Consider the following 42,005-nt stretch of genomic DNA (forward strand, 5'->3'; position numbering starts at 1 on the left):
GGCGGCACCGGATGCCGGTGCCGTCCGCGGCGGGGTCCGCCGGGCGTCCGGGCGCAGGGTGGCCCCGAACACCCGGCAGTACGATGAAGACGAGGCGGCGAGGGTGTCCGCCCGTACAGCCACTCGTCGCTGGAGGTGCACCGGCGATGGAAGCAGACCGCATCGACCGGATCGTGTCGGCGCTGCGCGCCCGGGGCGTCATGGCGCACCGGGCCGAGGAAGGTGTGTACGAGTTCGGGATCCGGGTCGTCATCCCGGACGGCAGCGAGGCGCTCTGGACCGTGAGCAGGGGCGGGCTCGACGCACAGGTGCTGCGGGACAGCGTGCTCATGGGATTCGTGCCGCACATCCCGGGCTCCGGGGCTTTCTCCGAGCAGCAGACGGTCGACGCGATCGCCGCGACCCGCTACTCCGAGGAGGCGCTGCGACCCGCCCGCCGTTCCGGGCCGGACAGGGCGCCCGGTCCTCCGCCCGCGCCTCCCCGTCCTCCGTCGGGCGACCGGGCCGCCCGCATCCGGTGGCTCCGCCGGCGCCACCGCTGAGGGGTCGGCGGCGTCAGGACGGTCAGGGCTTTCCTGCAGTGCTGCTCAGCCAGGCCACCGTACGGCTGATGTCGGACAGCGTGAGGATGCCGACGAGTCGGTCCTCGTCCACGACCAGCACGCGGTGCTCGGCGCCGGGTTCCATGCGGGGCAGCAGATCCGCCAGCGGGTCGCCCGGACGCGCGACGGTGGCCTCCGCGAGCGGGACCATGACCTCGTCCACCGTCGCGCGTGCGCTCTCTCCGGCCGGGACCTGCCGTGCCCGGTCCAGCGTCATCAGGCCGAGGGGTGCTCCGCGGGGGGTGACCACCGGAAAGGCCGAGTGGCGGTACCGGTAGCGCGGGTCGTCCAGCATCTCCGCGACGGTGAGCGCCGCGGACGCCGTGAGCGGGTCTCTCGTCATGGAGTCCCGCACGGGCACACCGGCCATGAGTTCGCGCAGTTGTGCCTGTCGTCCTTCGGCTGTGGCGGCCGCGATGAGGAACCATCCGATCAGGGCCAGCCAGAGTCCTTCCAGTCCGCCTCCCCTGAAGAAGATCAGGAACCCGGCCGCGATCAGCAGCCAGCCGAGGACGCGGCCGGCCTGTGTGGCCTGGACCGTCGCCCGCAGCCGGTCCCCGGTGCGCCACCACAGGAAGGCGCGCAGCAGCCGCCCGCCGTCGAGCGGGGCGGCCGGCAGGATGTTGAACGCGGCGAGCAGGAAGTTGATGGCGGCGAGCCACGCAGCGACCTCGACCACGAGCGCGGGCGCCGAGGCGAGGTGGAGCAGCCAGGTGCCCAGGGCGAAGATCCCGCTCAGCAAGAAGCTGACGAGGGGGCCGACACCCGCGATCCGCAGTTCCGCCGCCGGGGTCGACGCCTCCGACTTCAGCCGGGCCATACCGCCCAGCAGCCAGAGCACGATGTCGGCCACGGGGACGCCGTTGCGCCGCGCGAGCACGGCGTGTGCCAGTTCGTGGGCGAGCAGCGAGGCGAAGAAGACGAGGGCGGCCACGAGGCCCGCCGCCCAGTACAGCGCCGGGTTGTGACCCGGGTACGTCCGGGGAAGGCGGCCCTGCGCGAGGCCCAGCGTGATGATGCCCACGATGAGCAGCACACTCCAGTGGACCCCGATCCGGACTCCCGCGATCCGCCCCAGTGTGAAGGTCGCCCTCACTGCGTATCTCCCCTGTTCCGGTGGTCGGCACGGCTCGGAGCAGATGCCGTCCGTTCACTCATCCCACCGGAGGCACGTGATCCGCGGCGGTTCACACGACTGCGCCGAGCCGTTCACCGGGGCGGGACCGCGCGGGCGGCCACGCGACACGGACGGGGCCGGTGGGGGCGTCCGGCGGCTCGCCGGGTGCGGTCGGCCGGGCGGGGGTCCGGGGCGGAGCAGGGCCGTTCAGGCGTTCGGGCGGGCGGCGGGGTGGGTGGGCGCGCCCGCTCCCCAGGTCGCCTTGGCGCCCGAGTCGCCGATCCGGTAGACCTGCACGACCGCTCCGGCCGCCACCACCAGTGAGAGCAGGACGGCGGCGATCCGCACCGGCGCGACGCGCTTCGCGCGCGTACCGGCCGGGCCGTTCGCCTCCGGGGCCGGGGGTGTCCCGACATGCCGGTAGGTCCACCAGAGCACCGCGGCCATGACGAACAGGCCCACGGCCCAGGGCAGCAGCCCGTCCCCCATCTCGGTGTGCCGTTCCAGCCGGGCGTTCTCGTTCACCCGTTCCGCGAGCCATTCACCGGCGTGGGTGGTGAGCGGTACGGCGATCAGCGTCACCAGTGCCAGGACGGGCAGGGACAGACCGAACCTGCGCATCACCGAGGGCCACAGGGCGCAGGCCGGCAGGGCCAGCGCGGTGAGGGGCACCAGCACCACGACGAAGTGGACGAGCAGTGGGTGCGCGGGGGTGCCGTTGATCTCGGTGGGGCCCATCGGATCAGCTCCTGGGGTGCGGGGCAGGGTCGGTCGGCGGGGACGGAGGCCGCCGGGCCCTCCGTCGCCGGAACGCGGGTGGGCCCGCCGTCCGCGAGGAGACGGACCGGACGGGGCGTTCGCCGTCAGATCTCTTCCTGGCCGGTGCACAGACGTAAACCCGTCCGGGGGTGCCCGGGCCACCGGGGGTGCGGCACCCATGCGCCCCGGTACGGCGTCCGGTCGCGGCGTACTGCGGCTGAGCGCGGCCGGTCGTGCGGGCGGGAGGTGACGGTTCCCGCCGTCCCGGGACATGCCTCGGCCCCGCGGGAGGAGGGTTCCGCGGGGCCGGGGGCGGGATGCTGAACGACGTCAGTCGGTCAGAGCGTCCTTGACCTTCTCCTTGGCCTGGCGGGCGTCGCCCTTGGCCTGGTCGGCACGGCCCTCGGCGGTGAGCCGCTCGTTGCCGACGGTGCGCCCGGCGGCTTCCTTGATCTTGCCCTTGGCCTGGTCGGTCTTGGCCTGGGTCTTCTCGTCAGCAGCCATGTCACTCACACCTTGCTGGTCTCGATGTCGTGGTCATCCACCGGGTGACCGCCGCAGCCCCGTTCAAACCTGCCGGTTCTCACCGGCTCCGCCGCGGGGCTGCGGAGCGCCGGGCGAGGCGGCGGCGTCGGCCGCCGGGGCGGTGGGCGTCAGGGGCAGGGCGGCTCGTAGGCGATGCCGCTCAGGTGCCGGTCCCACTGGCTCCGGGTGAGCGGCGGGCCCGCACGGTCGCAGGCCCGGTCGACCAGACGGGCCGTGTCGGCGGGCAGCAGGCGCATCGTCCCGTCGAACACCCCGGTGACGAGCGCGTGGCCGCTCCCGGCGAAGTGCACGGACAGCACGGCTGTCGGGTATCCCGTGAGCACCGTCCGCAGGGCCGGCCGGGCGGGGGTGGAGACGTCCCACAGCCGGCTGGTGCGGTCGTCGCTGCCGGCGGCCAGATACCGCCCGTCGGCGCTGAAGGCGACGCTGCCGACGACATCGGTCTGGCCGTCCAAGGACGCGCCCGGCCGCGGGGGTCCGTCGCCCGTCAGCTGCCACAGCCTGACCGGGTGGTCGCCGTCGCCGGACGTGGCCAGGACGTCGGTCCGGGGGCTGAACGCGACGGAGATGGTGTGGCCGGCGTGCGCACGCCACACGGCGAGCCTGTTCGCGTGGCCGGGCGAGGACGCGTCCCACAGGATGACCCGCTCGTCGTCACCGCCCGCCGTCGCGAGGAACCTGCCGTTCCGGTCGAAGGCGACGGACCGGACGCCGTCGGTGTGGCCACGTAGGGTGTCCCGGCGTACCGGGCGGACGGGGTCGTGGGTGTCCCACAGGACGGTGGTGCGGTCGTTGCCGCCGCTCGCCAGCTCCGTGCCAGACGGGCTGAAGGCCAGGGCGCGTACGGCACCGGTGTGCGCCCGCAGGGTGGAGAGGACGGTGGGCCGGTGGGGGTCGCTGATGTCCCACAGCCGTACGGTCCGGTCCGCGCCCGCGGTCGCCATGACCGTGCCGTCGGGACGGACGGCGACCGCGTACACGGCGTCCCGGTGGCCGGTGAGCACCGCGGTGCGGGTGGGCCCGCCGGGGGTGGTCAGGTCCCAGAGCCGCACGGTGCGGTCGCGTCCCCCGGTGACGGCGGTCCTCCCGTCCGGGGTGACGTCCAGGGCGTACATCTCCTCGTCGTGGGCCCTCCAGGCGGTCATGAGCGTGGACAGCAGGATGTCGTGGCCGGCCGCTCCGGGGCTCAGCCGGTAGCCCACGAGGGCCAGTTGCACGGCCAGGCCCGGGGATCTCGGGGACGTCCCGGCCGCCGCGGCGCCGAGGTTGAGCGCGATCGCGTGATTGCGCTGGGCCAGGACCTCGCGGTTGGCCCGCGCGGCCAGGACCGTGGTTCCCGTGGCGACCAGCAGGAGCGCCGCGATCGCCGCGGTGACGAACCGTCCGAGGAGGCGGCGCCGGGTGGCGGCGGAGGCCTCGGCCGCCTCCTGGGCCAGGCTGGCCCGCAGGAAGTTCTTCTCGCCCGCGGTGAGACCGGCGTCCTCGTCGCGGGCCAGAGGGCGGGCCGCTTCGAGCCGGACGCCGCGGTAGAGCGCTCCGGAGTCGTGGTGCAGTCTGTCCCACGTCTCGGCGGCGAGGGTGAGTTCGCGGTGGACGCGCAGCTGCTCGCGGTCCTCGTGCAGCCACCGGCGCAGCCGTGGCCAGCTCTGGATGAGCGCCTCGTGGGTGAGTTCCACGGTGTCCGTGTCCAGGGTGATCAGACGGGCCGCGGCGGCGCGTTCGACGACCGCGGCGTCCTCGCCGCCGGAGTACGCCTCGGTGCGGTCGATGCGGCGCCTGGTGTCCTCCGTGCCCTCGCCGAGGGCGGTGAGCCTGAGGAACAGCCGACGGGCGGCCGCTTGTCGGCCCGTGTCGAGGCTGTCGTAGTACTCCTCCGCCGTCTGCCTCAGTGCGCCCTCGATGGAACCGGCCGCCTGGAACCCGGCCAGGGTGAGGACGTTCCCGCGGCGTCGCTTCCAGGTCTCCAGGAGTGCGTGGGACAACAGGGGCAGCATGCCCGCCTGGCCCTGGGCCTGGGCGATGAGGTGGGTGAGGAGCCGGCCCTCGACCCTGCATCCGGAGCGCACGGCGGGCTGGGTGATCGCGCGGTGCAGCTCTCCGGGCCGCATGGCGCCGAGGGTGATCAGACTGCCGCTCAGGAGGTCGGCGAGATCGGGGTACTCGGCGCAGTGCGCGTGGAAGTCGGACCGCACCGAGAGGACGATCCGGCTGCGGCTGCTGTCGGCGCGCACGGCGTGCACCAGCGCCGCGACGAAGAGCGCTCTCTCCTCGGGGGCGGTGCACAGCGTGAAGAGTTCCTCGAACTGGTCGACGACCAGGAAGACGTCGGCCTCGTCGCCCGCGTCGCAAGCGATCCGGCGCAGTGTGCGGTGCAGGTTCTCGGGTGCGTCGACGAGTTCCTGGTAGAGACGACCGGGCGTGGTCCGGGCCGGCCGTGCGAGCTGTACGGCGAGTTCCTCCATGGGGCTGGAGCCGGGTGTGACGAGGACGGTGTGCGCTCCGCCGTCCTGGAGGCGGGCGAGCAGTCCGGCGCGCAGCACGGAGGACTTGCCTGCGCCGGAGGCGCCGAAGACGGCGACGAAGCGCCCGTCCCGCACCCGGCCCACCAGGTCCTCGACGACGGACTCGCGGCCGAAGAACCAGGTGCTCTGTTCGGGCCGGTAGGCGGCCAGGCCGGTGTAGGGGGCCGGTCCGGACGGGTCCGGTCCGGCCTCGTCGCCGGGCCCCGGTCCGGTCCGGGCCGCCTCCGCCGCGGCTTCCCGCCACCGGGCCTCCCACGGGCCCGGGTCGCCCCCGCAGGCTCGTACGTAGGCGAGCGTGACCTCCAGCGACGGCAGCCGGTGTCCGGCCGCCGCGCTGGAGAGCGTCGCCACCGAGTAGTGGGCGCGGGAGGCCAGTTGCCGGTAGGTCGGTGTCCCGGCCCGGTCACGCAGCCCGCGCAGCTCGGCCGCGAACCTCAGTACGCTGCCGTCGCCCTCGGCGAGCGGCCGTTCCTTGCGTGGCATGGTCCTCCCCCGTCGTGCCGTGTACCGGTGCGGTCGCCGTCCGGCTGCCTCACGTGCGGGCCGGTCGGGCCCTGCCCGAAGGCTTCCGTCCTCTTGCCCGTACGCCGGGTGCCAGGGGCACCTCCGGCGGCCGGACGCGAGCGGCCCGCCGTGCGGACGGCGGTGCCCACGGCGGGCGGAGCCGTCCGCGCGCGGGCGCGGACGTGTGCAACGGTCCTCTCTTCTTCGTCACGCTGCCACGCCCCTGGGCCGGTAATCCTCGCGCGGCCGGGAGGGCGCCGGGGCGGGGAGACGGGGCGGACGGAAGGGTGCAGAGACGGGGGCGGGAGACGAAGCGGACCCGCGGCAGCGGTCCGGGGGCACGGCTGGGGGGGGTGTCCCGTCATGCCTGGTGGTGCGGCGCGCGGCGTCGGATGCGGCGCGCCGCACGGCGGAGGGAGGCCGCACACGCGGGAAGGAAGCGCCGTCGTCGTCCGACGCCGACCGGGCCGGGGAGGATCGCCCTTGCACGGCGCACGGTGCAGGGAGGGCGCTGGACCTCCGGACCACTGCGCGCGGGTGTGACGGGGCGCGTACGGATCCCCGGCCGACCCGGTACAGCGGCATGCGGCGCTCCGTGGAGCCGCTGCCCGGGCGGACGGCGGCGCGCGGTGACAGGCCCTCACCACCGAGGGCGGACGGACGTGCACCGCGGGGACGGTACGGGCGGTCACCCGCCTGGAGCCGTACGGGAGTTCGCCACCCGAGCCGTGACGAGCGTGCACCGCACAGGCCCTGTACGGGTGTTCACCGGCCGCAGCCGTGCAGGTGGGTGCCGGTTCCGCCGGAGCCCGGCGGCTGCGGAACCGCGCGGTGCGGACGCCGCTCGCGGACCGCGGAAGGTGCCGGTCCGCACGCTTCGGCGTGCGGACCGGCACCTGGGCCGCTCGACGGGAGTCAGCAGTTGCGGATCGACCAGACCGGATCCCAGTTGTAGTTGTGGTTGGCCCGGTCCGGGGTGAAGGAGTGCAGCACCCTTCCCTGCGGGTCGTAGAAGTAGGACGTGACGTTGCCCGTCTGGTTGTCGAAGTAGCCTCCCTCGCCCTGCCAGTTGAACAGCTGGTAGGCGCTGCAGGAGGAGAGGTGGTACTGCCGCCACTTGCCCGAGGCGGGGTTCCACACGGCGGGGCACAGCACCCCGCTGCTGCACGGCGCGGGGAACGCGCCTCCCGGGTACTCGTCGTAGTCGGCCGCGGGCGCCACGCGGGGGGCGACCGCCCTGACGCCGGCGGGGAGCCGTGGCGCGGGCGGGAGCCGGTGCGGCGCGGACACCTGGGTGCCGGGTGCGTCGGCGGCCGGCACGGCGGTCGCCGCGGCGGCCGGCGTGATCCCGCCGAGCAGTGCGGTGAGGCCGGTCATGCTGACGAGAAGACGACTGATGCGCATGGTGGTGCGACTCCCTCGGTCGGGTTCGGGGTGGGGCGGCGGTGCTCGGCCGGAGCGGTGCCGGGGAGGCGTCCGCCGTGTCCTGTGCACGGGAACCGCCACGACCGGAGCGGTCCGTGGTCCGCCCCTTCTCCGGAACCGGTATAGCCCGTGGACGTTGTCCGGTTTCACGAGGAGGGAGCCGATCAATCAAACGCCGTACAACGGGACACCACCGGATCCCGGTGTACCGGCCCGGCCCGGGCCCGGTGTCCGCTGCGCGGGGTCCGGCCGGGGCGGACGGCGGCGGGTCCGGGCGGGCCCCGACGGACGGGCCGACCGGTCCCGGGGCCCGTCTCCCCCGGAAACGGGTGGACCGGGCGCCCGCCGCGGGCGTACGCCCGTCACGCGCGCCCGCCGAAGTGCTGGACGTGGGCGTCGGGTCCGGGGAAGACCAGCGTCACCCGTCCCGTGTCCGACCAGCGCACCTCGTACGGCGGGCTGCCGTCCGCGTGGCGCAGTCCGACGATCTCCCCGTCCCGGCCCTCGTCCCCGACCGTGGCCCCGCCGACGATCAGCCGGTCCCCCACCCGGGCCCACAGACCGGCTCCGGTCCCCGCGTCGCCCCGCTGCGGTCGTGCTCGCGATTCCGTCATGGCCCTCGCCTCTCCTCCTCGTCCCGGGGCCGGCCTCTCGGGCCCCTCCTTCCCACCGTCCCCCTCCGTCCGGGGCCGGCCGTGGGGCGAACAGTCCCGGGAAGGGGCCCGTTCGGCACTCCCGGCGGGGTGCGCCGGTGGCGGACGCTGGGAAGTGCCCGGATGCAGGGTGGGAGGATCGCCATGCAGCACCGCACCGTCTTCGAAGTCATGACCCACGACGTGGTCACGGTGGGACCCACCGCCTCGTTCAAGGAAGTGGCACGCCTCTTCCACGATCACGACATCTCCGCGGTCCCCGTCGTCGACGCCTCCCGGCGGGTGCTCGGAGTCGTCTCGGAGGCCGATCTCCTCCGGAGCACCGTCGGTCTGCCGGACCTGGAGGGACGCGGGACCACCCGTCCGGCGCCCGGGGACCGCGAACCGCCCGAGGCGGAGACCGCGGCGGAGCTGATGACCGCCCCCGCGCTGACCGCGCAGCCCACCTGGAATCTGGTGGAGACGGCACGGACGATGCACGGGAAGGGTGTGAAGCGGCTCCCGGTGGCGGACGAGACCGGACAGCTCGTCGGCATCGTGAGCCGCAGTGACCTGCTGCGGCCGTTCCTGCGGCGGGACTCCGCGATCCGCGAGGAGATCGAGCACGACGTGCTGAGGACCACCCTGCGCCTCGCCCCGGACGAGATCCACGTGCGGGTCCACGACGGGGTGGTCACGCTCACCGGCAGGGTCGAGGAACGCGGCAGCATCCCGGTCCTCGAACGGCTCTGCCGGTCCGTCGACGGGGTGGTGGCGCTCCACGAGTCGGTCGGCTACACCTACGACAATCTCGGCCTCGACGTGGAGCCGCCGCGATGATCTCCCCGCAGGCTCCCCCGGTCGTGCCCGACTACGACCGCGCCCGCGCCGGCTTCGACTGGCGGCAGGCCCGTGCCCGGCTCGCGGGCCTGCCCGGCGGTGGCGTCAACATCGGCTACGAGGCGGTGGACCGGCATCTGCTCGAAGGCATCGGGGGGCATGTGGCGCTGCGCTGCGTCTCCCGGGACGGGAGCACCACGAGTCTCACCTTCGCGCAGTTGGCGGACCGCAGTTCCCGCTTCGCGAACACGCTCGTCGCTCTGGGCACGGAGCGTGGCGAGAGCGTGTTCACCCTGCTCGGGCGCGGTCCGGAGCTGTACGCCGCCGTGCTCGGGACGCTGCGCGCGGGCCGGGTGCTGTGCCCGCTGTTCACCGCGTTCGGGCCCGAGCCGGTGCGGCTGCGGATGGAGCTGGGAGAAGCGCGGGTCCTCGTCACCACACGGGCTCTGTACGAGAGGAAGGTGGACCCGGTCCGCGCGCGCCTCCCCCATCTGCGGCAGGTCCTCCTCACCGATCCCGGGGACGGGCCCCTTCCGGCCGGCACCGCGTCCCTGCCGGAGCTGATGGCGGCCGCCTCCCCCGACTTCACCGTCCCGGCGACGGATCCGGACGACCTGGCCCTGCTGCACTTCACCAGTGGCACGACCGGGTCCCCCAAGGGGGCGATGCACCGCCACGCGGCCGTGCTCGCCCACCAGGTCACCGCGGCCTACGCGCTCGACCTGCGGGAGGGGGACGTCTTCTGGTGCACGGCCGATCCCGGCTGGGTGACGGGGATGTCGTACGGCATCATCGGTCCGCTCGCCCTGGGGGTCACGACGGTGGTGGACGCGGGGGACTTCGACCCGCGCCGCTGGTTCACGCTGCTCGCCGAGGAGCGGGTGACCGTCTGGTACACCGCGCCCACGGCTCTGCGGATGCTGATGCGCGCCACTCCGCGTACCGGCGCCGGTACCCCGCGCGAGCAGTACGACCTGTCGGCTCTGCGCTTCGTGGCGAGTGTGGGGGAACCGCTCGCCCCGGAGGCCGTCCGCTGGGGCGAGAAGGCGCTCGGGCTGCCGGTCCACGACACCTGGTGGCAGACCGAGACGGGCGCGATCATGATCGCCGGGTTCGCCGCCGACCCGGTGCGCCCCGGCTCGATGGGCCGGCCCCTTCCCGGGGTGGAGGCCACCGTGCTGGAGTGCGGGAACGACGACCGGGCCGCCGTCACGGACGGGCGTGTCCGGACCGTCGACGCACCGGGGGTCCGGGGCGAGCTGGCGCTGCGCGCGGGATGGCCCTCGATGTTCTGCGGCTACCTGCACGAGCGGCGGCGTTACGAGGCGTGCTTCGCCGACGGGTGGTACCTGACGGGCGATCTGGTCACCCGTGACGCGGACGGCTGGTACTGGTTCGTGGGCCGTTCCGACGACGTCATCAAGTCCGCCGGACATCTGATCGGCCCGTTCGAGGTGGAGAGCGCGCTGATGGAACACCCGGCGGTGGCCGAGGCCGGTGTGATCGGGCGGCCCGACCCGGTGGCCGGCGCGGTCGTCAAGGCCTTCGTCTCGCTGCGCGCCGAGTACCCGGCCGGGGACGGACTGCGCCGGGACCTGCTCGCGTTCGCCCGGAAACGCCTGGGGCCGGCCGTCGCTCCCCGGGAGATCGAGTTCGAGCCGGACCTGCCCAGGACACGCAGCGGCAAGGTGATGCGCCGGGTCCTGCGGGCCCGCGAACAGGGACTGCCCGCCGGTGACCTCTCCTCCCTGCAGGCTCCCGGCGACGCGCACCACGGGACCGGAAGGGACGAGGAGCAGCGATGAACAGCGCATCCGGTGCCTCCGCTCCCGGACATCAGGGCCGCCGGACGAAGGCGAAGGACCCCGCAGCAGCCCACGACCGGCGGCTGCTGCGGGACATGCTGCTCATACGCCGCTTCGAGGAGCGCTGTGTCGAGCTCTACAGCGCGGCGGCCATCCGGGGCTTCGTGCACCTGTACATCGGCGAGGAGGCCGTGGCGGTCGGGGTCCACCAGGCCCTCACCGAACAGGACGCCGTGGTGTCCACCTACCGGGAGCACGGGCACGCCCTGGCCCGGGGGGTGCCTCCCGAGGCCGTGATGGCGGAGATGTACGGGCGGGTGACGGGGTGCAGCAGGGGGCGCGGGGGCTCCATGCACCTCTTCGAGCCCGGGAGGCGTTTCTACGGCGGCAACGCGATCGTCGCGGGCGGGCTGCCGCTGGCCGCCGGCCTGGCGCTGGCCGACCGGATGCGCGGCGGGGATCAGGTCACCTGCTGCTTCTTCGGGGACGGGGCGTTCGCCGAGGGCGAGTTCCACGAGACGGCGAACCTCGCGGCGCTGTGGGGACTTCCGGTGCTGTTCGTCTGTGAGAACAACCTGTACGCGATGGGGACGGCGCTCGCCCGGGAGCACGCCCAGACGGACCTCGCGATGCGGGCGGCGTCGTACGGGATGGCCGCCTGGGCCGTCGACGGCATGGACGTGCGCGCGGTGGAGCGGGCCGCACGCAGCGCGGTGACCTCGATCCGGGCGGGGAACGGTCCGCATTTCCTGGAGGCGCGCACCTACCGCTTCCGTGCGCATTCGATGTACGACCCGGACCGGTACCGCCCGAAGGACGAGATCGCGGAGTGGAAGCGGCACGATCCCGTGACCGGTCTGACCGAGGCGCTGCGTGCCTCCGGACGGCTCACCTCCGGCCGGCTGAAGAAGCTGGAGCGCGAGGTGACCGAGGAGGTCGAGGCGGCGGTCGAGGCCGCCGGACGGGCGCCGGAGGAACCGGTGGACGACCTCCTGCGCCATGTGACCGGCCGGGACGAGGAGGAGTCATGACGGCGGGCGGCACGCGAACCGGCGACCGGGGCGGGGCCACCACCTACCGGGAGGCGATGCGTGACGCGCTGCGGGAGGCACTCACCGCGGACGAGCGGGTGTTCCTCATGGGTGAGGACGTGGGGCGCTACGGGGGCTGCTTCGGCGTCAGCCTCGGGCTGATCGAGGAGTTCGGCCCGGACCGTGTCCGGGACACCCCCTTGTCCGAGTCCGCCTTCGTCGGCGCGGGGATCGGCGCGGCACTGGCCGGGATGCGGCCGATCGTCGAGATCATGACCGTCAACTTCAGTCTGCTGGCGCTCGACCAGATCCTCAACAACGCGGCCACGCTGCGCCACATGTCGGGCGGCCGGGTCGGGGTCCCGCTCGTGATCCGGATGACCACGGGCGCCGGACGCCAGCTCGCGGCCCAGCACTCGCACAGCCTGGAGGGCTGGTACGCGCACATCCCCGGGATCCGGGTCCTGGCTCCGGCGACGCCGCAGGACGCGCGCCTGCTGCTGGCTCCCGCCCTGGCGGACCCCGACCCGGTCCTCATCTTCGAGCACGGCACCCTGTACAACGCCGAGGGGCCTCTCGATCCCGCCGCGCCCCAGGTGGATCCGGACCGTGCGGCGGTGCCGCGCGCGGGCACGGACGTCACGCTGATCGCGTACGGCGGGTGTCTGCCGAAGGCCCTCGCGGCGGCGGAGGAACTGGCCGGGGACGGGATCAGCGCCGAGGTGGTCGACCTCCGCTCGCTGCGGCCGCTCGACGACGCCACCGTCGTCGGTTCGGTCCGGCGGACCCACCGGGCCGTGGTGGTCGACGAGGGCTGGCGCAGCGGGAGTCTGTCCGCCGAGGTCTCGGCCCGGATCACCGAGCAGGCGTTCTTCGACCTGGACGCGCCCGTCGAGCGGGTCTGCAGCGCGGAGGTCCCGATCCCCTACGCCCGGCAGCTGGAGGAGGCCGCGCTGCCGCAGGTGCCGGGGATCGTGGCCGCGGCGCGCCGGGTGGTGGGCTGAGATGGCCGAGTTCACGATGCCGTCCCTGGGGGCGGACATGGACGAGGGGACACTGTCGCAGTGGCTGGTCCGTCCCGGGGACCACGTGACCCGGGGTGAGGTCGTCGCCGTCGTCGAGACGTCCAAGTCGGCCATCGAGGTGGAGTGCTTCCGTACGGGCACCATCGGGTCCCTGCTCGTCCCGGAGGGCACGACGGTGGCGGTCGGCACCCCGCTGGCGCTGATCGAGACCGGCAGTGGCGAGGAGCCGGCCGGGGACGGGCGATCCGGCGGGGAAACGGCCGGGGACGGGCGCCACGGCGAGGAGCCCGCTCCCCCGCACGCCGTGCCGGAACGTGCTGCCGGGACGCCCGAGGGGACGGCGGCCGCGCCGGGGGACGGCGTCACCACACCTCTGGTCCGCCGGCTCGCCGAGGAGCAGCGGGTGGATCTGGCCGGACTCCACGGTTCGGGCACCGGCGGACGGATCACCCGTGCGGACATCGCCCGGGCGGCCGCCCCCGCCGCCGGGCCGGTGGCGTCGGACGGCCGGACGCGGGCGTCGCCTCTCGCGCGCAGGCTGGCGGCGGAGTCCGGGGTCGATATCGCGGAGGTGCGGGGCAGCGGGCGCGACGGCACCGTCCGTGCCGCGGACGTGCGGGAAGCCGCCCGGGCGCCGGGCGCACCACCGGTGCACGAGCCGCCCGCGCCCCCTGCACAGGAGCCGTCCGGACACGAGCCGCCCGCTCCCCCTGCACACGGGCCGTCCGGGCACGAGCCGGAGCGTCCGGTGGTGACGGAGGGTCAACCCTCGGCGGCGGGGCCGAAGGGCGGCCGGAAGGGGGCGGACCGTGCGGCGACGGCCCGTCTGATGACCCGTTCCAAGCGGGAGATACCGCACTTCTACCTGTCCACGACCATCGACATGACGGCCGCGCTGGACTGGATGCGCGACCGCAACACCGTACTGCCGTTGTCCGAGCGGCTGGTGCCGGCCGCGCTCCTGGTGAAGGCGGTGGCGCGTACGGCCGGAGAGGTCCCCGAGCTCAACGGGCACTGGACCGACGACGTGTTCGTCCCGGCCGGCCGGGTCCGTCTCGGTGTCGCCGTCGCGCTCCGGCAGGGCGGGCTGGTGGCCCCCGCGCTCGCCGGAGCGGAGGAGCGGTCCGTGCCCGAGGTCATGGCCGCCTTGAAGGACCTCGTTGCCCGGGCGCGCAAGGGCCGTCTCCGGGCCTCGGAGACGGCCGACCCCAGCATCACGGTCACCAGCCTGGGCGATCAGGGTGTGGAGTGCGTGTTCGGCGTCATCTATCCGCCCCAGGTCGCGCTGGTCGGGCTCGGCCGGGTCGTCGAACGCCCCGCGGCCGTGGACGGTCTGCTCGGGGTGCGTCCGGCCCTGACGGCGACGCTGTCCCTGGACCACCGGGCCGCCGACGGTGCCACCGGCGCACGGTTCCTCAACCGCCTCGACCGTCTCCTGCAACGACCGGAGGAGCTATGAATCACGACCAGGCACGCGATGTCGTGCGCGAGGCCGCCCAGCACGTCGTTCCCGGCGCCGACTTCACGGGCCTGGCCCCCGGCGCGAACCTGCGGGACGCGTTCGAGATGGACTCACTCGATTTCCTCGAGTTCGTCGAGGAGCTGGCCAGGCTCAGCGGCCGGGAACTCACCGAGAACGACTATCCCTCCCTGGTCACCTGGGAGGACTGCGCGCGGCTTCTGGAGTCCCGGGAGCCCGCCGCGCACGGGACGAGGAGCCGGTGATGCGCCATCGCAGGGTCGACGGGCTGATGAGCCGCCGGGTGGTGAGCGTCCACCGCGGCACACCGTTCAAGGACGTGGTGCGGACCCTCGCCGAGAACCGGGTGCCCGCCGTTCCCGTGGTCGACGACGGCGGGCGGGTCCTCGGGGTCGTCTCCGAGGCGGATCTCCTGCGCAAGACGACCGACCGGGCGGATCCCGCGGAACTGCCCTCCGTGCCGGGCCCGGAGGCGTGGGAGCGGGCCAGGGCGGAGGGCGTACGCGCGGAGGAGCTGATGTCCGCGCCCGCGGTGTGCGCGCGGCCCGGGTGGACGTTCGTGGAGGCCGCGCGGCTGATGGAGGTGCAGGACGTCCAGCGGCTCGTCGTCGTGGACGAGGAGGACCGGGTGGTGGGCGTCGTGAGCCGAGGGGACCTGCTGAAGGTGTTCCTGCGCGCGGACGAGGACATCCGGCGGGAGATCGAGGAGGAGGTGCTGGCCGGCACGCTGCGTCTGGATCCCGGGCCGATCAGCGTCGGGGTCCGTGACGGACAGGTCGAGCTGGGCGGAACCCTGCCCTTCAGGGGCATGCTCCCGGCGCTGGAGCACATGTGCGGCGCGGTCGACGGCGTCGTCTCCGTCTCCGCCCACCTCTCGTACGCGGTCGACGACACTCCGGGGGAACAGGCCTCGTCCTGAAGCGGGCCGGTTCCGCTACGGCGGCCGGGTCACCCGGCCCCGCGCGTCAGTCGGACGGCGGTGACCTTGTACTCGGGACAGTCCGTGACGGTGTCGGCGTGGTCGGACGTCAGGGAGTTGACGCCGCTCTCCGGGAAGTGGAAGGCGCAGAAGACCTGTCCCGGGGACAGTTCGCCGCTCAGCCGGGCGATCAGCCGGGCCGTGCCGTGGCGGCTCTCGACGGTCACCTCCGTCCCGTCACGGACGCCGTGCCGTGCGGCGTCCTGCGGGTGGAGGTCGAGGTGGTCGCGCGCGTCGAGGAGCAGGTTGCCGCCACGCCGGGTCATGCTGCCGGAGTTGTAGTGCGCCCAGCGGCGACCGGTGACGAGCAGCAGGGGGTAGGCGGCGTCGGGGCTCTCCCCCGGGGGCAGGTACGGGGCCGCGCACAGCTGTGCCCGGCCGTCGGGGGTGTCGAAGGCGTCGGTGTAGAGGGTGGCCTCGCCGGGACGGTCGGGCTCCGGGCAGGGCCAGGGCACCGCTCCTTCCCGGTCGAGCCGTTCGTGGGAGAGGCCGGCGAAGACCGGGGCGACGCGCCCGCACTCGGCGAGCGCCTCGGCCGGTGTCCGGCAGCCCAGGTCCGCCCCCATGGCGGCGGCGACCGCGTGCACGACGTCGAAGTCGGTCCGTGCCGCCGCGGGCGGGCGCACCGCGGTGCGGACCCGCTGGAAGCGTCGGTCGAAGTTCACGAACGTGCCGTCCTTCTCCAGCCAGGACGCGACGGGCAGCACCACGTCCGCGTGCCGCGCGGTCTCGCTGAGGAAGAGCTCGTTGACGACGACCAGGGGGCAGGCGTCGAGAGCGGCGGCGACCCGCCGGCTGTTCGGGTCGGTGGCGCAGACGTCCTCGCCGATGATCCACAGGGCGCGCAGGGTGCCCCGCCGCGCGGCCTCGAACATCTCGGGGATGCGCAGACCGGCCCGGGCCGGGAGGGTGCACCCCCACACGGCTTCGGCCCGGGCCCGTGCGCCGGGGTCGGTCACCGGGCCGTAGCCGGGGAGCAGGTCGGGCAGCGCCCCCATGTCGGAGGCGCCCTGCACGTTGTTCTGGCCCCGGAGCGGGGTGACGCCGTGTCCGCGGCCGGTGTTCCCGACGGCTCCGCGCAGGACGGCCAGGTTGGCCAGGGTGCGGACGCCGTCGGTGCCGTGCAGGTGCTCGGTGACGCCGAGCCCGTAGACGATGGCGGGGCGCCGCGCCCTGCCGTAGAGCCGGGCAGCGGCCGTGATGTCCTCGGCGGGCACGCCGGTGAGCTCGGCGGTGCGGGCGGGAGGGTGGTCGGCGAGCAGTCCGACCAGCTCGTCGAGTCCGGCGGCCCGGTCGCGCAGGAAGCCGGGGTCGGTCATGCCCTCGGCGACGAGTACGTGGGCGAGACCGTGGAAGAGCGCGACGTTGGTGCCGGGGCGGGGCCGCAGGTGGACGTCCGCCCGGTGCGCGAGGCCCACCTCCCTGGGGTCGGCCACGATCAGCGAGGCTCCGCCCAGCGCCCGTTGGAGCAGCCGGGCCCCGACGACGGGGTGGGCTTCGACCGGGTTGGCCCCGACGACCAGCAGGCAGTCGGCCCGCTCCACGTCGTCGAACGAATCGGTGCCACCGGCCCGTCCGAACGCGGCGGAGAGTCCGGCCGCGGACGGGGCGTGGCAGAGCCGGGAGCAATTGTCGACGTTGTTCGTCCCGACGACCGTCCGCAGGAACTTCTGGACGAGGTAGTTCTCCTCGTTGGTGGCCCTGGCGGAGGAGATCGCGGCCACGGCGTCGGGGCCGCCCGCCGCCACGGCTTCGCGCATCCCGTCCGCGACCCGGGCCAGGGCTTCTTCCCAGCCGACCGGTTCGAGGGTGCCGTTCTTCCGGACCAGGGGGTGTGTGAGGCGTTCCCCGGACGTCAGATAACCGTGGGAGAAACGGCCCTTGACGCAGGCGTGCCCCTGGTTGACGGGTCCGTCGAGGGCGGGCAGGACCGCCGAGACCCGGTCCCCGGCGACGACGACGTCGAGGGAGCAGCCGACCCCGCAGTAGCCGCACGTGGTGCGTACCCGCTCCGGGTCCGGCTGTGCGGTGGTGATGCCCCGGCCCGGTCCGGGGTGCGTGATGGCTCCCGTCGGGCAGGTGTCGACGCAGCCTCCGCACGCCACGCAGTCCGACCGGGCCCAGGACCCGCCCGTTCCCGGTGCGATGGCGGTGTCGGCGCCGCGGCCCGTGAGGGTGAGCGCGAAGGTTCCCTGCACGTCGTCGCACATCCGGACACAGCGCCCGCAGGCGATGCACAGGTCCCGGTCGAGCTCGATGTACGGGTGGCTCGTGTCACGGTCCCCGGACGCCTCCGCGGCCGCCGTGCCCGGGATGATGCCCAGCGTGCGGCAGGTGTCGGCGAGTTCGCTCCGGCGGTCGGCGGCGAGGGCGTGCGGAGGGAGGGCGGAGGCGATCAGCTCCACGGCGTCCCGGCGGAGGTTCCGCAGGTCCTCCTGCGCGGTGGTGACGTCGGTGCCGGGGGCGGCGGGGGTCACACAGGCCGCGGTGATCCGGCCGTCCGCGCGGACCAGGCAGGTCCTGCAGGAGCCGGCGGGCCGGAGGCGGTCGTCGTGGCAGAGGGCGGGCAGTTCGGTTCCCGCCGCGCGGACGGCGTCGAGCAGGGACGCGCCCTCGCGGACCTCCACGGGCAGGCCGTCCACCCGCAGCCCGGTCACCGGTCCCATCCCGTCAGTTCCGGGCCGTAGGCGCGTGCCAGGCTGCGGACGGCCGCCGGTACCCGGCGCCCGAAGGCGCAGAGGCTCGCCTCGCCCATGAGCCTCGCGAGGCTGTCGTACGACGGGCCCGGTGGGGTGCCCGCGGTGGCGAGTGCCAGCCCCCGGCGGGTGCCGATCCGGCAGGGCGAGCAGGCGCCGCAGCTCTCCCGTGCGGCGAACTCCCAGAGGTGCCGCATCAGTTCGACCGGATCCGTCCGTGCGTCGAAGGCGACCGTACCGGCGTGTCCGAGTGCGGCGCCCCGGGCGGCGAGTGCCGTCGACGTGAGAGGGACGTCGAGGTCGGCGTCGGTGAGGAAGCCGCCGAGCGGACCGCCGATCTGTACGACGGCCGGGCCACCGCCCTTCAGTCCTCCGCCGAGTGCGTCGACGATGTGCCGGACGGGGGTGCCGAGGTGGACCTCGTAGGCGCCGGGACGGACGAAGCGTTCGGAGAGGCAGACCAGCTTGGTGCCGGTCTCCTCCGCGGTGCCGTACCGGGCGTAGCGCTCACCGCCGTTGCGCACGATCCACGGCAGCGACGCCAGCGTCTCCACGTTGTTGACCACGGTGGGCGCCCCCCAGAGTCCGCGGTCGGTCGGGTACGGCGGCCGGGGACGGGCGCACCCCCGGGCCCCTTCGAGGCGGGCGATGAGCGCGGTCTCCTCACCGGCGACGTACGAGCCCGCGCCCTCGACGATCTCCACGACCGGCCGCGCGTCGCCGGTGCGCAGGGTGTCGGCGAGGTGGCCGTCCGCCACCGCGCGGTCCCGCGCCCGCCTCATGCGGACCAGGGCCGCCGGGTACTCCGAGCGCACCAGCACGACGCCCCGGCGGGCGCCGCAGGCGAAGCAGGCGAGCGCCAGCCCTGCGAGCACCCGGTCGGGGTCCTCCTCCATGAGCAGCCTGTCGGCGTAGGAGCCGGGGTCCCCTTCGTCGCCGTTGGCGACGACGACGGTGCCGGGCCGCGCGCCGGTGGCGGCCCACTTGGCGGCGACGGGGAATCCCGCGCCGCCACGTCCGCGCAGTCCGGACGCGGCGACCTCCTGGCGTACGTCCTCGGGGCTCAGCCGGTCGAGTGTCCGCCGCCAGCCGTCCCACGCCGGGCGGCCCGCCACGATCCCGGAGAGCAGCACCGGGTCACCGGTCGCGTCGGCCGCGGGGATGCCGGGCGCCCGGGGCGGGGTGCGTCCGGCCAGCTGGTCCGCCAGGTCCGTCCCGGTGCGGGGGCGGGTGCCGTCGAGAGCGGCGGGTCCCGCGTAGCAGTAGCCGAGGCAGTGGACCGTCTGCAGCGAGGTCCCGCCGTCCGGACCGGCCGTGTCCGCCGGGACGCCGAGCTCGCGTTCGACGGCGCCGAGGTGGCGGCCTCCCTCCGCGGCGAAGCAGGCCGTGGCAGTACACACGCGGACGTGCCGCTCCGCGTGGGGGGTGGCGAGGTCGGCGAAGTAGGTGACGGGCCCCAGCCCCGCGGCGGCCGGCAGCCCCAGGGCGCGGCCGACCCGGGGTGCCCACTGCCCGGGGTCGGCGGGTGTGCCGGCCCGGGCCCGGCCCAGGGCCGCGGGGAGGAGTCCCCCGCGCCGGCCGCGGCGGGCCGCGAGCGCGCGGGCCGCGTCCGCCGGCTCCTGCGGCGTGTGACCGTGCTGCTCTGCCATGGTCTCAGGGTGGCCCGGCGCCGGGCGGGCCGCACGCGGAGCGGAAAGGCCTCTCCGGCCGGGAGCTCGACGTCCCGCGGGGAGGGGAGCCGGCGTCCGGTGGCGGGAACGCGTGCGGCCGTTCGCACGCGCACGCGCCGCCGCCTCCTCCGGTACGGGTCCGCCGTCCCTGGGCCCTCAGGAGCCGTACCGGTGGAATCCCGTCGTGCGCCACTGCCCGCCGTCGGGCGTCACCGCGAGCGCCTCGTAGCCGTGCAGGCCCTCCAGCCAGTCGCGCGCGCCGTCCCCCCTCGCGAACGCGGCGGTGGCGTAGGTGTCGGTCAGGGTCAGACGCGGTCCGACGAGGGTGAGCGAGGCGAACGCGGTGGCGGGGCTGCCGCTGTGCGGGTCGTAGATGTGGGCGCCGCGCTCGGCGGTCCCGGACGTCGCGACGGCCAGGTCGTCGTGGGCGGTGACGACGGTGACCAGTTCACCGGGGCGCAGGGGGTGGGCGACGCCGATGCGCCAGGGGGTGGCGGGGGCGGCCCGGCCGCGGAGCTGGATGTCCCCGCCGCCGTTGACGCAGGTGTCGTGCGCGCCGGCCTCGTGGAGCAGCCGGGACGCCGCCTCGACGGCCCAGCCCTTCACGAGCCCCGAGGGGTCGAGGGTCCCGTCGGGGACGATGCTGAACCAGCCGTCGCTGACGCGCGCGGCGTGGGCGCACAGGAAGAGGACTTCCAGGACCTCCGGCGGGCAGTCCTCGCGCCGGATCTCGCCGCGGCCGAGGCGGCTGATGCAGCTGTCGGGGCGGTAGGTGGAGAACACCTCGTCGATCCGGTGGAGGTGGTCCACGGCCTCGTCGAGGGCACGGCGGATGGCGGGGGTGGGCCGGTCGCGGACGTCGAACGAGAAGACGCTGCCCATGACGTGTTCGACGTGGCGGAGTCCGGGGGCGGGGTCAGACATGGGCCTGGTCCAGCGCGCTCTGCAGGGACTGGACGTATCCCTGGCTCGTGTAGCTGGCACCGGAGACGGCGTCGATGTGGGCGCTCTGGGCGTGCAGGGCCTCCCGGGTGAGCTGAGGCAGGGCGTTGGAGGAGATCTGCTGGTCGCGGCCGTTCTGGTCGGGCGCCTGGAGCACCTTGACGGAGGTGATCCTGCCCTGGGTGACGCTGACGGCGACCTGCACGGTCCCGTACTGGGTGCCGACGGGATCCCCGGTGTACGTGCCCGAGCCGGCGGATGTGCCGGTGGACGGCCCGGTGGAGGTGGAGGAGGATGCGGGAGGTCGGGCGGCCTGGGTGTCGGGGGCGGGGAGCTGGTGGGGTTTGAGGGCGAGCAGGGCGACGACCAGGGCACTGAACCCGGTGCCGGCCAGGGCGGCTCGGCGCATGACGTTTCTCCTCAGAATTCGAACGACTCGTGGTGGATGCGCCGTGCCGGGACGCCGGCGCCCCGCAGGGCCTCGGTCGCGCTCCGGGCCATCCCGGGCGGCCCGCAGAGGTAGACGTCGTGCGCGGCCAGGTCCGGCACCAGGTCGCCGAGGCCACGGGCGGTGAGGGGCGAGGAGTAGCCGCCCGGTCCGTCCACGACGTAGTGCACGGTCGCCTGCCTGCGGGCGGCTATCGCGTCGAGTTCGCCGCGCAGGGCGAGGTCGTCGGCGTGGCGCGCCCGGTAGACGAGGGTCACCTGGCCCGGCAGGGTCTCGAAGAGCGTCCGCAGCGGGGTGATACCGACGCCGCCCGCCAGCAGCAGCACCTTGGGGGCGGTGCGGCGGTGGGCGGTGAACCCGCCGTAGGGCCCTTCGGCCCACACCCGGGTACCGGGCCGCAGGCGGGCGAGTGCGGCGCTGTGTCCGCCGGCGCTCTTCACCGTGATGCGCAGGTGGCGGGGGTGCGCGGGCGCGGAGAGGGAGTAGGGGTTGGCCGTCCACCACAGCTCGCGGGTCAGGAAGCGCCAGCGGAGGAACTGGCCCGGCGCCCCGCCCAGCTCGTCCAGGTGTTCACCGGTGAGGTGGACGGACACCACGCCCGGCGCCTCGGGGTGGACCGCGACCACCCGCATGCGGTGGCGCATCCCGCGCCGGACGGGCAGGGCGAACCGGTACCAGGCCAGCAGGGCGGCGACGCCGATGAACAGGGTGTACCAGGCGACCTGGGCGGGACGGTTCCCGACGAAGTCGGCTCCGTTGGAGAGCTGGTGGCCGAAGGCGAGGAAGACGGCGAGGTAGGTGGCGAAGTGCAGGTAGTGCCAGGTCTCGTAGGACATCCTGCGGCGCGCGGCACGGGCCGAGAGGATCCCGGTGGCCAGGAACAGGAGGAAGCCGATGGTCCCCTTGAGCATGTCCGGGTAGTGCAGCACGAGCGTGGAGGTCTGGCCGACCACGTTCGTGTGGGACGTCAGTGAGTAGCCCCAGATGATCAGCAGGGTGTGCGCGAGGACGAGCGAGATGGTGCAGCGGCCGCCCCAGGCGTGCCAGCGGGCGAGCCGGTCGGTCCCCACGGTGTGGTCCAGCAGCGGTACGCGCGCCATCAGGGCCAGCAGGACCGCGCAGCCGTATCCGGCCAGGAGCCCGGTGATCCGTCCCGCGCCGGTGATCCAGTCGGCCGCGCCGACCACCGAGGTCGTGTCGCTCCACCAGAGGGCCAGCACACCGACGGCGCCGGCCCAGATCACCGCGGGTGCGAGTACGGGCACCACGCTGCGCCGCGGGCGCCGGTGGCGCATGCCGCGGGCGGCGTCGGTGAGGGTCGACGTGCTGGTCATGAGGCTCCTCCGGACGGGACAGGATTCCGGTGACGGGCGGCCCATGCTCACAGCCCGACCTCTGAGAACACTCTGAAACCGGCCCGTCCGGCCGCTCCCGCGGTGATTCAGAGGAAACGCAGAGCCCCGGCTCCGCTCGCCGCGTCCCGTGACCGGGGATGCTGGGAGGACCATGAACGATGCGCGTACGACATCCCCTCTGCACCGGCCCGACGGAGATCCGGTGCGGGTCCTCGTCGTCGACGACGAGCCCGACGTGACCGACGTCCTGGCGGAGGTGCTGACGAGCGAGGGCTGGCAGGTCCGCACCGCGGGCGACGGGACGACCGCGCTGGCCACCGCCCGCACCTTCCGGCCCGACGCGGTGGTCCTGGACTGGATGCTGCCCGACCAGGACGGTCTGCAGGTCCTGCACGCCCTGCGGCGCGAGGCACCGCAGGTGTGCGTGCTGTTCCTGACCGCGCGCGACGCCGTGGAGGACCGTATCGCGGGCATCACGGCCGGCGGCGACGACTACGTCACGAAGCCGTACAGCCTGGAGGAGGTCCTGGCCCGGCTGCGCGGACTGCTCCGGAGGGCGGGCATGACCGCCGAGCCGGGGACGGACCAGCTCGCCGTCGGGGACCTCACGATGGACGAGGAGGCCAGGGAGGTGAGACGGGGCGGCGCCGTGGTCGACCTCTCCAGGACCGAGTTCGAGCTCCTGCGCTACCTGATGCGCAATCCGCGCCGGGTGCTGTCCAAGCAGCAGATCCTCGACCGGGTCTGGGCCTACGACTTCGGCGGACGCGCGCACATCGTCGAGCTCTACATCAGCTATCTGCGGAAGAAGATCGATGCGGGACGGACTCCGATGATCCACACCGTGCGCGGGGTCGGATACGTCCTGAAGCCCGAGTCCCTGTGAGGCGCCCGGCTCCGCGCACGCTGCGCGGCCAGCTCACCGCGGGTCTGGTGACGCTGCTCGCCCTCGCGTGCCTCGCGGTCGGCATCACGACCGCCCTCGCTCTGCGCGGGTTCCTCGTCGGCCGTCTGGACGAGCAGCTCGCCGCGTCCGGCGGCCGGTTCGCGGCGAGTCTGGAGCACGAGAGCGAGCCCGACGCCGACAACCGTTCCGACACCCGCGGGCAGGCCGAGGAGACCTTCGGTGCCCGCCTGCTGAACGGTGTCGTCACCGAGGCGGCCGTCGTCGACGACACCGCCGCCCGCCCCCTGGTGCTCACGGCCGGGGACCGCCGGACGCTCCGGGACATCCTCGTGGACGAGCGCGCGCACAGCGTCCACCTCTCCGCCTCGCCGGGCCGGTACCGCGTCATGGCCGTCCGGGGCGACGACGGGGACGTCCTGATCACCGGGCTGCCCCTGCGTCCGGTGGAGGAGACGGTGCACCGCCTCGTGGCCGTGGAGGCGGTGCTCTTCGGGGTCGCGCTCGTGGCCACCGGGATCGCGGGGGCGCTGTGGGTGCGGGTCTCGCTGCGTCCGCTCCGGCTGGTCACGGCCCGGGCGGCCGAGGTCGCCGGCCTGCCGCTCGCCAGCGGCGAGATCGCGATGCCCGGCCCCCTCCCCGACACCGATCCGCGCACCGAGGTGAGTCAGGTGGGCCGGGCCGTCAACCACATGCTGGGCCATGTCGAGGACGCCCTCGTCCGACGGCAGGCCGGCGAGGAGCGGCTGCGGCACTTCGCGGCCGACGCCAGTCACGAACTGCGCACTCCGGTCGCCAACATCCGCGGTCACGCCGAGCTGGCCCTGCGGCAGCGCGGCCCCGTCCCCGCCGAGGTCCGGCACGCCCTGGAGCGCATCAGCGGGGAATCACGGCGGATGACCCGGCTCGTCGACGATCTGCTGCTCCTCGCACGGCTGGACGCCGGACGCCCCCTCGAACACGAGCCGGTCGACCTGACCCTGCTCATCCTGAACGCCACCGACGACGCACGGGCGGCGGGCCCGCGGCACCACTGGTTCCTCGACCTTCCCGAGGAACCCGTCACCGTGGTGGGAGACGCCCACCGGCTCCAGCAGGCCATCGGCAACCTGCTCGCGAACGCCCGGACCCACACCCCGCCCGGCACCGAGGTGACGGTCACCCTGGCCTCCGGCCCCGGGGAGGTCCGGGTGGACGTCCGCGACAACGGTCCGGGCATCCCCGAGGAGCTGCAGGCCGAGGTCTTCGGCCGTTTCGTACGCGCCGACCACGCGCGCTCCCGCAGCACCGGCAGCACCGGACTGGGCCTCGCCATCGTCCGGGCCGTCGTCACCGCCCACGGCGGGACCGTCGCCGTCACCAGCCGGCCCGGACGCACCGACTTCCGTCTGACCCTGCCCGCCTGACCCCCGTCCGGCCGCCGGGTCCCCCGCCCCGGCGCGGACGTCCACCCGCCGCCGGGAAGAGCACACGGCCGTCCGCCGGTGCGGGCGGCGCCCCCGTGCCCGTCCCGGCGGCCGGCCCGCGTCAGTCCCCGGGACCGTCCCCCCGGTCGGCCAGCGGTGTCCGCGAGGCGATCCGGTCGCGCGCCCAGGTCGTCAGCTCCGGGACGGCGAGGCTCTCCACCCACAGGTCGACCTGCTCGGCGCTCCGGTCGGCCGGGGGCGAGCCGATGCCCAGGACCCGCAGTCCCGCGCGGCGGGCCGACTCCGCACCGGTGAGCGAGTCCTCCACCGCCAGGGCGTCCTGCGGGGGGACGCCGCACAGCCGGGCGGCGATCTGGTAGACCTCCGGCCGGGGTTTGGGAGGCACGTCCTCCCCCGCGACCACGACATGGCCGAAGAAGGGGAGGAGTCCGGCGCGGTCGAGGCAGGACTCCACCATCTCCCGGGGGCAGTTGCTGGCGACGGCGAGGGGGAGGTACCGGGCGGCCAGCCTGACCAGCGTCGCCGCTCCCGGCATGGTCACCGGTTCCTCGTGGACGAGGGCCATGAAGTTGTCGAGCAGTGCGGCCGTCAGGTCGTCGACGAGATCCGGCTTACCGGTCTCCTCGGCCATGAGGGCGCCGCACTCGGCGTAGTGGACGCCCTTCGCGCGTTCGGCGAACCCCGCGGGCGGCTTGAGGCCGAACGAGCGGAAGGTGATGCTGCGGGCCTCCATCCAATGACGCTCCGTGTCCATGAGCGTGCCGTCGCAGTCGAACACGATGGCGGACGGGGACCAGGCGAGGATGCGGTGTGCTGTCATGTCTCTGCCGTTCTCAGTGATTCGTCACCGGTTCGGATCGCGGGCACAGAGCGCGGAGGCGATTTCCGCCGTGCAGACGCAGGGCGCTGTCCGTCGATCCCGGAAACATCGTGACCGTTACGTTAATTAGGCACCGGGATATCCCGCAATCACCGATTCGAGTGCACGTGAGAGGCGGGCGCCGGGGCGGCACCACCGGGGCGGAATGCGGTGAAACTGTGTGCGGTCGACGAAATCCAGTTCCCGAAAACCCGTGCACCTGCACCGCCGAAGCGATCAAGCGGCCAAGCCATCCGACTCCCCGGGCGCCCGACAGAATCGTTCCTGCTCCGGGAAGCGCCACCTTGCCGAAAACTGACCGGCCGGGCACGCGGTCGAAGAATAATAAAATCCTCGTACGCCGCGACTGCTCCTCGAAAAGGGCGCATCTCGCCCGCGTACCGTGATGGAACGTTCTACCGAAAAGAGAACGCAAGTGCAGGACAGGGCACGTACGACCCGCAGAGTCCTCCTGGAATCCGCAGCGCACCTTTTTCTCGAGCGCGGCTATGTGGGGACGAGCGTCAATGACATAAGTGACCACTCGGGCCGGACGAGTGGGGCGATCTATTTCCATTACTCCAGCAAGGAGAAGCTGGCACTGGCCGTGGTGCGGGAGCAGTTCGCGACCTGGCCCCAGCTCGCCGCCCCCTATGCGACGCCCGGGGTCCCCCCGCTGGAGAAGCTCGTCGCGCTGAGCTTCGACGTCGCCCGGGCGCTCAGCGAGGACACGGTGGCACGGGCCGGTGCGCGGCTCTGGACGGAACGCCTCAGCATCGACGCCGCCGTCCCCACTCCGTTCGACGCGTGGGTGCCGGCGGTGACCCGGCTTCTCGCGGAAGCCAGGACCAGGGGGGAACTCGCCGACGGCGTACAGCCGTCGGGTACGGCCGTGACCCTGGTGAGCGCGTTCTTCGGGGTGTGCTCCCTGGCCGACGACGTCCCCGGCGGGCGGGGCTGGGCCGACCGGCTGCGGCGCTGGTGGATGCTCGTCCTGCAGGCGCTCCAGGCGGAGCCGGAACCCGGCGCGCTGATCGCGCGGGCGCGGCTCCCGATCCCCGGACAGCAGGGGACGCCGCTCCCGTCCGCGGCACGCTGAGAGAGGTGCGGCCGGAGGAGGCACGCCTCGCTCCGGGTCCCCACCGGGCACGCCGGACGCCGACAGCCCTTCCGGACGCGCGGCTTCTCCGCCGCCGGGCCCGTCGTCCCGATCGCACGCGCACCCGGGCACGGCACGGGGGCGTCCCCGTCGGCCCGCGGGGCGGTCTGAGCCGGGGCAGTGATCCGCGGCTCCGTGTCGGGCGTGTCCGCGCACCCGGGGCCGCCGAAGGGGGACGGTGAGCGGGCGCGTCCCCCTCGCACGGCACCGGGGAGGACGCGCCACCCTCCGTCGTGGCTTCCGGGCGCCCCGGCAGCACGGAAGCCACGGCGGGGACGGCCGGAGTCCCCCGGCAGGTCCGGACCTCGCCCCGGGCGACGCCGCGCGCAGGGGTCCGGCACGGTTCACGACCGACGCCCGCGGGCGCACGCGCTCCCCGCAGGGCTGAACGGGTCATTCGGGGCGGCGTCGACGGGTGCGCGGCACCGTCGGCCGACCGCTGCGCGTCAGACTGCCCCGGGGTTCGCCTCCTGATCACGGACAGGGGCGCCCACCTCATCTCCGGGTGGTGAACAGCGCTGCCCGAGCGCGTTCGGTCAGGAGACTCATGTGACGTCATGCCAGCTGTCGCTGGTCGTACCGTGCTTCAACGAGGCTGCCGTCCTCACGAGGTTCCACGCGGCCGTCGGGGACGTGCTCGGCCCGGCCGGACTCGACTACGAGATCTGTTACGTGGACGACGGGAGCAGCGACCGGACCCGGGACATCGTCGTCGGCCTCGGTGCCGAGGACGAGCGTGTGAGGTACACGGTGCTCAGCCGGAACTTCGGCAAGGAGGCCGCCATACTCGCCGGCCTGCGCATGTCCCGCGGACGGGCCGTGGTCATCATGGACGCGGATCTCCAGCACCCTCCCGAGCTCCTCCCGCGGATGCTCGAACTCCACGCCCGGGGCTACGACCAGGTGATCCCCCGTCGGAGCCGCGACGGCGAGGGGCGGGCACGCACGGTGCTGACCCGCGGCTACTACACGCTGGTGCGCCGGCTCATGGACGTGGAAGTGCTCGACGGCGCCGGGGACTTCCGGCTGCTGTCCCGCCAGGCCGTGGACGCGGTGCTGTCGCTGCCGGAGGCCAACCGGTTCTCCAAGGGGATCTTCTCCTGGATCGGTTTCCCGACGACGACCTTCACCTACCGCAACGCGCCGCGGCTCGCCGGAAGTTCGAAGTGGGGAAGCCGACGGCTGCTCAACTACGGCATCGACGGACTGCTCTCCTTCAACGACCGTCCCCTGAGGCTGGCCGTGCACGCGGGCCTGTGGTGTCTGCTGGCCGCCCTGTTCTTCGCCGGGTGGGTGGCGTTCGACGTGGCGCTCCACGGCGCCGCCGTCCCCGGTTACGCCACGCTCCTCATGGCCATCGTGGGGATCGGCGGGATCCAGCTGATCACCCTGGGGATCATCGGCGAGTACGTCGGCCGGATCTACCACGAGGTGAAACGACGCCCCTCGTTCGTCGTCAGGGAGACCGACGAACGCCCCGCCCCGCGGCCCGGGATCCCGGGCCAGGTCTCGGTCCCTCCTCGGGCGGGCGCTCCGGCGACGGGACGGCAGTTCGCGACCTTCGCGGCGGTCGGTCTCGTCAACACCGCCGTCTACCTGGCGATCTACGTCAGCCTGAACACGGTGATCCCCTACCTCGCGGCGCACGTCCTCGGATACGCCGTCAGCGTCCTGAGCTCCTTCCTGCTCAACTCCTACGTCACCTGCCGCACCCGTCCCACCTGGCGGGGGTTCCTCCGGTATCCGCTGTCCAGCGGGTTCAGTCTCGTGGCCACCGGGGCGCTCCTGTACGCAGCCGTCAGCCGACTCGAAATGGACAAGAATGTCGCCGCGCTGGTCGCCGGAGTCCTCGTCACACCGGTCTCCTTCCTTCTCGCCCGCTGGGCCATCGACTCCGGGCGCCGGCGGACGGAGCTTCGCGGCACGGTTCCTGATGCCGCCGTCGACTCGAAGCAGAACGACCCCGTTCCCGGCTGAGGACGACCGCGCGGACCACGGCCTTCCCGCGTCGCCCGGGTGGACCGACGGGGAGACCGGGGCCGGCGACGGCACGGATCCGCCCGGCGGCGGGGGCGCGCCGGGTCCCGCACGGCCGTTCTCGCGCCGGGTCCGGGCGGGCGCGGCGCTGCTGCCCCTCCTTCCGCTGGCGCTCCTCGGTGCGGCCTCCTGGTCCGCGCGCTGGGTGCGCCCGAGCGGAGACGAGTGGTGCTTCCTGCCCCTCGTGCGCGACGAGGGGTTCTGGGCCCTGGTGGACGGCTTCTACTCCACGGACAACGGCCGGATCGCCAACGGCCTGCTCGTCGCCTCGTACGGCGTGTTCGGTGTGGCGGGCCAGCAGTGGTTCGCGGTGATCAGCGTCGTCGTGATGCTCGCCCTCCTGTGGGGGTGGGCGGTGGCGCTGTCGCGTTCGGTCCGGTGGCGGCTGCCGCGCGGCGTTCCGCTGTTCTCGGCTGCCGTGGTGCTGTCCTTCTTCTGCCTCGCGTCCACGAACACCTACAAGACCTTCTTCTGGCCGGCCTCCTCGGTCTCGCACACCTTCCCGCCCGTCCTGGCGGCAGCCGCCACGATCCCGGTGCTGCTGGCGACCTCACGCCGGGGCAGGGCCGGCGCGGTCGCCTCGGCGTTCGTCCTCGGAGCCGTCCTGGGCACCCTGTCGGAGGAGACGTCCGTCGTCGCCCTGGCTCTCCTCGCGCTGGCCCTGCTGCTCGGCCGGAGCATGCTGCGGCCGGAGCGGCCGGCTTTCGTACGGGCCTGGTGCTGCTCCGCCGGGGCGGGCATCCTGCTGGGCACCGCCGTGCTCCTGACCTCTCCCGGGTCACGGAACCGCCGCACGCGCCATCACGCGGACTCGATGTTCACGCCCGACTCCCTCCTCGCCTCCGCGCGGGGGTACGGGCAGATCCTCCACACCCTGGCCACGACCTGGCAGTACCTCGGGGTGATCGCCCTCGGCGTGCTGCTCGGCGTCCTGGTCCGCCGCGCGGACGGCGGTGTTCCCCGCCCCGGCCGCCGGACTGCGCTGCTCCTGGTGTCCGTGCCGGTGGTCCTGCTGCTCTCCGGATACGTCTGCACGGTGATCACCTTGCCGGCGTTCGGCGCCTCGGTCGCGACCTCCAACCGGCTCTGGAACGACTACCTGTTCCCGCTGCTCCTGCTGCTCGTCGGCGTGGGCGGGCTCCTCGGGAACCTGGCGGCACGGCGGTCCGGCCGCGGGACCGCTCCGGTGGCGGCGGGAGCCGTGCTGCTGTGTGTGGCGGTGACGGCCGGACTCGCCGGGCCGCTCATGGGCCTGGAGTCGGACATGCGGGAGCGGGCGGCGGCCTGGGACGGCCAGGACCGCCTGCTCGGGGAACAGGCCGCGGCGGGGGCGACCGTGCTGGCGTACCGGCCGCTCGTCATCAGCAGGATGACGGAGCCGTTCGGCGCGCGGCCGTGGCCCGCTTCCTGCGTCGCCTCCTACTACCGGGTGGACCGGGTGACCGACGGCCGGAAGGTCTGATCCCGAGGCGCACCGGCGGGGCCGTGCCCGAGGGGGCCGGCACGGGAGACCGTGCCGGCCCCCTCAGGCGTGGAGCCGTGCGTCGGACGTCACGGGGTGAGACGGAGGCGGTGGTCCTCCTGCGTGACGTCCGCGGCCGGGGACGGTGCGTGGACCAGGCCGCCGACCTCCTGCGGGGTGAGGCCGGTGAGCTGGACGATGCGCGGCGCCGGGACCCCCGCGGTCAACGCGCGGTGCACGAGGGCCTGCCAGTCCTGGGTGGTCTCCCGGAAACCGAGGAGTTCGGCCTCCAGGTCCGCGACGGACTTCGGGGCGCACTCCCGGTGCACGCGCAGGGCCTCCTCCTCGCTCAGCGGCACGGGCAGCGTCTCGGCGCCCTCGGGAACGAGCGCTTCGGCGTCGGCGGGAAGGATCCTGACCTGCTCGGACTCGGCCGGGACTCCGTGGGCCTGCAGCCAGCCGTGCACCGCGGGCGTCTCGGCGCAGGCGAGAGCGCCGACCGCGCCGAGGGCCGCGCCCACCCGGGGGTGGTCGTCGGGAAGCAGGAACAGGCGGGCGTCGTGATCCATCGTGCGAAGTACCTTCTCGGGAAGGGGCGGCGGCGGTGTCCCGATGGTATCCGCCACGTGCACCCGCACCGTCGCAGCGGCGCTCGCTCCACGGGGTGAGCGCCGCGCCCGGACGGTGTCCGCACCGGCCGGACCGGCGGACCCGGCGCCGCACGACGTCCCGTCATTCTCCCCTCGGGAAGCTCCCCTCCCCCGGCGCGCCGGGCGGACCAACGCCGTCCGGCCGGGTGGGGACCGGTCCGCACCGCTCTTACCGCGGTGCGACGGGCCGTGCGGCTGCCGCGGGAATCCGTCCGACGGTGTTCCACACGAACGTGTCGTCCCGGACGTGCGGGTCGGTACGGATGTCCGGGGTGGCGCACCCCGCCCAGGGGTCCCCGGGCGCGGGTCCGCCCGCTGCCGCCGGGGCGGTCAGTCGCCCAGGACCCGCTCCCACAACAGCGCGTCCCGCCAGGCCCCGTCGAGCAGGATCGAGGAGTGCGCGACACCGTACGGGCTGAACCCGTTGCGGCGCAGCACACGCTGCGACGGGAGGTTCTCCAGCTGGGTGGACGCCTCGGCACGGTGCAGGCCGAGTTCGTCCGCCATCACCCGGAGCACGCGTGCGACGGCGCGTCCCGCGTGTCCTCGGTTCTGGGCGGGGGTGGCGATCCAGTAGCCGACGGAGCCGCGGCGCAGATGCGGCTGGCGCAGGACGCCCCCGACGGTGACCTGCCCGATCACCTGGTCGCCGTCGAGCACCACACCCGGCCAGACCGATCCGGCCCGGTACCCGGCCAGCAGGCGGTCGATCCGCTCGGCCTGGCCCTCGGGGGTGAAGTGGGCGGCCGGCTGGTCCGGTTCCCAGGGCCGAAACGCCTCGACGTCACGCGCCCGGTGGGCGGCGATCGGGGCCGCGTCTGCGGGCTCGATCAGGCGGATCCCGGTGCTGTCGCTCATATGCTGGTCCTCGCCGCGGTGGATGGGCCGAGCGGACAGCCTAGGCGCTGCCCCGTCGTCCCCGGTGACAGGGAGCGCGGCGCCGGATGCGGCGCACCGCACGGCGAGCGGAACCACCGGGAACGCGGGCCGCGCGTCGTGGGGCACTGCGGGCTCCGGCGGTCGTACGGTCGAACCGGTTACCGAGGAGGACATCTGATGCGCAGTGTGATCTGTTCGATGAGCATCTCTCTCGACGGCTACATCGTCGACCCGGACGGCGGCTTCGACTGGTCGGTGCCCGACGAGGAGGTCTTCCGCCTCGCCACCGACGAGGTGCGGGGCCTCGGCGTCCATCTGCTGGGGCGGCGGCTGTACGAGACGATGCTGTACTGGGAGACCGTGGACCAGGTTCCGTCGCTCGACTTCTCGACGCGCGAGTTCGCCGCCCTCTGGAACTCCCTCCCCAAGGTGGTGTTCTCGACCACGCTGTCGGCGGTCCGGGGCGGTGCCCGCCTGGCGTCCGGCACCGTGGCGGAGGAGATCGGCCGGCTGCGGGCGGAGCCGGGTGAGGGCGACATCGGGATCGGCGGCGCGACGCTCGCCGCCGCGGCCGCCGCGGCGGGGCTGATCGACGAGTACCGGATCCGGGTCCACCCGGTCCTGGTCGGCGGCGGCATTCCGTTCTTCCCCCGGGAGGGGCGCCGGGTCGGTCTCGAACTCGCCGAGTCCCGCACCGTCGGCCCGGAGATCGTCTACCTCCGCTACCGGGTGCCGCGCTGACGCCGGGTCCGCCCGTCCACCGGCGGTGACGGCGTGTGGTCCGGGCGCGCACGCCGCACCGCTTTCCGGAGATTCGCCCGTCGCCGTGCCCTGGAGGAGCGGAGCGCGTTGTACCGATCATGAATGTATGGCGAACCCTCACCGCAACGGCAGCCGGATCGCTCCTGCTGGCCGCTGCCCCCGCTGCCCAGGCCGACAGCATCGCTCCGGTGCTGACCGGCACGGCACTCACCGCGGCCACCGCCGGGGAACGGACCGGCACAGCCGCCCATGAGGTGGCGCAGCGGACCGGCCTCGCGGAGCACGCGGCGACGGCGACGGACCTCGTGGAGACACAGGTGGAGCCCATGGTCGCGCGCGACCGATCCGTCCACGACTGACCACGGGACGCCCGGTCGTCGCGGCGGCGGCCTGCCACCCGCGGACACGGACGGCGCGTCAGACCGCCGTCTCGAGCGCGGGGATGTGGGCGCACCTGGTCTCGGCGGACGCGGCGAGGACCCGCATGCGGCGCAGCAGGTCGCGTGTGGCGCGCAAGGTCACGGTGCTGCGCCAGGTGATGCCGGGGTGCCGCGAGCGGAGGTGCGACAGCGCCCGCGTCCCGATCCCCGCCGAGTGCAGACGGGCGTCGATGTCGACGTCCCTGATCACACCCTCGCCGCAGGCGGTGCAGATGCGGTAGTGGATCTGTCCGACGACCTTGCGGACGTGGACCAGGAGCAGGCACTCCTCTCCTGGTCCGGCGTCCTCGGGGACGTGGGCGGAGAGGAACTCGATGTCGCGGTAGGCGAGGATCCTCAGGCGCAGTCGTCTGGCGAGCCCCGCGCGGCGCCTGTGCCGTCCCGCAACCGGGGTTTTCCGGGGTGCGGGAGCACTGCGGACGGGGACACCTGGGTGGCGTGCGTGGTCTCCGGACATGGACCTCGTGTGCCCGGACTGCGGCCTTTCACCCACCCGATCCGGCCGGGCGCGTCTCCGGCGAGGGCGGCAGCCGCCGTCGGGGACCGGGTCCTCGGTCAGCCGTTCGCCATCCATCGGGACGGCGCATCACCGGCCTGACCTGCTGTTATCCGGTCGGACCGTGGCGCGTCCGGCTCCACGGAAAGGGCCCCACCGCGTGCGGTGGGGCCCTTCGGCGTTGTCCGGTTCTCGTCCCCATCGGCCGCCGTCGGCGCCCGGAGCGCGCCTTCCGGCGTGTGCGGACGGGAGCGTCTCACCGGGAGCCGGGACCGTGACGGTCCGCCGGCCGCCGGGCGGTCCGCGGGAGCCGGGGTCACGCCTCCGTGCGGGTGCGCCCCAGGCGGAGTGCGGACACCAGGAAGAAGACGCCTCCCAGGAAGGCGTAGCCGGCCAGGCTGCTCAGCGAGGCCTCGCCCTTGCCGGCCTGGGCGGCGAACGAGGCGCCGGCGAAGACGGAGATGAAACCGCTGATCATCATCGCCCACTGGCCGCCGAGCCGGCGCCGGGTGGCACCGACGACGAGCTGGACGATGCCCGCGGTGACGGCCCAGGCACCCCAGACCCGCAGGACGGCGGGAATGCCGGAGGTGGCGGCGACGGCCAGACCGACGGCGGTGAGGGTGCTGAGCGCGACGTTCACGTACAGGCCGCGCACGGATCGGCCGCCGGTCCGGGCGGACCTGATGTCGATGACCGCGCACGCCGTGTCGAACAGCGGATAGATCACCAGCAGCGTCGCGGTGACCGCGCCCAGGGTGCCGGCCATCGAGAACAGCAGGGCGGCCCACACCGCGGCGAAAGCGAAGCGCAGGAAGTACAGCTTGCGCAGGGCGGCGGGGGCGGGGGTGGTTCCGACGAGGGTGTCCACGGAAGTTCCTCTCAGATGGAGTGTGCTGGTGTCGGTCGGCGGGGTCATCGGTGGGGTCCGTTCGCTCTATCGGGAGGGCGGGTGCCGGTGTCCCGGCTTCGGGTGGTCGAGGGGCGGCGGCGCCGGACCTCCCGGCCCGGGGGCCGTCGGGTCGTCGCCGGTGGGGCGGCGCACGGCGTCAGCTGCGCCGCTCCTCACGCGGAGGTGCGTTCAGCGGCCCACAGGGCCGTGCGGTGGTACGGGGACGGGGCGTCCTCCCGGACCGTGAGCAGTGCCGGTGCCGGTGCCGTCGGTGCCGGCACCGCAGCGGGTCCAGGACGTGCCCGCGAGGACATCGGCCCGGAGACCGGCGTCGGCGGCCGGCGCGGACCGTCCGGTGCGCAGGAGCCGCCGCGCCTCCCGGCGGAGTGACCGGCGCGGGCGCCGTACCGGGCCACGGCCACGGATACGGGCGTCACGGCGGGCACCAGGCGGGCACGGCGGTCCGGGGCTGCCGGTCCGCCGACCGCCGGAGGGGCGGTCGGCGGTCCTGCGGCGCGGGCCGTGCCGGTGCCCGTGCGGAGAGAGATGCGGCGGAGAGCCATGGAGTCATCGCCAATCCCGAGGGAGAACGTTCGGTCTCATCGCTGAGTCAAGAGGATGGCCGGCGAGGATGTCAAGACCGAACGTTCTCCCTCGCGGCTGAGGTAATCTGGGCGCATGACAGAGGGCACAGGAGGCGGCAGCACATCGGCGGCGCGGGCACGGCTGCTCGACACGGCGACCAGGATCTTCTACGCAGAGGGGATCCACGCCGTCGGCGTCGACCGGATCATCGGGGAGGCCCAGGTCACCCGGGCCACGCTGTACCGGCACTTCGCGGGCAAGGAGGAGCTCGTCCTCGCCTACCTGGAGCAGGCCGACCGGGGAATCCGGGCGGGGCTCGAAGCGGCTGTGGCGGGCGAGCGGTCGGCGGCCGACGAGGTCCGCGCGGTCGGCCGGTTCGTCACCGCCGGCATCCAGAGCGACGGGTTCCGCGGCTGCGCCTTCCTCAACGCGGCGGCCGAGTACCCCGACCCCTCCCACCCCATCCACCGGGCGGTCCTGGCGCACCGCGCGTGGTTCCTGGACACCGTCACCGCGCTGCTGGCCCGGGTCGGCGACTCCCCCGCCGCCGAGGGCGGCAGGCACCTCATCATGCTCAGGGACGGCGCGATGGCCGCGGGCTGCCTGTTCGATCCGAAGCTGATCTCCGAGACCTTCCTGCTGGGCGTCGAGGGGATTCTGCGGGTGCGCGGCGCCTGAGCGGTCCCCCGTACCCGTGTCCGGGCAGGACCCGCAGGTCCGCGGGGATGGCGGGGCGGGGCCGCCGGTTGCGGCCGAAGAGAGCAGGGCGGGCCGGGGGTCGCCCGGGTCCGGCCCGCACAGACCGCCGCCGGTCACGGGGCCGGCCGTCGCGGCTCCGCGTAACCTCTCCCTGTGCCCGCCTCCCGCCTGCATCGCGTCGCCGTCCTCGTGCTCGAAGGGGCGAAGCCGCTCGACGTCGGAATTCCCGCGCAGGTCTTCACGAACCGCGCGAGCATGCCCTACGAGGTGCGGGTGTGCGGGGCGACGCCCGGCCCCGTGACCGGCGGCGACGGTCTCGCGTACCACGTCGCCCACGGCCTCGACGCCCTCGCGTGGGCCGACATCGTCTTCGTGCCCGGCTACCGCTTCCCGGACCGCGACGACCCGCCACGGGCCGTCGTCGACGCGCTGATCGCCGCCCACGCACGGGGGGCGCGGCTCGCGGCCATCTCGACCGGGGCGTTCGCACTCGCCGCCACGGGGCTGCTCGACGGCAGGCGGGCCACGACGCACTGGCATTACACACGGGCCCTCGTGGCCCGGCACCCGCTCGTCCGGGTCGACGAGAACGTGCTGTTCGTCGACGAGGGCAGCGTGCTCACCTCGGCCGGCGCCGCCTCCGGCATCGACCTGTGCCTGCACATCCTGCGCGGTGATCTCGGTGTGGCCGCGTCGAACCACGCGGCCCGGCGCCTGGTGGCGGCCCCCTACCGCAGCGGCGGCCAGGCGCAGTACGTACCGCGGAGCGTTCCCGAGCCGCTCGGCGAGCGGTTCGCCGCCACCCGGGAGTGGGCCCTGCACCGGCTCGGTGAGCCCCTCACCCTCGACATGCTGGCGCGACGGTCCGAGGTGTCGCCCCGCACCTTCTCGCGGCGCTTCGTCGAGGAGACCGGCTGCACCCCCATGCAGTGGGTGATGCGCGCCCGCGTCGATCTGGCCCGCGAACTGCTGGAACGCTCGCAGCGCAGCGTCGAGCAGATCGCCGCCGACGTGGGACTGGGCACCGGGGCCAACCTGCGCCTGCACTTCCAGCGCATCCTGGGGACCAGCCCCGGCGAGTACCGGCGGACCTTCACGCGGGGCGGGTGACCGCCCCGGCACCCACTGGCAGGATCCTTGTGAACCATGGCGATCCCGCCACTGTCACCGTCGTCGGCCGCGGGCGACGCTGGTGGGGAGGGAAGGGACATCACTCATGACTCGTATAGCCATCAACGGATTCGGCCGCATCGGACGCAATGTGCTGCGCGCACTGCTGGAGCGTGAGAGCGGTCTCGAGGTCGTCGCCGTCAACGACCTGACGGAGCCCACCGCTCTCGCCCGGCTGCTCGCCTTCGACAGCACCTCGGGCAGGCTGGGCCGCCCGGTGAGCGTGGACGGGGACGTGCTGGTCGTCGACGGCCGCCGGATCACGGTGCTGGCCGAGCGCGAGCCGGCGCACCTACCGTGGGCCGAACTCGGTGTCGACATCGTCCTGGAGGCCACCGGCCGCTTCACCTCCGCCAAGGCCGCCCGGGCGCACCTCGACGCGGGCGCGAAGAAGGTGCTCGTCAGCGCGCCGTCGGACGGCGCGGACGTCACGCTGGCGTTCGGGGTCAACAACGACGCCTACGACCCGGACGTGCACACGGTCGTCTCGAACGCCTCCTGCACCACCAACGCTCTCGCGCCCCTGGCCGCGATCCTCGACGAACTCGCGGGTATCGAGCACGGGTTCATGACCACGGTGCACGCCTACACGCAGGAGCAGAACCTGCAGGACGGTCCGCACCGCGACGCCAGGCGCGCCCGGGCCGCCGGTGTGAACATCGTGCCGACCACGACCGGCGCCGCCAAGGCGATCGGGCTGGTGCTGCCGAACCTGGAGGGCAAGCTGTCGGGCGACTCGATCCGTGTCCCGGTGCCGGTGGGGTCGATCGTCGAGCTGAACACGACCGTCGCCCGAGACGTGACGCGCGACGACGTGCTGGCGGCGTACCGGACCGCGGCGGAAGGTCCGCTCGCCGGTGTCCTCGAGTACTCGGAGGACGCGCTCGTGTCGTCCGACATCACGGGCAACCCCGCCTCCTCGATCTTCGACTCGGCGCTCACCCGCGTCGACGGCCGCCACATCAAGGTGGTCGCCTGGTACGACAACGAGTGGGGCTTCTCGAACCGCGTGATCGACACGCTCCAGTTCCTCGCCGCCCGCTGACCGGTCACCGGCGGCGGTCCCCCGGGCCCGCCTCCCGCTCCGCTCCTGCCGGACCCCGCCGGCCCCGCCGCTCGCGCGCGGGGCGGCGGGGTCGCTGCCGTGCCCGCGGCGACCGCGCATCGGCTTCCCGGCAGCGTACGGCCGCGCGACGGCCGGACCGGCCGGAGGAGCGTCCGGCCCGGCGGCCCGTCCGCCGTGCCCCGCCGCACGACCGAGACCGGCGGGAAACGGGACCGCAACACCCGGTACGGCCACGGGTCGAGGTCCGGCCGGGACGCCGCGGTCGGCGGCGGTCCCGGGGGCCACTCGCCCGTTCGGAGGCCGACACCCACGGGGAGCAGCCGAATATGCCGTGAAATAGTTCGGGGGTCACAGTCATCGGGCCCCGGAATCGAGCATCCGGGCGCATCCCCCGGCGGACGGCGGCGAATGCTGACGGCAAATCATTTTTGTGCGAAAAGCGTCTGCTTGAGGCCACGGGGCCGAGGGCCGTCTTGCCGCCCACCTGGACACCCTGATGTGATGAAGCATTCGGACCGGCTGGACTGGGAGCGTCGGCATTCGTGGGGTGGCAGCAGGGGCCGCTCCGGGGCCCGCTGGAGGGAACATTTCATGGGTGAGGACACAGGGGAAGCAGGGGAACACAGAGTACGGTTCCGGATTCTGGGCTCGTTCGAATGCTGGGACGGTACGGAACGCGTGCGCGTGGGTGGCCCCGTCCACGAGAAGGTCCTGGTCACCCTCCTGTTGGAACCCCAGCGCGTGCTGCCGGTCTTCCGTCTGGTCGAAGCCGTCTGGGACGAGAACGCACCCGCCACCGCGGCCCATCAGGTACGCAAGGCGGTGGCGGAGTTACGGCAGCGCATTCCGGACGGGCGCAATCTGATCGTCACCGAGGGACCGGGCTACCGGGCGCTCACCACACCCGACCAGGTGGACCTCAGCCGGTTCTCCGAGGGGCTGAAACAGGCCAGGGAAGCCACGGCCGCCGGACAGAGCGCGTTCGCCGCCACGGCGCTGCGCGAGGCGCTGGATCTGTGGCGGGGCCCGCTGCTGTCGGGCAGCGGCGGTTCGGTGCTCGCCGCCGCGTCCGCGGCCCTGGAGGAACGGCGCCTGACGGCCGTCGAGCAGCTCTTCGATTTACGGCTCGGCTCGGGTGAGAATGGCGAACTGGTCGGTGAATTAAGGGAGTTCATCGATGCGCACCCGCTGCGTGAAACTCTGCGCGGCCAGTTGATGCTCGCTCTCTTCCGGTCCGGCCGTCAGGCCGAGGCGCTGGAGGAGTTCGCGAAGGTCCGCGAGTTCCTGATCGACGAACTCGGCATCGGCCCCGGCGACTCGCTCACCGAACTGCACCAGGCGATTCTGCGGAACAGTCCCGAGCTCGCCGCTCCGCAGCAGTCCGCTCCCGCACCGTTCACCCCGGAGGGGAAGCCTTCCACACTCCCCTACGACCTGCGCGACTTCACGGGCCGTGAGGCGGAGGTCCGCGAGCTGCTCGGGTTCGTGGCGGAGGCACCCGGCACCGGCCCGCTGATCATCGCCATCGACGGCATGGGCGGCAGCGGCAAGACGTCTCTCGCGGTGCGCGCCGCCCACCAGCTCACCGACAACTACCCCGACGCCCAGCTCCACATCGACCTGCGCGGGTTCACCCCCAGCGGACAGCCGCTGACCGCGGGCGCCGCGGCCGAGGCCCTGCTCCGGGCGCTCGGGGTGCCGGGCGACCGCATCCCGGACGACGCGGAGGGCCGCATCGCCCTGTGGCGGCGCACCATGAGCGCCCAGCGCATGATCCTGCTGCTGGACAACGCCCTGGACGAGTCGCAGGTGAGGCCGCTCCTCAGCTCCTCCACCAAGACCTTGGTCCTGGTCACCAGCCGTTCCCTGCTCGTGGACCTCGACGCCGCGCACACCGTCTCGCTCGGTGTCATGCCGCCCCGCGACAGCGTCGCTCTCGTCGAGGGCGTGCTCGGCCGCTCCCGCACCCGTGCCGAACCGGAGGCCGTCGCCCAGTTGACGGAGCTGTGCGGCCATCTCCCCCTGGCCCTGCGCATCGCCGCGGCCCGCCTGCGCAAGCGCCCCCGCTGGACCGTCCGGTACCTCGTCGACAGGCTCCGCGACGACGCCTACCGGCTGGCCGAGCTCAACTCGGGCGAGCGCAGTGTCGAAGTGACCCTGCGGCTCTCCTACGAGGGTCTGTCGGCCGAGACCCGGGCGGCGTTCAGGATGCTGGGCCAGCACCCGGGCACCGAGATCGACGTGTACGCGGCCGGCGCCCTGCTCGGCACGAGCGCGCGCGACGCGGAGGGGGTGCTGGAGTACCTCCTGGACATGCACCTGTTGCAGCAGCACGAGACCAGTCGTTACGCCTTCCACGACCTGGTCCGCAGCTTCGCCCAGAACCTCTCGCGCGGCAGCGGCCAGGCCGCTCCCGACCCCGGCGTCGGCGGCGGCGCGGGTGGGAGCGTGGGGGACGAGGAGGCCGGCCTCGCCGTGCGCCGGCTCCTGGACTTCGCTCTGGCGGCGACGGACGCCGCCTGCGACCTGCTCTTCCCCGGACGGGCCCGGATACGTCGCCCCGAGCTGCGCTCGACGGCCGAACTCCCCCCGTTCCACACCCCTGACCAGGCCCGGGAGTGGCTGGAGCGGGAGCAGGACTCGCTGCTGGCCGCCGTGTCGCTGGCGTACCGCTGGGAGCTGGACAGCCATGTGGGGCTGCTGGCCGCCAACGTTGTCTTCCCGCTGGACCTGCGCGGACGCCTGGAGGAGTTCCGGGAGCTGAGCCGCACCGCGATCATCGCGTCCCGCCGGCTGGGCGACCAGGCCCTGCTGCGGCTGAGCCTGTCCAACCTCTCCGTGGCCTGCTGGAAGCTCGGCCGCTTCGAGGAGGGTATCGAGATGGCCGAGGAGGCGTTCGGGCTGGCCGTCGGACTCGCCGACCGACGCGGCGAGGCCAAGGACACCGGCGTCCTGGGCCTCCTGCTCAGCGCGCTGGGACGGTACCGCGAGGCGCTCCCCCGGCTGGAGCAGTCCATCGAGCTCAAGCGGGAGCTCGGGGCGGAGCGGGCAGAGGCCGAGTCCCTGACCAACCTGAGCAACCTGTACTCCGAGTGGAGGCGCTTCCCGGAGGCGGTGGAGGTCGCCACCCGCGCGGTGGTGCTCTCCCGCAGCATCGGCTCCATCGACAAGGAGGTCGAGGGGCTCACGGAGCTGGTGGTCGCGCGGCTCGGTCTGGGTGAGGTCGAGGTCGCCGTCGATCTGCTGCGCCGTGCCCGCAAGCTCGCCCTGGACGTCATGTCGCCCGCCGACATGTCCATGCTGCTCGCCCTGTCCGCCGAGGCCGCCGACCGGAACGGCGAGAGCGCGATGGCGACCGAGTGGGCGGAGTCGGCGCTCCAGTTGGGGGATCTGAGCGGCGCACCGATGCGTGAGGCCGCCGTCGGCAACATCATCGGCCGGCTGCACTCCCGCAACGGCCGGCACACGCTCGCCCTCGACCTGCACCGGCAGGCCCTCGAAGCCGCCTCCGGCATCGGCTACCGGGTCGAGGAGGCGCATGCGCTGGCCGGTATGGCTCACGCCATGGAGCGTCTCGGCGACCACGGTACGGCGGAGGTCCACCGGGCAAGGGCGGAGAAGGCGTTCGAGGCGATGGGGATACCCGAGGCCCCGATCACCTGAGGGTCCCGGGCGGTGCGGTCGCCGCAGGCCCGGTTCCCGTTCCCGTCGCCCGCATGACAAAAGGCCGGTGTCCCGCTCCCCTGTACGGGGCGGGACACCGGCCTTTGCCGCAGCTGAGCACCAGGCCGTTTCAGGCTTCAGGCGGCGAGGTTGGGGCCTTCGCCGTCGGACACCGGGGCCACGTTCGGGCCCTCGCCGTCGGACGCGAGGACGACGTTGGGACCCTCACCGTCGTCCAGCAGGCCCGCACGGTTCGGGCCCTCACCGTCGTCCAGAAGCGCCGCACGGTTGGGACCCTCACCGTCGGAGACGGGAACGATGTTCGGACCCTCACCGTCCGACACCAGGGCCACGTTCGGGCCCTCACCGTCGTCCAGCAGACCCGCACGGTTGGGGCCCTCGCCGTCGGAGACGGGAACGATGTTCGGACCCTCACCGTCCGACACCAGGGCCACGTTCGGGCCCTCACCGTCGTCC

General features: G+C 73.8%; 35 protein-coding genes and 1 pseudogene. 19 read left to right on the forward strand and 17 right to left on the reverse strand.

What is annotated here, in order from left to right; all coding sequences use genetic code 11:
• The first annotated feature begins 146 nt into the window (after positions 1 to 146).
• A complete protein-coding gene (locus ABZ172_RS24460; protein WP_356886423.1) occupies positions 147 to 542 on the forward strand; it encodes a hypothetical protein in 396 nt (131 codons plus the stop codon).
• A 22-nt stretch (positions 543 to 564) separates the two neighbouring features.
• Here ABZ172_RS24460 and ABZ172_RS24465 read toward each other — a convergent pair whose 3' ends face one another.
• The 6 genes and pseudogenes from ABZ172_RS24465 to ABZ172_RS24490 form a co-directional block, all read right to left on the reverse strand.
• Positions 565 to 1,698, reverse strand: coding sequence for a site-2 protease family protein (locus ABZ172_RS24465; protein ID WP_356886425.1), 1,134 nt, complete (start codon positions 1,696 to 1,698; stop codon positions 565 to 567).
• Positions 1,699 to 1,926: 228 nt separating this feature from the next.
• On the reverse strand, positions 1,927 to 2,457 hold the full coding sequence (locus tag ABZ172_RS24470; RefSeq protein ID WP_356886427.1) for a DUF2231 domain-containing protein: 531 nt from the start codon (positions 2,455 to 2,457) through the stop codon (positions 1,927 to 1,929).
• Positions 2,458 to 2,808: 351 nt separating this feature from the next.
• Complete coding sequence (locus ABZ172_RS24475; RefSeq protein ID WP_356886429.1) at positions 2,809 to 2,982, reverse strand: CsbD family protein; 174 nt, start codon at positions 2,980 to 2,982, stop codon at positions 2,809 to 2,811.
• A 149-nt stretch (positions 2,983 to 3,131) separates the two neighbouring features.
• A complete protein-coding gene (locus tag ABZ172_RS24480) occupies positions 3,132 to 6,029 on the reverse strand; it encodes an AAA family ATPase (protein WP_356886431.1) in 2,898 nt (965 codons plus the stop codon).
• A gap of 936 nt (positions 6,030 to 6,965) precedes the next feature.
• Positions 6,966 to 7,454 carry a hypothetical protein gene (locus tag ABZ172_RS24485; RefSeq protein WP_356886433.1) on the reverse strand — a complete coding sequence of 163 codons (489 nt, stop codon included), beginning with the start codon at positions 7,452 to 7,454 and terminating at the stop codon, positions 6,966 to 6,968.
• A gap of 401 nt (positions 7,455 to 7,855) precedes the next feature.
• A pseudogene (locus ABZ172_RS24490) lies at positions 7,856 to 8,035 on the reverse strand (DUF1918 domain-containing protein); the annotation flags it as partial.
• Between the two features lie 237 nt (positions 8,036 to 8,272).
• Here ABZ172_RS24490 and ABZ172_RS24495 point away from each other — a divergent pair.
• The 7 genes from ABZ172_RS24495 to ABZ172_RS24525 are packed head-to-tail and all read left to right on the forward strand — an operon-like array spanning position 8,273 to position 15,207.
• Entirely contained in the window at positions 8,273 to 8,947 is a 675-nt protein-coding gene (locus ABZ172_RS24495; protein ID WP_356886435.1) for a CBS domain-containing protein, read from the forward strand.
• Positions 8,944 to 10,752 carry an acetate--CoA ligase gene (acsA, locus tag ABZ172_RS24500; protein ID WP_356886437.1) on the forward strand — a complete coding sequence of 603 codons (1,809 nt, stop codon included), beginning with the start codon at positions 8,944 to 8,946 and terminating at the stop codon, positions 10,750 to 10,752. The genes ABZ172_RS24495 and acsA overlap by 4 nt, the downstream gene beginning before the upstream one ends.
• Positions 10,749 to 11,783 carry a pyruvate dehydrogenase (acetyl-transferring) E1 component subunit alpha gene (gene pdhA, locus ABZ172_RS24505; RefSeq protein WP_356886439.1) on the forward strand — a complete coding sequence of 345 codons (1,035 nt, stop codon included), beginning with the start codon at positions 10,749 to 10,751 and terminating at the stop codon, positions 11,781 to 11,783. The genes acsA and pdhA overlap by 4 nt, the downstream gene beginning before the upstream one ends.
• Positions 11,780 to 12,787 (forward strand): pyruvate dehydrogenase complex E1 component subunit beta, encoded by a 1,008-nt coding sequence (locus ABZ172_RS24510; RefSeq protein WP_356886441.1) that lies wholly within the window; start codon positions 11,780 to 11,782, stop codon positions 12,785 to 12,787. Before pdhA ends, ABZ172_RS24510 begins: the two co-directional genes overlap by 4 nt.
• Position 12,788: 1 nt before the next feature.
• Complete coding sequence (locus ABZ172_RS24515; RefSeq protein ID WP_356886443.1) at positions 12,789 to 14,267, forward strand: dihydrolipoamide acetyltransferase family protein; 1,479 nt, start codon at positions 12,789 to 12,791, stop codon at positions 14,265 to 14,267.
• Complete coding sequence (locus tag ABZ172_RS24520; RefSeq protein ID WP_356886445.1) at positions 14,264 to 14,533, forward strand: phosphopantetheine-binding protein; 270 nt, start codon at positions 14,264 to 14,266, stop codon at positions 14,531 to 14,533. The genes ABZ172_RS24515 and ABZ172_RS24520 overlap by 4 nt, the downstream gene beginning before the upstream one ends.
• A complete protein-coding gene (locus tag ABZ172_RS24525; protein ID WP_356886447.1) occupies positions 14,533 to 15,207 on the forward strand; it encodes a CBS domain-containing protein in 675 nt (224 codons plus the stop codon). The genes ABZ172_RS24520 and ABZ172_RS24525 overlap by 1 nt, the downstream gene beginning before the upstream one ends.
• Before the next feature lie 29 nt (positions 15,208 to 15,236).
• Here ABZ172_RS24525 and fdhF read toward each other — a convergent pair whose 3' ends face one another.
• The 5 genes from fdhF to ABZ172_RS24550 all read right to left on the reverse strand — a co-directional run bounded on the left by fdhF (position 15,237) and on the right by ABZ172_RS24550 (position 22,357).
• On the reverse strand, positions 15,237 to 17,933 hold the full coding sequence (gene fdhF / locus ABZ172_RS24530; protein ID WP_356886449.1) for a formate dehydrogenase subunit alpha: 2,697 nt from the start codon (positions 17,931 to 17,933) through the stop codon (positions 15,237 to 15,239).
• Positions 17,921 to 19,612: an NADH-ubiquinone oxidoreductase-F iron-sulfur binding region domain-containing protein gene (locus ABZ172_RS24535; RefSeq protein ID WP_356886451.1), complete on the reverse strand. Its 1,692-nt coding sequence runs from the start codon at positions 19,610 to 19,612 to the stop codon at positions 17,921 to 17,923. Before ABZ172_RS24535 ends, fdhF begins: the two co-directional genes overlap by 13 nt.
• A gap of 177 nt (positions 19,613 to 19,789) precedes the next feature.
• Positions 19,790 to 20,557 (reverse strand): FAD:protein FMN transferase, encoded by a 768-nt coding sequence (locus tag ABZ172_RS24540; RefSeq protein WP_356886453.1) that lies wholly within the window; start codon positions 20,555 to 20,557, stop codon positions 19,790 to 19,792.
• Positions 20,550 to 20,984, reverse strand: a complete 435-nt coding sequence (locus ABZ172_RS24545) for an FMN-binding protein (protein WP_356886455.1) — start codon at positions 20,982 to 20,984, stop codon at positions 20,550 to 20,552. The genes ABZ172_RS24540 and ABZ172_RS24545 overlap by 8 nt, the downstream gene beginning before the upstream one ends.
• A gap of 11 nt (positions 20,985 to 20,995) precedes the next feature.
• The gene (locus tag ABZ172_RS24550; RefSeq protein ID WP_356886457.1) at positions 20,996 to 22,357 is read right to left on the reverse strand and encodes a ferredoxin reductase family protein; all 1,362 of its coding nucleotides are present in this window, start codon (positions 22,355 to 22,357) and stop codon (positions 20,996 to 20,998) included.
• A 172-nt stretch (positions 22,358 to 22,529) separates the two neighbouring features.
• On the opposite strand from ABZ172_RS24550, the gene ABZ172_RS24555 reads away from it, so the two are divergent.
• Together ABZ172_RS24555 and ABZ172_RS24560 are read left to right on the forward strand one after the other, a co-directional pair.
• On the forward strand, positions 22,530 to 23,264 hold the full coding sequence (locus tag ABZ172_RS24555) for a response regulator transcription factor (RefSeq protein WP_356886459.1): 735 nt from the start codon (positions 22,530 to 22,532) through the stop codon (positions 23,262 to 23,264).
• A complete protein-coding gene (locus tag ABZ172_RS24560) occupies positions 23,261 to 24,688 on the forward strand; it encodes an ATP-binding protein (RefSeq protein ID WP_356886461.1) in 1,428 nt (475 codons plus the stop codon). The genes ABZ172_RS24555 and ABZ172_RS24560 overlap by 4 nt, the downstream gene beginning before the upstream one ends.
• A 121-nt stretch (positions 24,689 to 24,809) precedes the next feature.
• On the opposite strand, the gene ABZ172_RS24565 is transcribed toward ABZ172_RS24560, so the two are convergent.
• Positions 24,810 to 25,529, reverse strand: coding sequence for an HAD family phosphatase (locus ABZ172_RS24565; RefSeq protein ID WP_356886463.1), 720 nt, complete (start codon positions 25,527 to 25,529; stop codon positions 24,810 to 24,812).
• A 445-nt stretch (positions 25,530 to 25,974) separates the two neighbouring features.
• Here ABZ172_RS24565 and ABZ172_RS24570 point away from each other — a divergent pair, with 445 nt between their 5' ends.
• The 3 genes from ABZ172_RS24570 to ABZ172_RS24580 all read left to right on the forward strand — a co-directional run bounded on the left by ABZ172_RS24570 (position 25,975) and on the right by ABZ172_RS24580 (position 30,226).
• The gene (locus ABZ172_RS24570; RefSeq protein WP_356886465.1) at positions 25,975 to 26,667 is read left to right on the forward strand and encodes a ScbR family autoregulator-binding transcription factor; all 693 of its coding nucleotides are present in this window, start codon (positions 25,975 to 25,977) and stop codon (positions 26,665 to 26,667) included.
• Positions 26,668 to 27,276: 609 nt separating this feature from the next.
• The gene (locus tag ABZ172_RS24575) at positions 27,277 to 28,704 is read left to right on the forward strand and encodes a glycosyltransferase (protein ID WP_356886467.1); all 1,428 of its coding nucleotides are present in this window, start codon (positions 27,277 to 27,279) and stop codon (positions 28,702 to 28,704) included.
• Positions 28,661 to 30,226 (forward strand): DUF6056 family protein, encoded by a 1,566-nt coding sequence (locus ABZ172_RS24580; RefSeq protein ID WP_356886469.1) that lies wholly within the window; start codon positions 28,661 to 28,663, stop codon positions 30,224 to 30,226. The genes ABZ172_RS24575 and ABZ172_RS24580 overlap by 44 nt, the downstream gene beginning before the upstream one ends.
• 89 nt (positions 30,227 to 30,315) lie before the next feature.
• Here ABZ172_RS24580 and ABZ172_RS24585 read toward each other — a convergent pair whose 3' ends face one another.
• On the reverse strand, positions 30,316 to 30,795 hold the full coding sequence (locus ABZ172_RS24585) for a DUF6003 family protein (protein ID WP_356886471.1): 480 nt from the start codon (positions 30,793 to 30,795) through the stop codon (positions 30,316 to 30,318).
• Between the two features lie 411 nt (positions 30,796 to 31,206).
• Positions 31,207 to 31,734 (reverse strand): GNAT family protein, encoded by a 528-nt coding sequence (locus ABZ172_RS24590; RefSeq protein ID WP_356886473.1) that lies wholly within the window; start codon positions 31,732 to 31,734, stop codon positions 31,207 to 31,209.
• Between the two features lie 198 nt (positions 31,735 to 31,932).
• Between ABZ172_RS24590 and ABZ172_RS24595 the strand changes: the two genes are divergently transcribed.
• Together ABZ172_RS24595 and ABZ172_RS24600 are read left to right on the forward strand one after the other, a co-directional pair.
• On the forward strand, positions 31,933 to 32,496 hold the full coding sequence (locus tag ABZ172_RS24595; RefSeq protein ID WP_356886475.1) for a dihydrofolate reductase family protein: 564 nt from the start codon (positions 31,933 to 31,935) through the stop codon (positions 32,494 to 32,496).
• Positions 32,497 to 32,615: 119 nt separating this feature from the next.
• Entirely contained in the window at positions 32,616 to 32,876 is a 261-nt protein-coding gene (locus tag ABZ172_RS24600; protein WP_356886477.1) for a hypothetical protein, read from the forward strand.
• 58 nt (positions 32,877 to 32,934) lie between these two features.
• On the opposite strand, the gene ABZ172_RS24605 is transcribed toward ABZ172_RS24600, so the two are convergent.
• Together ABZ172_RS24605 and ABZ172_RS24610 are read right to left on the reverse strand one after the other, a co-directional pair.
• The gene (locus ABZ172_RS24605; protein WP_356886479.1) at positions 32,935 to 33,414 is read right to left on the reverse strand and encodes a hypothetical protein; all 480 of its coding nucleotides are present in this window, start codon (positions 33,412 to 33,414) and stop codon (positions 32,935 to 32,937) included.
• Positions 33,415 to 33,769: 355 nt separating this feature from the next.
• Positions 33,770 to 34,324 (reverse strand): hypothetical protein, encoded by a 555-nt coding sequence (locus ABZ172_RS24610; protein WP_356886481.1) that lies wholly within the window; start codon positions 34,322 to 34,324, stop codon positions 33,770 to 33,772.
• Between the two features lie 699 nt (positions 34,325 to 35,023).
• Between ABZ172_RS24610 and ABZ172_RS24615 the strand changes: the two genes are divergently transcribed.
• From ABZ172_RS24615 to ABZ172_RS24630, 4 genes are all read left to right on the forward strand, one after another.
• On the forward strand, positions 35,024 to 35,608 hold the full coding sequence (locus tag ABZ172_RS24615; RefSeq protein ID WP_356886483.1) for a TetR/AcrR family transcriptional regulator: 585 nt from the start codon (positions 35,024 to 35,026) through the stop codon (positions 35,606 to 35,608).
• A 174-nt stretch (positions 35,609 to 35,782) separates the two neighbouring features.
• Positions 35,783 to 36,739 (forward strand): helix-turn-helix domain-containing protein, encoded by a 957-nt coding sequence (locus ABZ172_RS24620; RefSeq protein WP_356886485.1) that lies wholly within the window; start codon positions 35,783 to 35,785, stop codon positions 36,737 to 36,739.
• Between the two features lie 106 nt (positions 36,740 to 36,845).
• Complete coding sequence (gene gap, locus ABZ172_RS24625) at positions 36,846 to 37,844, forward strand: type I glyceraldehyde-3-phosphate dehydrogenase (protein WP_356886487.1); 999 nt, start codon at positions 36,846 to 36,848, stop codon at positions 37,842 to 37,844.
• A 705-nt stretch (positions 37,845 to 38,549) separates the two neighbouring features.
• Positions 38,550 to 41,528 (forward strand): BTAD domain-containing putative transcriptional regulator, encoded by a 2,979-nt coding sequence (locus ABZ172_RS24630; RefSeq protein ID WP_356886489.1) that lies wholly within the window; start codon positions 38,550 to 38,552, stop codon positions 41,526 to 41,528.
• Between the two features lie 137 nt (positions 41,529 to 41,665).
• Here ABZ172_RS24630 and ABZ172_RS24635 read toward each other — a convergent pair.
• Positions 41,666 to 42,005: hypothetical protein (locus tag ABZ172_RS24635; RefSeq protein WP_356886491.1), on the reverse strand; the 340-nt coding region annotated here is incomplete at its 5' end.

The organism is Streptomyces sp. NPDC006296, assembly GCF_040613235.1.
GTDB lineage: Bacteria > Actinomycetota > Actinomycetes > Streptomycetales > Streptomycetaceae > Streptomyces.

Coding starts and splice junctions, on each gene's coding strand:
- ABZ172_RS24585 (WP_356886471.1), bottom strand. CDS start 30,795: ATGGATCACGACGCCCGCCTGTTCCTGCTTCCCGACGACCACCCCCGG.
- ABZ172_RS24580 (WP_356886469.1), top strand. CDS start 28,661: ATGCCGCCGTCGACTCGAAGCAGAACGACCCCGTTCCCGGCTGAGGAC.
- pdhA (WP_356886439.1), top strand. CDS start 10,749: ATGAACAGCGCATCCGGTGCCTCCGCTCCCGGACATCAGGGCCGCCGG.
- ABZ172_RS24535 (WP_356886451.1), bottom strand. CDS start 19,612: ATGGCAGAGCAGCACGGTCACACGCCGCAGGAGCCGGCGGACGCGGCC.
- ABZ172_RS24470 (WP_356886427.1), bottom strand. CDS start 2,457: ATGGGCCCCACCGAGATCAACGGCACCCCCGCGCACCCACTGCTCGTC.
- ABZ172_RS24615 (WP_356886483.1), top strand. CDS start 35,024: ATGACAGAGGGCACAGGAGGCGGCAGCACATCGGCGGCGCGGGCACGG.
- ABZ172_RS24475 (WP_356886429.1), bottom strand. CDS start 2,982: ATGGCTGCTGACGAGAAGACCCAGGCCAAGACCGACCAGGCCAAGGGC.
- ABZ172_RS24590 (WP_356886473.1), bottom strand. CDS start 31,734: ATGAGCGACAGCACCGGGATCCGCCTGATCGAGCCCGCAGACGCGGCC.
- ABZ172_RS24595 (WP_356886475.1), top strand. CDS start 31,933: ATGCGCAGTGTGATCTGTTCGATGAGCATCTCTCTCGACGGCTACATC.
- ABZ172_RS24480 (WP_356886431.1), bottom strand. CDS start 6,029: ATGCCACGCAAGGAACGGCCGCTCGCCGAGGGCGACGGCAGCGTACTG.
- ABZ172_RS24555 (WP_356886459.1), top strand. CDS start 22,530: ATGAACGATGCGCGTACGACATCCCCTCTGCACCGGCCCGACGGAGAT.
- ABZ172_RS24600 (WP_356886477.1), top strand. CDS start 32,616: ATGAATGTATGGCGAACCCTCACCGCAACGGCAGCCGGATCGCTCCTG.
- fdhF (WP_356886449.1), bottom strand. CDS start 17,933: ATGGGACCGGTGACCGGGCTGCGGGTGGACGGCCTGCCCGTGGAGGTC.
- ABZ172_RS24460 (WP_356886423.1), top strand. CDS start 147: ATGGAAGCAGACCGCATCGACCGGATCGTGTCGGCGCTGCGCGCCCGG.
- ABZ172_RS24525 (WP_356886447.1), top strand. CDS start 14,533: ATGCGCCATCGCAGGGTCGACGGGCTGATGAGCCGCCGGGTGGTGAGC.
- acsA (WP_356886437.1), top strand. CDS start 8,944: ATGATCTCCCCGCAGGCTCCCCCGGTCGTGCCCGACTACGACCGCGCC.
- ABZ172_RS24540 (WP_356886453.1), bottom strand. CDS start 20,557: ATGTCTGACCCCGCCCCCGGACTCCGCCACGTCGAACACGTCATGGGC.
- ABZ172_RS24510 (WP_356886441.1), top strand. CDS start 11,780: ATGACGGCGGGCGGCACGCGAACCGGCGACCGGGGCGGGGCCACCACC.
- ABZ172_RS24550 (WP_356886457.1), bottom strand. CDS start 22,357: ATGACCAGCACGTCGACCCTCACCGACGCCGCCCGCGGCATGCGCCAC.
- ABZ172_RS24565 (WP_356886463.1), bottom strand. CDS start 25,529: ATGACAGCACACCGCATCCTCGCCTGGTCCCCGTCCGCCATCGTGTTC.
- ABZ172_RS24495 (WP_356886435.1), top strand. CDS start 8,273: ATGCAGCACCGCACCGTCTTCGAAGTCATGACCCACGACGTGGTCACG.
- ABZ172_RS24485 (WP_356886433.1), bottom strand. CDS start 7,454: ATGCGCATCAGTCGTCTTCTCGTCAGCATGACCGGCCTCACCGCACTG.
- gap (WP_356886487.1), top strand. CDS start 36,846: ATGACTCGTATAGCCATCAACGGATTCGGCCGCATCGGACGCAATGTG.
- ABZ172_RS24520 (WP_356886445.1), top strand. CDS start 14,264: ATGAATCACGACCAGGCACGCGATGTCGTGCGCGAGGCCGCCCAGCAC.
- ABZ172_RS24545 (WP_356886455.1), bottom strand. CDS start 20,984: ATGCGCCGAGCCGCCCTGGCCGGCACCGGGTTCAGTGCCCTGGTCGTC.
- ABZ172_RS24605 (WP_356886479.1), bottom strand. CDS start 33,414: ATGTCCGGAGACCACGCACGCCACCCAGGTGTCCCCGTCCGCAGTGCT.
- ABZ172_RS24570 (WP_356886465.1), top strand. CDS start 25,975: ATGGAACGTTCTACCGAAAAGAGAACGCAAGTGCAGGACAGGGCACGT.
- ABZ172_RS24515 (WP_356886443.1), top strand. CDS start 12,789: ATGGCCGAGTTCACGATGCCGTCCCTGGGGGCGGACATGGACGAGGGG.